57 protein-coding genes, 3 tRNA genes and 1 pseudogene (1 of these 61 only partly in view) are annotated in these 56,753 nt (G+C 54.1%); 18 read left to right on the forward strand and 43 right to left on the reverse strand.

Annotated elements, in window-relative coordinates:
- From flhB to OTG14_RS10155, 12 genes are all read right to left on the reverse strand, one after another.
- Positions 1-765 carry the 5' portion of a flagellar biosynthesis protein FlhB gene (flhB, locus tag OTG14_RS10100; RefSeq protein WP_024909679.1) on the reverse strand. Its footprint begins 384 nt before the window's first position, so only the first 765 of its 1,149 coding nucleotides appear in the window; it begins with the start codon at positions 763-765; its stop codon lies beyond the left edge, outside the window.
- Positions 766-913: 148 nt separating this feature from the next.
- Positions 914-1,558: a protein phosphatase CheZ gene (gene cheZ / locus OTG14_RS10105; RefSeq protein WP_023312251.1), complete on the reverse strand. Its 645-nt coding sequence runs from the start codon at positions 1,556-1,558 to the stop codon at positions 914-916.
- 10 nt (positions 1,559-1,568) lie between these two features.
- On the reverse strand, positions 1,569-1,958 hold the full coding sequence (cheY, locus tag OTG14_RS10110; RefSeq protein WP_008500431.1) for a chemotaxis response regulator CheY: 390 nt from the start codon (positions 1,956-1,958) through the stop codon (positions 1,569-1,571).
- A 17-nt stretch (positions 1,959-1,975) separates the two neighbouring features.
- Complete coding sequence (locus tag OTG14_RS10115) at positions 1,976-3,025, reverse strand: protein-glutamate methylesterase/protein-glutamine glutaminase (protein WP_008500430.1); 1,050 nt, start codon at positions 3,023-3,025, stop codon at positions 1,976-1,978.
- Positions 3,022-3,888 (reverse strand): protein-glutamate O-methyltransferase CheR, encoded by an 867-nt coding sequence (cheR, locus tag OTG14_RS10120; RefSeq protein ID WP_023312253.1) that lies wholly within the window; start codon positions 3,886-3,888, stop codon positions 3,022-3,024. The genes OTG14_RS10115 and cheR overlap by 4 nt, the downstream gene beginning before the upstream one ends.
- A 19-nt stretch (positions 3,889-3,907) precedes the next feature.
- Positions 3,908-5,509 (reverse strand): methyl-accepting chemotaxis protein IV, encoded by a 1,602-nt coding sequence (gene tap / locus OTG14_RS10125; protein ID WP_024909678.1) that lies wholly within the window; start codon positions 5,507-5,509, stop codon positions 3,908-3,910.
- Positions 5,510-5,553: 44 nt separating this feature from the next.
- The gene (tar, locus tag OTG14_RS10130; protein ID WP_267215019.1) at positions 5,554-7,221 is read right to left on the reverse strand and encodes a methyl-accepting chemotaxis protein II; all 1,668 of its coding nucleotides are present in this window, start codon (positions 7,219-7,221) and stop codon (positions 5,554-5,556) included.
- Positions 7,222-7,305: 84 nt separating this feature from the next.
- On the reverse strand, positions 7,306-8,268 hold the full coding sequence (locus OTG14_RS10135) for a Csu type fimbrial protein (RefSeq protein ID WP_032647810.1): 963 nt from the start codon (positions 8,266-8,268) through the stop codon (positions 7,306-7,308).
- Positions 8,265-10,649, reverse strand: a complete 2,385-nt coding sequence (locus OTG14_RS10140) for a fimbria/pilus outer membrane usher protein (protein ID WP_090419735.1) — start codon at positions 10,647-10,649, stop codon at positions 8,265-8,267. Before OTG14_RS10140 ends, OTG14_RS10135 begins: the two co-directional genes overlap by 4 nt.
- Positions 10,625-11,383: a fimbrial biogenesis chaperone gene (locus OTG14_RS10145; RefSeq protein WP_267215020.1), complete on the reverse strand. Its 759-nt coding sequence runs from the start codon at positions 11,381-11,383 to the stop codon at positions 10,625-10,627. The genes OTG14_RS10140 and OTG14_RS10145 overlap by 25 nt, the downstream gene beginning before the upstream one ends.
- Positions 11,384-11,399: 16 nt before the next feature.
- Positions 11,400-11,948 carry a Csu type fimbrial protein gene (locus OTG14_RS10150; RefSeq protein ID WP_267215021.1) on the reverse strand — a complete coding sequence of 183 codons (549 nt, stop codon included), beginning with the start codon at positions 11,946-11,948 and terminating at the stop codon, positions 11,400-11,402.
- A gap of 12 nt (positions 11,949-11,960) precedes the next feature.
- Positions 11,961-12,533, reverse strand: coding sequence for a Csu type fimbrial protein (locus OTG14_RS10155; RefSeq protein WP_032647817.1), 573 nt, complete (start codon positions 12,531-12,533; stop codon positions 11,961-11,963).
- Between the two features lie 429 nt (positions 12,534-12,962).
- Between OTG14_RS10155 and OTG14_RS10160 the strand changes: the two genes are divergently transcribed.
- Positions 12,963-14,228, forward strand: a complete 1,266-nt coding sequence (locus OTG14_RS10160) for a dicarboxylate/amino acid:cation symporter (RefSeq protein WP_024909671.1) — start codon at positions 12,963-12,965, stop codon at positions 14,226-14,228.
- 106 nt (positions 14,229-14,334) lie between these two features.
- Here OTG14_RS10160 and cheW read toward each other — a convergent pair whose 3' ends face one another.
- From cheW to flhD, 6 genes are all read right to left on the reverse strand, one after another.
- A complete protein-coding gene (gene cheW / locus OTG14_RS10165; protein WP_023312262.1) occupies positions 14,335-14,838 on the reverse strand; it encodes a chemotaxis protein CheW in 504 nt (167 codons plus the stop codon).
- A 19-nt stretch (positions 14,839-14,857) separates the two neighbouring features.
- Complete coding sequence (gene cheA, locus OTG14_RS10170) at positions 14,858-16,894, reverse strand: chemotaxis protein CheA (protein WP_024909670.1); 2,037 nt, start codon at positions 16,892-16,894, stop codon at positions 14,858-14,860.
- A gap of 4 nt (positions 16,895-16,898) precedes the next feature.
- Positions 16,899-17,828, reverse strand: coding sequence for a flagellar motor protein MotB (gene motB, locus OTG14_RS10175; protein ID WP_024909669.1), 930 nt, complete (start codon positions 17,826-17,828; stop codon positions 16,899-16,901).
- Positions 17,825-18,712, reverse strand: coding sequence for a flagellar motor stator protein MotA (gene motA / locus OTG14_RS10180; RefSeq protein ID WP_008500417.1), 888 nt, complete (start codon positions 18,710-18,712; stop codon positions 17,825-17,827). The genes motB and motA overlap by 4 nt, the downstream gene beginning before the upstream one ends.
- Before the next feature lie 123 nt (positions 18,713-18,835).
- Positions 18,836-19,414 carry a flagellar transcriptional regulator FlhC gene (gene flhC, locus OTG14_RS10185; RefSeq protein ID WP_008500416.1) on the reverse strand — a complete coding sequence of 193 codons (579 nt, stop codon included), beginning with the start codon at positions 19,412-19,414 and terminating at the stop codon, positions 18,836-18,838.
- A 2-nt stretch (positions 19,415-19,416) separates the two neighbouring features.
- On the reverse strand, positions 19,417-19,767 hold the full coding sequence (flhD, locus tag OTG14_RS10190) for a flagellar transcriptional regulator FlhD (RefSeq protein ID WP_023336137.1): 351 nt from the start codon (positions 19,765-19,767) through the stop codon (positions 19,417-19,419).
- A gap of 795 nt (positions 19,768-20,562) precedes the next feature.
- Between flhD and uspC the strand changes: the two genes are divergently transcribed.
- Positions 20,563-20,991: a universal stress protein UspC gene (gene uspC / locus OTG14_RS10195; RefSeq protein WP_024909668.1), complete on the forward strand. Its 429-nt coding sequence runs from the start codon at positions 20,563-20,565 to the stop codon at positions 20,989-20,991.
- 15 nt (positions 20,992-21,006) lie between these two features.
- On the opposite strand, the gene otsA is transcribed toward uspC, so the two are convergent.
- The 5 genes from otsA to araF form a co-directional block, all read right to left on the reverse strand.
- Positions 21,007-22,431 (reverse strand): alpha,alpha-trehalose-phosphate synthase, encoded by a 1,425-nt coding sequence (gene otsA / locus OTG14_RS10200; RefSeq protein ID WP_048992259.1) that lies wholly within the window; start codon positions 22,429-22,431, stop codon positions 21,007-21,009.
- Positions 22,406-23,209 carry a trehalose-phosphatase gene (otsB, locus tag OTG14_RS10205; protein WP_024909666.1) on the reverse strand — a complete coding sequence of 268 codons (804 nt, stop codon included), beginning with the start codon at positions 23,207-23,209 and terminating at the stop codon, positions 22,406-22,408. Before otsB ends, otsA begins: the two co-directional genes overlap by 26 nt.
- A 176-nt stretch (positions 23,210-23,385) precedes the next feature.
- The gene (gene araH / locus OTG14_RS10210) at positions 23,386-24,372 is read right to left on the reverse strand and encodes an L-arabinose ABC transporter permease AraH (protein WP_061714861.1); all 987 of its coding nucleotides are present in this window, start codon (positions 24,370-24,372) and stop codon (positions 23,386-23,388) included.
- A 14-nt stretch (positions 24,373-24,386) separates the two neighbouring features.
- Positions 24,387-25,901 (reverse strand): L-arabinose ABC transporter ATP-binding protein AraG, encoded by a 1,515-nt coding sequence (gene araG, locus OTG14_RS10215; RefSeq protein WP_048992264.1) that lies wholly within the window; start codon positions 25,899-25,901, stop codon positions 24,387-24,389.
- A 71-nt stretch (positions 25,902-25,972) separates the two neighbouring features.
- On the reverse strand, positions 25,973-26,962 hold the full coding sequence (araF, locus tag OTG14_RS10220; protein ID WP_024909787.1) for an arabinose ABC transporter substrate-binding protein AraF: 990 nt from the start codon (positions 26,960-26,962) through the stop codon (positions 25,973-25,975).
- Between the two features lie 787 nt (positions 26,963-27,749).
- On the opposite strand from araF, the gene OTG14_RS10225 reads away from it, so the two are divergent.
- Positions 27,750-28,253, forward strand: coding sequence for a non-heme ferritin-like protein (locus tag OTG14_RS10225; RefSeq protein ID WP_061714860.1), 504 nt, complete (start codon positions 27,750-27,752; stop codon positions 28,251-28,253).
- 157 nt (positions 28,254-28,410) lie between these two features.
- Positions 28,411-29,754 carry an anaerobic C4-dicarboxylate transporter gene (locus tag OTG14_RS10230; protein ID WP_008500406.1) on the forward strand — a complete coding sequence of 448 codons (1,344 nt, stop codon included), beginning with the start codon at positions 28,411-28,413 and terminating at the stop codon, positions 29,752-29,754.
- A 42-nt stretch (positions 29,755-29,796) separates the two neighbouring features.
- Here the strand turns inward: OTG14_RS10230 and OTG14_RS10235 are convergent, their stop codons facing one another.
- Positions 29,797-30,048 carry a DUF2766 family protein gene (locus OTG14_RS10235; protein ID WP_008500405.1) on the reverse strand — a complete coding sequence of 84 codons (252 nt, stop codon included), beginning with the start codon at positions 30,046-30,048 and terminating at the stop codon, positions 29,797-29,799.
- Between the two features lie 107 nt (positions 30,049-30,155).
- Positions 30,156-30,239, reverse strand: coding sequence for a stress response protein AzuC (gene azuC / locus OTG14_RS10240; protein WP_014884364.1), 84 nt, complete (start codon positions 30,237-30,239; stop codon positions 30,156-30,158).
- A 233-nt stretch (positions 30,240-30,472) separates the two neighbouring features.
- Here azuC and yecR point away from each other — a divergent pair, with 233 nt between their 5' ends.
- Together yecR and ftnA are read left to right on the forward strand one after the other, a co-directional pair.
- The gene (gene yecR / locus OTG14_RS10245) at positions 30,473-30,811 is read left to right on the forward strand and encodes a YecR family lipoprotein (protein ID WP_024909785.1); all 339 of its coding nucleotides are present in this window, start codon (positions 30,473-30,475) and stop codon (positions 30,809-30,811) included.
- Between the two features lie 204 nt (positions 30,812-31,015).
- Positions 31,016-31,513, forward strand: coding sequence for a non-heme ferritin (gene ftnA / locus OTG14_RS10250; protein WP_014884366.1), 498 nt, complete (start codon positions 31,016-31,018; stop codon positions 31,511-31,513).
- A 36-nt stretch (positions 31,514-31,549) separates the two neighbouring features.
- On the opposite strand, the gene OTG14_RS10255 is transcribed toward ftnA, so the two are convergent.
- On the reverse strand, positions 31,550-31,891 hold the full coding sequence (locus tag OTG14_RS10255) for a hypothetical protein (RefSeq protein WP_032646247.1): 342 nt from the start codon (positions 31,889-31,891) through the stop codon (positions 31,550-31,552).
- Between the two features lie 216 nt (positions 31,892-32,107).
- Between OTG14_RS10255 and tyrP the strand changes: the two genes are divergently transcribed.
- A complete protein-coding gene (gene tyrP / locus OTG14_RS10260) occupies positions 32,108-33,319 on the forward strand; it encodes a tyrosine transporter TyrP (RefSeq protein WP_024909783.1) in 1,212 nt (403 codons plus the stop codon).
- Between the two features lie 33 nt (positions 33,320-33,352).
- On the opposite strand, the gene OTG14_RS10265 is transcribed toward tyrP, so the two are convergent.
- Positions 33,353-34,021 carry a YecA/YgfB family protein gene (locus OTG14_RS10265; protein ID WP_024909782.1) on the reverse strand — a complete coding sequence of 223 codons (669 nt, stop codon included), beginning with the start codon at positions 34,019-34,021 and terminating at the stop codon, positions 33,353-33,355.
- A 425-nt stretch (positions 34,022-34,446) separates the two neighbouring features.
- Between OTG14_RS10265 and OTG14_RS10270 the strand changes: the two genes are divergently transcribed.
- The 5 genes from OTG14_RS10270 (at position 34,447) to OTG14_RS10290 (ending at position 39,459) form a co-directional block, all read left to right on the forward strand.
- The gene (locus OTG14_RS10270; protein ID WP_248272615.1) at positions 34,447-35,568 is read left to right on the forward strand and encodes a branched-chain amino acid ABC transporter substrate-binding protein; all 1,122 of its coding nucleotides are present in this window, start codon (positions 34,447-34,449) and stop codon (positions 35,566-35,568) included.
- Between the two features lie 99 nt (positions 35,569-35,667).
- Positions 35,668-36,582, forward strand: coding sequence for an ABC transporter permease subunit (locus tag OTG14_RS10275; protein ID WP_032646250.1), 915 nt, complete (start codon positions 35,668-35,670; stop codon positions 36,580-36,582).
- 11 nt (positions 36,583-36,593) lie between these two features.
- Positions 36,594-37,868: a high-affinity branched-chain amino acid ABC transporter permease LivM gene (livM, locus tag OTG14_RS10280; protein WP_248272698.1), complete on the forward strand. Its 1,275-nt coding sequence runs from the start codon at positions 36,594-36,596 to the stop codon at positions 37,866-37,868.
- A complete protein-coding gene (locus OTG14_RS10285; protein ID WP_267215022.1) occupies positions 37,865-38,740 on the forward strand; it encodes an ABC transporter ATP-binding protein in 876 nt (291 codons plus the stop codon). The genes livM and OTG14_RS10285 overlap by 4 nt, the downstream gene beginning before the upstream one ends.
- Entirely contained in the window at positions 38,737-39,459 is a 723-nt protein-coding gene (locus OTG14_RS10290; RefSeq protein WP_267215023.1) for an ABC transporter ATP-binding protein, read from the forward strand. Before OTG14_RS10285 ends, OTG14_RS10290 begins: the two co-directional genes overlap by 4 nt.
- 271 nt (positions 39,460-39,730) lie before the next feature.
- Here the strand turns inward: OTG14_RS10290 and OTG14_RS10295 are convergent, their stop codons facing one another.
- Entirely contained in the window at positions 39,731-40,408 is a 678-nt protein-coding gene (locus OTG14_RS10295; RefSeq protein WP_267215024.1) for a DUF2076 domain-containing protein, read from the reverse strand.
- A gap of 376 nt (positions 40,409-40,784) precedes the next feature.
- Between OTG14_RS10295 and OTG14_RS10300 the strand changes: the two genes are divergently transcribed.
- The gene (locus tag OTG14_RS10300; RefSeq protein ID WP_267215025.1) at positions 40,785-41,414 is read left to right on the forward strand and encodes a hypothetical protein; all 630 of its coding nucleotides are present in this window, start codon (positions 40,785-40,787) and stop codon (positions 41,412-41,414) included.
- A gap of 495 nt (positions 41,415-41,909) precedes the next feature.
- Here OTG14_RS10300 and OTG14_RS10305 read toward each other — a convergent pair.
- From OTG14_RS10305 to uvrY, 6 genes are all read right to left on the reverse strand, one after another.
- Positions 41,910-41,996 (reverse strand) — tRNA-Leu (locus OTG14_RS10305).
- A gap of 11 nt (positions 41,997-42,007) precedes the next feature.
- A tRNA-Cys gene (locus OTG14_RS10310) sits at positions 42,008-42,081 on the reverse strand.
- 46 nt (positions 42,082-42,127) lie between these two features.
- Positions 42,128-42,203 (reverse strand) — tRNA-Gly (locus OTG14_RS10315).
- 152 nt (positions 42,204-42,355) lie between these two features.
- Positions 42,356-42,904 carry a CDP-diacylglycerol--glycerol-3-phosphate 3-phosphatidyltransferase gene (gene pgsA, locus OTG14_RS10320; RefSeq protein ID WP_023336158.1) on the reverse strand — a complete coding sequence of 183 codons (549 nt, stop codon included), beginning with the start codon at positions 42,902-42,904 and terminating at the stop codon, positions 42,356-42,358.
- A gap of 56 nt (positions 42,905-42,960) precedes the next feature.
- On the reverse strand, positions 42,961-44,793 hold the full coding sequence (gene uvrC, locus OTG14_RS10325; protein ID WP_267215026.1) for an excinuclease ABC subunit UvrC: 1,833 nt from the start codon (positions 44,791-44,793) through the stop codon (positions 42,961-42,963).
- Positions 44,790-45,446, reverse strand: coding sequence for a UvrY/SirA/GacA family response regulator transcription factor (uvrY, locus tag OTG14_RS10330; protein ID WP_013096026.1), 657 nt, complete (start codon positions 45,444-45,446; stop codon positions 44,790-44,792). The genes uvrC and uvrY overlap by 4 nt, the downstream gene beginning before the upstream one ends.
- A 373-nt stretch (positions 45,447-45,819) precedes the next feature.
- Here uvrY and OTG14_RS23825 point away from each other — a divergent pair.
- Positions 45,820-45,888, forward strand: a pseudogene (locus OTG14_RS23825) (hypothetical protein); the annotation flags it as partial.
- A 25-nt stretch (positions 45,889-45,913) separates the two neighbouring features.
- Positions 45,914-46,138 (forward strand): DUF2594 family protein, encoded by a 225-nt coding sequence (locus tag OTG14_RS10335; protein WP_008500345.1) that lies wholly within the window; start codon positions 45,914-45,916, stop codon positions 46,136-46,138.
- A 66-nt stretch (positions 46,139-46,204) separates the two neighbouring features.
- Here the strand turns inward: OTG14_RS10335 and sdiA are convergent, their stop codons facing one another.
- The 9 genes from sdiA to OTG14_RS10380 form a co-directional block, all read right to left on the reverse strand.
- Positions 46,205-46,927: a quorum-sensing transcriptional regulator SdiA gene (gene sdiA, locus OTG14_RS10340; protein WP_157189388.1), complete on the reverse strand. Its 723-nt coding sequence runs from the start codon at positions 46,925-46,927 to the stop codon at positions 46,205-46,207.
- Between the two features lie 221 nt (positions 46,928-47,148).
- Entirely contained in the window at positions 47,149-47,901 is a 753-nt protein-coding gene (gene tcyN / locus OTG14_RS10345) for an L-cystine ABC transporter ATP-binding protein TcyN (RefSeq protein ID WP_008500343.1), read from the reverse strand.
- Positions 47,898-48,566, reverse strand: coding sequence for a cystine ABC transporter permease (gene tcyL / locus OTG14_RS10350; protein ID WP_063439354.1), 669 nt, complete (start codon positions 48,564-48,566; stop codon positions 47,898-47,900). Before tcyL ends, tcyN begins: the two co-directional genes overlap by 4 nt.
- Positions 48,567-48,587: 21 nt before the next feature.
- Entirely contained in the window at positions 48,588-49,574 is a 987-nt protein-coding gene (gene dcyD / locus OTG14_RS10355; protein WP_024909770.1) for a D-cysteine desulfhydrase, read from the reverse strand.
- A 106-nt stretch (positions 49,575-49,680) separates the two neighbouring features.
- Complete coding sequence (gene tcyJ, locus OTG14_RS10360) at positions 49,681-50,481, reverse strand: cystine ABC transporter substrate-binding protein (RefSeq protein ID WP_023336163.1); 801 nt, start codon at positions 50,479-50,481, stop codon at positions 49,681-49,683.
- An 86-nt stretch (positions 50,482-50,567) separates the two neighbouring features.
- Complete coding sequence (gene fliZ / locus OTG14_RS10365) at positions 50,568-51,119, reverse strand: flagella biosynthesis regulatory protein FliZ (RefSeq protein ID WP_008500339.1); 552 nt, start codon at positions 51,117-51,119, stop codon at positions 50,568-50,570.
- Between the two features lie 54 nt (positions 51,120-51,173).
- Positions 51,174-51,893 carry an RNA polymerase sigma factor FliA gene (locus OTG14_RS10370; RefSeq protein WP_014170714.1) on the reverse strand — a complete coding sequence of 240 codons (720 nt, stop codon included), beginning with the start codon at positions 51,891-51,893 and terminating at the stop codon, positions 51,174-51,176.
- 129 nt (positions 51,894-52,022) lie between these two features.
- Positions 52,023-53,228, reverse strand: coding sequence for a flagellin lysine-N-methylase (gene fliB / locus OTG14_RS10375; protein WP_032646306.1), 1,206 nt, complete (start codon positions 53,226-53,228; stop codon positions 52,023-52,025).
- Between the two features lie 62 nt (positions 53,229-53,290).
- Positions 53,291-54,115 carry a flagellin N-terminal helical domain-containing protein gene (locus OTG14_RS10380; protein WP_023312294.1) on the reverse strand — a complete coding sequence of 275 codons (825 nt, stop codon included), beginning with the start codon at positions 54,113-54,115 and terminating at the stop codon, positions 53,291-53,293.
- A gap of 401 nt (positions 54,116-54,516) precedes the next feature.
- Here OTG14_RS10380 and fliD point away from each other — a divergent pair, with 401 nt between their 5' ends.
- From fliD to fliT, 3 genes are read left to right on the forward strand one after another with little or no spacing between them, the layout of a single operon-like run.
- Complete coding sequence (gene fliD, locus OTG14_RS10385; protein ID WP_024909768.1) at positions 54,517-55,941, forward strand: flagellar filament capping protein FliD; 1,425 nt, start codon at positions 54,517-54,519, stop codon at positions 55,939-55,941.
- A 21-nt stretch (positions 55,942-55,962) separates the two neighbouring features.
- On the forward strand, positions 55,963-56,367 hold the full coding sequence (gene fliS, locus OTG14_RS10390) for a flagellar export chaperone FliS (protein WP_023312296.1): 405 nt from the start codon (positions 55,963-55,965) through the stop codon (positions 56,365-56,367).
- A gap of 6 nt (positions 56,368-56,373) precedes the next feature.
- Positions 56,374-56,748, forward strand: coding sequence for a flagella biosynthesis regulatory protein FliT (gene fliT / locus OTG14_RS10395; protein ID WP_024909767.1), 375 nt, complete (start codon positions 56,374-56,376; stop codon positions 56,746-56,748).
- Positions 56,749-56,753 lie beyond the last annotated feature (5 nt).

Below are 56,753 nucleotides of genomic sequence, written 5' to 3' on the forward strand. Positions count from 1 at the left end.
CATGCGGCGACGGGCGGCGGCACGCTGCATCTGGCGGATACGCCCTTTCACGTGCGGGTCACCTTCCATCTGCTTATATTCGTCACGAATATCCTGCCGCGACATGCGCAGTTTTTTGAAGTGGGTATAAAGCTGGAAGATCACGTCAAAACCCACCATCGGGATAATGCTGAGCACCACCAGAAGCGCGCAGAGCCCGACCAGATTCAGCGCGTTGCTCATCGCGGTGAGCGGTGATTCGCTGATAAGTCGCATCATTTCCGGCCAGTGGTACCAGAGGTAAAACCCCGCGGAGCTGCCCATCAGCACCGATTTGAGAACGGCTTTGAGCAGCTCAGCCCCGGTCTGCGCAGAGAACATTTTCGCAATGCCCGGCAGCGGGTTCAGTTTGGAAAATTTCGGCTGCAGCGATTTGGCGCTAAAAACCAGACCGCCGAGCATCACTGGCGAGACCAGCGCGACCAGCACAACCCCGGTAATCAGGGGCAGCAGCGCAACCATGGCCCCTTTAATAAGCTGAATTATCTGGCTGAGGATCAGATTCGGATCGTTGACCATGCTGTGGTCAAAACGTAAGCCGGTGGACAACATTCCCGCCAGTTTGCGGGCGAGCGACTCCCCGCCCCACCAGATAATGCACACCCCTACGATAAGGATCAGCAGGGAGGTCAATTCTCGGGATCGGGGGATCTGCCCTTCCTCACGCGCCTTTTCTAGTCGGTGGGGTGTGGGGGCTTCCGTTTTGTCGTCGTTCTCTTCTGCCACAGTGCATGCTCAGCCCATTACGTCACGGGTATCATGCCAGCGCAGCGGAAATCCAATGGCGGGAAAAGCCCGATTATTCGGGCTCTTTTCGATGATTTTGTCGCAAACCGCCTCAGGTGGCGTTAACCTCCTGAGGCGGAACGGACTATCAGAAACCGAGGCTGTCCAGCAGGTCGTCGACCTGATCCTGGCTTGCCACAACGCCCGCTTTGCTGGCGTCGAGCTGAGGACCATTGAGCAGGCTTTCATTCTCGCGTTTTGGACGGGCTGCCGGCTCCGGAATGTTCTCCAGCAGAACCATCAGCAGCTGACGTTCAATCTCCTGGATAACATCCATCATGCGCTTGATCACCTGACCGGTCAGGTCCTGGAAATCCTGCGCCATCATGATGTCCAGCAGCTGGGCGTTGGTGAAGCTGGTGTGACCCGGCACATCACCCAGGTACTGACGGGTATCCGTCACCAGCTCACGGGCATCCGCCAGCTCGATAGGGTTCTCAAACCACTCGTCCCAGCGTTTGCTCAGCGCTTTCGCCCCCTTTTCCATCGCATCCTGGTGCGGCTGTGACGCTTCAACGCTGTTCAGCGCACGTTCCGCGGCCTGAGCGGTCATCTGCACAACATAGTCCAGACGATCGCGGGCATCAGGAATGGCTTCCGCGGCTTCGGCAATCGCCTGATCCAGACCCAGCTCGCGCAGGCTGTCACGCAGCATGCGCGTCAGGCTCCCGATGCGGACGATGATATCGCTCGGCGAGTGTTCTTCAACGGGTTTCATAGCAGGTTGCAACATTTCCATCACCTCACATGCCGAGTTTCTCGAAGATCTTACCGAGCTTCTCTTCCAGGGTTGCCGCGGTGAATGGCTTCACCACATAGCCGCTTGCGCCCGCCTGTGCAGCGGCAATGATGTTCTCTTTTTTCGCTTCTGCAGTGACCATCAGAACCGGCATAGACGCCATTCCCGCATCGGCACGAATGGTTTTCAGCAGTTCCAGACCGTCCATGTTAGGCATGTTCCAGTCGGAGATAACAAAACCAAACCCGCCAGCCTGCAGCTTGTTCAGCGCATCAACGCCGTCTTCTGCTTCTTCAACGTTGTTGAAGCCCAGCTCTTTCAGCAGGTTGCGCACGATGCGACGCATGGTGGAAAAGTCATCCACAACCAAAAACTTAAGCTCTTTATCCGCCATAAAATAATACTCCTGAGTCAAATACGTATTGCCTGTCCGGCACTGATTTTCGCCAGCATCTGCTGGCTTACCTGGCTAAGATCGACCACTTCGCTCACGCCACCCATATTGATGGCCTCGCGCGGCATGCCGAACACCACACAACTTGCTTCATTCTGCGCAATCGTCCAGGCGCCAGCCTGGTGCATTGCAAGCATTCCGGCGGCACCATCGTTGCCCATCCCCGTCAGGATCACCCCAACGGCGTTGCGCCCCGCATGTTTCGCCACCGAATGAAACAGCACATCCACCGACGGACGGTGCCGGTTGACCGGCGGTCCGTCATGAATTTTGATTTGATAGTTAGCGCCGCTGCGCGCCAGCTCCATATGCTTGTCGCCCGGGGCGATGTAGGCATGTCCCGGGAGCACGCGCTCGCCGTCTTCCGCCTCTTTCACGCTGATCTGGCATAGCTTGTTCAGGCGTTCGGCGAACGAACGGGTAAAGCCTGGCGGCATATGCTGAGTGATCAGAATACCCGGACTTGAAAGCGGCAATGGCTGGAGTACATGACGAATTGCCTCTGTTCCTCCGGTTGACGCGCCAATCACCAGCAGTTTTTCCGAGCTGAGTAAGGGACCGGCCTTCAGGGTCGCAGGCGCGGCCATCGGCGTGTGGGCGGCAAGCTTGGCACGAGACGCGGTGCGGATCTTCTCGGCGATCATTTCGCTGTAGGCCAGCATCCCTTCGCGAATGCCGAGCTGCGGTTTGGTGACAAAATCCACCGCCCCCAGCTCCAGCGCACGCAGGGTGATTTCCGAGCCTTTTCCGGTCAGGGAAGAGACCATCACCACCGGCATGGGCCGAAGCCGCATTAATTTTTCAAGGAAATCGATGCCATCCATGCGCGGCATCTCGACATCCAGCGTTAGCACGTCGGGGTTATATTTTTTAATTAAATCCCGCGCTACCAGCGGATCGGGCGCGGTTGCCACCATCTCCATGTCGCTGTGGCTATTGATAATTTCAGTCATGATCTGACGCATCAGCGCTGAATCATCGACAGACAACACCCTGATTTTACTCATGCTTTTTCCTTACTCAGCGCATATACCGTTTGCCCACGCAGGCTAAACTCACGCGCGAGGTTGCTGAAGTTTTCCGAGTGCCCTGCAAACAGTAAACCGTCAGGCTTGAGCAACGGAACAAACCGACGCAGAATGTCCTGTTGCGTCGTTTTATCAAAATAGATCATGACGTTACGGCAAAAGATAGCGTCGAACGGCCCCGGCACGTTGTACTGCTTATCCAGCAGGTTTACGGGCGCGAATTCAACGCAGTTCGCCAGCTCCTGGCGTACGCGTACCAGGCCTTCATGCGGGCCCGTACCGCGCATGAAATAACGCTGCAGCTGCTGCGGTGACAGCGTTTTCAGTTCATCCTGGCGATAAACGCCGTTACGCGCCTTCTCCAGTACCTCGGTATCGATATCGCTGGCGTAGACTTTCCAGCGTCCGGGCGTCATGCCCAGGGTGTCAGCCAGGGTGATCGCCAGCGAATACGGCTCTTCACCCGTCGAGGCGGCCGCACTCCATACGCGATACTCCCCGGTGCGACGGCGTGCGTGCTCGGCCAGGACCGGGAAGTGGTGGGCTTCACGGAAAAACGCCGTCAGGTTGGTGGTTAACGAGTTAATAAAAGCCTGCCACTCTGCGCTGTTCTGGTTCGCCTCAAGCATGCTCAGATAGCGGCCAAAATCATCCAGCCCCAGCGTGCGCAAGCGCCGCACCAGACGGTTGTAGACCATGTCGCGCTTATGATCCGCAAGCACGATCCCCGCACGCTGGTAGATTAACTGACATATCCGACGAAAATGCGCGTCGGACAGCGCGAGGCGCTGTGTCATCTGCAACAATAATGACGTTTGCCCAGGGGGCATTGGTGATGTCATAGCGCCTTCTTAATTACATTCAGGATACAACTGGCACGGCCTGCGACCGCCCGACTTCTGTTACTGCTTCAACGTGCTCTTTCACATTAAACACCGCGACCAGTCCGGTCAGACGATCTGCCTGGCTGGCCAGCTGATCGGTTGCCGCTGCCGCTTCCTCAACTAACGAGGCGTTCTGTTGCGTCACCTGGTCCATCTGGCTGACGGCCTGTGCAACCTGTTCAATGCCACGGCGCTGTTCGTCCGACGCCGAGGCAATTTCGCCCATGATGTCGTTCACCCGCGTAACGGAGGTGACGATCTCGTGCATGGTTTTCGCCGCCGTATCCACAAGCGTTGAGCCCTGCTGAACGCGCGAGACCGACTCTTCGATCAGCACCTTAATCTCTTTCGCCGCGTTGGCGCTGCGGCTCGCCAGGTTACGCACTTCCCCTGCCACCACCGCAAATCCTCGCCCCTGCTCCCCGGCGCGCGCCGCTTCAACGGCGGCATTCAGCGCCAGAATGTTGGTCTGGAACGCGATACCGTCAATCACGCTGATGATGTCACCAATTTTCTGCGAACTGGTGGCAATCTCCTGCATGGTGCTGGCGACATGGGACGCCTGGTCTCCGCCTTTCTTTGCCGTCATCGCCGCCTGTTTTGACAGGTCAGACGCCTGACGCGCGTTATCGGCGTTCTGGCTTACCGTCGCGGTCAGCTGCTCCATGCTGGCCGCCGTCTGCGCCAGCGAAGCCGCCTGCTGCTCGGTGCGGGACGAGAGATCGTTATTGCCCGCCGCAATCTCTGAGATCCCGGTGTGCATGGCATAACTGCCCTGCCGCACGTCGCTCACCGTTTCCCGCAGCGATCCCTGCATCGCCTTCAGGCTGGCAAAGATCGCCGAAATTTCGTTCCTGCCGAACACCGCTACCGGACGCGCCAGATCGCCTTTCGCGATACTGTCGAAGTGGCTGCTGATAATCGCCAGCGGCTGGACAATCATTCTGCGCGACCAGAGCAGTGCGGCGCCGGTCAGCAGGCCTGCCAGAATCACCACCACGGCAAAGATGACGCCCGACATGTGATAGCTTTGACGGCTCTGTTCACCGGCACGCTGAACAGACTGGTTAATATCCTGCTGCCACGCGTTAAAGCTGCCGTCAAACGCCGCCTGCGAGGCCTGAACCGGCGCGGTCATAAAGTCCGACAGCTGGTTGTTCTCAAGCCACGTCGCCTGATGGTCCAGATCGCTGTACCACTGTTCAAAGTTCGTCTTCATGGCGGCCTTCAGCGCTTTCTCTTTCTCGCTGTCGGCGGCCTGCGCCGTAAAAGCTTTAAACTGTGCGTCAGCCTGTTTCAGGCTGTCGCGCGCGGTCGCCATCAGCGCTTTAATGTCATCCGGCGGATAACTCAGCGCGGTTAAGGTTCCTGCCTTGTTCAGCGCAGTGCTTGCCTGCAACAGCACGGCACGCGTTTGTGCCAGTGCGGAGCGCTGCTGATTACTCGTCTCAACTTCCTGCAAATTCTGATAGCCATCGCGAAACGCCCAAAAAGACAACCCGTTACTGCCAACCTGCAACACACCGCAAAGGATCAGAATCAAAAACAGTGTGGTCGAGATACGAATACGATTTAACATCCACGCTCCCATCAAGCGGCAAGCAGCCGCGGTTTAATTGTCAGTCAAAATGTTTCCCAGTTTTCATCTTGTCCGGTCGTCGCGGTGCGCGTACGGTTTGCAGCCGATTCAGCGGCTGGCGCGCGATACGTCGCCTGCGAGGTGACCGTGTTTCCAGCGAGTGAAGCGAGACGAAACGCCGAGACGGCCATCTTCAGACGGCTCGCCTGGTCTTCCAGCGCAGCGGCCGCCGCAGCGGACTCCTGCACCAGCGCGGCGTTTTGTTGTGTCACGCGATCCATTTCCGATACCGCCAGGGCAACCTGGTCGATACCACGACTCTGCTCATCAGACGCAGAGGCGATTTCACCCATGATGTCCGTCACGCGGGTGACGGCATTCACGATGTCATTCATGGTCTCCCCGGCACTTTCCACCAGCACGGAGCCGGTATCCACGCGGGAGACGGAATCTTCAATCAGCGACTTGATCTCTTTTGCCGCGTTGGCGCTGCGGCTGGCCAGATTGCGCACTTCCCCGGCCACCACGGCAAACCCGCGTCCCTGTTCGCCCGCACGCGCCGCTTCCACGGCGGCGTTAAGCGCCAGAATGTTGGTCTGGAAGGCAATGCCGTCAATGACGCTGATGATGTCGGCGATTTTCTTCGAGCTGTCGGCGATTTCGTGCATGGTTTTCACCACGCCATCCACCACGCGACCGCCGCGCTGCGCCGTCTCGGAGGCGCTTTCTGCCAGCTGAGACGCCTGACGGGCGTTATCGGCGTTCTGCTTCACGGTCGCGGTAAGCTGCTCCATGCTGGCGGCCGTCTCTTCCAGGGCGGAAGCCTGCTGCTCGGTACGAGATGAGAGATCGTTATTCCCCATCGCAATTTCGCTGGTGCCGGTATAAATAGCTTCCGACCCGTTGCGCACGTTGGCGACGGTGTCGATTAACGAACGCTGCATGTGGTCAACGCTGTTTGCCAGCTCGGTGATCTCATTACGCCCGGAAACGGTCAGCGTTTTGGTCAGATCGCCGCCGGCAATTTCACGAATGTGGGCAATGACGCGGCCAAGAGGGTTCAGCAGGATATGGCGAATACCGTACCAGACCGCGACCAGCACAATGACCAGCGCCAGCGCCATCACGGCCATCTGCCATTTTGCAAAACGATAGTCATTCTGGCTTGCGGTAAAGGCCGAGTGATAGAGATCGCCACTGACCTTCGCGTATTCCCCCAGCGCGGCGCCGAGGGCGTTTTGCATCCCCTGCGTAGGCTGTGCGAAATAGGCGTCCATATTGCCGCTCTCCAGGAACTGAATCAGTTCCGTCAGACCGGCATGGTAGGCGCTGTATTTTTCATCGATATTCTGGCTCACCTGCTCCATCGCAGGCTGCGGGGTGATCTTTTTGAAGGCGTCGTAGTGTTTAGCGGCGTCAGCAAGGGTGGCACGGGCATTTTTCAACAGATCGGTTTTCGCGCTGCTCTGCTGATTGTTGGGATCCATCATCATGCGCGCGGACGAGCGGCTCAGGTTGATACGCGTTTGCAGCATCAGATCCCACGTTGACGTGAGTTCACTTTGCTGCAGACGGAGATCGTTCGAGGCCGCGAAGCTGTCCTGGTTCTGTTTTAATGACGAGAAAAAAAGCCCGCCGGAGATAAGCTGAAGAAGTGCGAAAATGACCAGCACCATCATAAGCATTGTGACAACGCGGATACGGTTCAACATACAACACCTTCTCATAGATTTATTAACGGTGTTATCGGCACTACCCACAGGAACTTTACATTTGAGAAAGGGAAAAGCGCGGGGCTAAAACGCCACGTCAACAATCAGCGTATCGGTGTAGGTTCCGGCGGGTGGCGTGGTCTGATTGGTCAGGACTTTCGCGGTGTAATTGTAGGTGCGCAGCAAGCCGTCGGTGCTGACCTGTGACGATACCGCGCTGGACCAGCGCTCGCTGCCGCTGCCGCCCCAGCGGTTACTGGTGGCTTCTTTATAGATGTCATAGCTCATGGCGTTGCTGCCGCTCACCATGCGCCGCACGTTGTTCAGCGCGTTAGCCCCGTTGTTAATGCCGATGGTATACGTACTTCCTTTGGTACAGGTGACGGCAATCGCCTGCGAAACGGTAGGGAAACTTTGTACCAGCGGTGCGCTGTTGAAGTTCACGTCCGGCGTGGTCATGGCGCTGCAATCGTTGGTAACAGTCATGTTCAGTAGAATGGTGGTCGTCGCGGTGCCCGCCTGATTGATTGTGCAAATGCCGAGCGCGCCCACGGAGCACACGCTGTAGTTAACGCTGAAGGTTAACTGCACCTGATATGGCCCGGCAGTGACGTTTTGTCCGGCGACGGTGCGAAAATAGAGCGGAATGTTGTACTGCTTTGACCCCAGCAGCCCCAGCAAGGTATTTCCACTCCAGGTATACGATTTACTTATCTGTACCTCGCTGCTGCTCGCGCAGCCCGAGAGTCCGCACAGCCGGGTGGGGATCACGTCCGTGATAGTCGCATCATCTGTCCGTTTCATGGTGGCCCGGCTGCTGCCCGAAACCGATGCCGCGGTGTAGGTCAGCGTCACCGAGTCGTTGGTCAGCAGATTCAGTATGGCATCACAGGACACCACCAGCGTGCCGGTGGTTTCCACCTCGCCTGTTCCGCTGAGCGCGAAGGAGGTGACGCTGCCAAATGAGGCATTGACCGTACTGACGGTACACGCCGCCCAGCCGCCGCCGGAGAACAGCAGCAGAATCAACAGCAGCAGGCGCGTCATGGCGCCTCCCGACAAATCAGCGGCCCGTAGGTTTTCAGCTTGTGTTCCGGATTGGCCCCCACGGTCAGGGTAGCCGTGCAGCGTTTTCCGTCAGGCGCTATCACCTCCAGCGGGTTCACATCACTAAGATTTTCCAGCCAGGCGATGCCGTCATACCCCACCACCGCATTGCTGCGCGAGACCCGTCGGACCTGGCTTCCCACCGGCAGCGCCTGCCCGTGCGTATCATGCAGAATAACGCTTGCCACCCGCTCCTGCTCCATTGGGAAATCAACCAGATAGCCGCTGTGACGGCGGATCGCGATCCGTCGCTCGGTCTCTTTCAGACGGGTATCCGCCGGCAGATTCAGGGTATCGATCCGGTAGCTTGCGGGGTAATACGCCGACACCCCGCTCACCAGCAGGTAGCCGTTGTTATTGGTTTTACCGACGGGCTGGTTCTCGTAGCTGACGGGCACATCCGGATGACCGTCGGTACTGATGACCACAAACGCATCGTTGATTTTATTCGCTGCAAACAGTTCGCCGTCCATCAGGACAATTGCGCCCATCGCCTCGCCCCACCATGTCATGGTATCCCTTTCGCCATAACCGCCGCCCTGCAGCTCTATGTTGTTATTGCGCCAGCCCAGCGTCCCCTGTTGATAATCACTGGATCTTGACTGGTTGGCCCAGGCCATGTTCCAGCTAAACCCACCGTCAGAAGGCATGGAATGGTTATAGTTGATGCGCTGGGTACTGCCTGCATCCGGGGTATTTTCAACGGTGACGGCAGCGCTGTCGCGTGCACCCAGTGGCACCTGCAGCGACAGCGCGACCGTCCAGTCTCCCCGCTGCTGATCCCGGCTGCCGGCCAGGTAAATACTGCTCGCCCCCCACAGATTGCGGCTCCAGGAGAGATTGAGCAGCTCGGTTTTTTGGCTGTCGAAACTCTCCACGCCGATCCAGGCCGCACCGATGTTGCCGTACTGTCCCAGATTGAAGGTCAGAGAATACTGGTCCGTATTACGGCTGAAGCTGGCGATGGGTTTATCGTTTTCGTCATACACCGTCGGCTGGTCGTAAAGGGCCAGATTGCCAAAGCCGCGACCGCGACGCGTGTGCTGGGTGGCGACGCTAAACGCGCTGGTGCTGTACTGGTAACCCCAGTTGATTTGCCCGCCCGCATCATCGCGCATACGGCTTTGCGAGTAAGAGGTATTCACCACGCCAAACTGGCCGAGTTTTATCACGGTCCCCGCCCCACCCAGCGCCAGCTCCTGCGCCCCTTCCGCGTGGCCTTCCAGCGTTAGCCAGTCTGTTAGACCGTAGCGATACGAGCCGCTGCCCGCCGCGGAACCGTAGTCAAAATTCTTGATGCCGTAGTTACGCCGCAGGCTGCCCAGGGTCACGGCACCGTCGCTGAGCCCTTGCTTAAGCAGGTCGCTGGTGACGTAAAACGGTAGCGTGGTGCTCACCTGGCGCCCCAGCGCATCCGTCGTGACCAGCACCGCATCCCCGGCGCCGTTGATATAGGGCAGATTGGTCAGGGTGAAGGGGCCCGGCTGAAGCTGGGTTGAGCCGGAACGATAGCCATTGATAAAGAGATCGACCGAGGTGGGTACCGCGGCCTCCCCTGCGAACTCGGGCAGCGGCCATGTCACCAGATCGGGGCGCAAGGAGAAATCCCGCCCGACGCTTATCCCCCCCATCCGCACGCTGGAGCTCCAGCTCAGGGCATCGCTAATCACATCCCCGACGCTCCAGCTCATCGCGTCATCTTCGTTAGTGAACAGCAGGGTCGTGTCATAGCGAACATACCCTTCCTGCTGGCCGTCGTTACCGCTGAAATTTTCGCGCGCGTAGCCGGTGGAGGAAAAGGAGCCGTTCTCGTTGAAGTAGCGGAACTCATGCCAGAGCGACGCCTGACCGCCGATATGTTCCGTGCGGTTGGTGTAGAAATCGTAATTCAGCAGCGCCCCGCGCCCGTAGTGCGGTTTGGCCTGTGTCGTTTGCGCGCTGAACGGCGTCACCCGGGCCGTCACCCAGTCGCGGGGAACGGTCAGCAGCAGGCGCTGCGCGGCGCTGTCGTACTCCACCCGAACCAGGGCAAGCGAGGAGAGATTCACCTCTCCGGTGGGAACATGCGCCGGGGGCAGCCCCGCGCGCAGCAAATCGGCGCTGGAGATAAAGAAAGCGCCTTTACGTTGCGTCACGGGCACGACCAGACCGGTATCGTAGTGGTTGACCACGAGGGCAAGCTGGAAAACCGCTTCATCATGTATCGCCTGTGCCTGGGGCGGCGGCGGTAAACTGTCGTCACCGGGCTCGGCCCAGGTTGCGGAACTGACGCAGAGCAATATCATCATCGCCGGCTTCAGTTGACGGGCGTCGACTGCCATTGTGCGTCCCTGGCATTAATCTGCGCGCTCATCCGCTCTGGCTGACGAACGCCAGCGGGTACCGGCCAGCTGCGGGTGCTGCCCGGAAGGACGTAACCCAGTAATCCCTCCGCAACCGTGCGTTTCTGCCCTCCCTGCTCCAGCGCCACCTGGCTTAGCCTGACATGGACATCCCCGCGATTTCGAACCTCCAGCGCAGGCTGTCCACCCGCCTGCGTCACCCGCCAGCTCAGGTTTCGGGTCTCCACCAGCGCATGGTGCGCGCCCTCTTTTATCGTCGGCATCCCCTGTCCATACACAAACAGAGGAATGGAGTATCGCATCTGCAATTTGAGGCCAATGGAGGGTTCGGCTTTGGCATCAGGCTGGGGGATTTCATCGACAATAATACGGTAGGCCTGTTCGACGCCTGCGGGGACTGAAGTCTGTTTGATAAGGCGAATAAGCTGCTTGCTGCCCGTGCCAATCGTGACGATCGGCGGGCTGGCGACCACGTCCTGCTGCGCGGTATAACGCTCGTGTCCGTCCTCCTGCTTCCAGCGCACGATGCGGACCTGCATCGTCGTGGCGCTGTTTCCCTGGTTCTGGATCCACAGTTCCGTGGCATTGGCGTCCGCAGCAAGCCACGGATCGATCGGCCAGAGCAGAATGGTGGCTGCCGCCTGCGCCTGACCGATTGCCGCAGCCATTCCCAACGCGCCCGCCAGACAAACAGGTCTGAAAATTGGCTTCATCAACACTCTCCCTTTATTACCATGACAAGGTCACGGTGAGCTGATCGGAATACGTTCCTGCCGGGCTAAATCCGGTCAGTAGCGCCACGCCAAAAAGCGGCAGCGCGATGTTATTGCTGTTGCTATAGGTCACCGGTATCGCCTGGTTGACGCCAATTTCGCTGTTCGCGGCCAGCGAGCTGCTGCTGTAGAGCCGGTACGGCACCAGTTCTGTTCCGCCTGACCGCTTCATCCGGCGGACGGAGGCGTAATTCTGCCCGCCGTTAATGCTCATGCTCAGCGCCACGCCCGGTGTACAGGCGATAGACAACGCCCCGTTTGGCACAAAGCTGGTGCTGACCGGCGCGCTCTCGACGCCGTTATGGGTGCCAAAATCCAGCGTACCGAGAAGCCCTCCGCTACCGGTTGCTACCGCGCATCCCGGTACAATCGTCGCGCTGACCTTAAACGACTGTGATGTCACCGCATTCGCCGCGGGCATCATGAGCAATCCGACGAGCAGCGCGAAAAAAGGCTGCACGCGTCCCTCTGCGCATTTGCGCAGATCTGTGAGAGTTGCCTTCATGGCTATTCGGGACTAATAGGTTACGCTGACGTTAATCGTGTCGGTGTAGGTTCCCGGGACGACCGTCACGCTGTTACCACCGCCGGTAATACGTCCGTAGAGGGTGTAGCTGTCTACCCCTCCGGCCGTTGAGGCGATCGGCAACGCGGCGTTGTTGGCAATCACTGTGTTAAACCCGCTGTCGCTGTACAGGCTGTAAGCCACGCCCTGGGCCGCGTTGGCCGTATTAACCAGATAGCGTTCAGGCGTCCCCGGCGAACCGACAACGGTTCCGGGTGCCGTAGAATGGGTATTACCGGTGATCGCCACCGTATAGCTGGCGGTCGTACATTGAATGGTGAAGGTGTTTCCGCCGCTGGCGCCGCTCAGCTGCGTCGTAAGAGTGGAAAAGGTTGCCGGATGGGTACCGAAATCGAGCGTACCGAAGTTAATGCCGCTTTGCGCGGGCGAACCGTTTATCAGACAGCCGTTTGTCAGCGTCAGCGTCGCGCCGATGGTGCCACTGCTGGTGACGGCCAGCGCCTGATGGGCCGTAGTCGCAGTCAGTAAGGTTCCTGCGCAGATCAAAAGGAGTTTTCTTTTCATTTACCACCCTCCAGAAGACGTCTCCGTTCCCTTGCCACATTTTATTTTTGTCGTTCAAGATGTTAGCCCCGCTTAAGGTTCCTTTGAGGGGGTTATTGAGAATTTAGTTTACGGATATCGCTTCGACCACCCGCCCCTCAACGCATAAGCCATATGTCTTATTGACTTAATTTCCTTATTAATAACAGAGAGTTAAATTTATTTAATCCGCGATTTTATTTTTTCCGGAGAGAATATATCCATTAAAGTGTGATGCAGATCACAATATATCGTCAGGGCAATAACAACAAAATTAATAAAACTTAAAAAGGTGTTGTATCCCCCTACACTTTGCGTCAATTTATGTGCCGAATAATTTCCTGCATCGTAATAAAAAATTTATATGTATCGATGCGGGCTACATCTGAAGCGCATAGAGGGTCTTTTTTCGTGGCAAGTGCAAACAAACTCACACTCTTCATCGTGATATTCATGCTGGCGGGTATTCTTTCAGGGGCAGCAATTCATGAATATGCATCTGCGGATGCCATCACAGCCTGGTCGGATAACATTACCCTTCTGACCGATATTTTCCTCCGTCTGATCAAAATGGTCATTGCACCATTGGTCTTCAGCACGCTCACCGTCGGCATTATGAAGCTGGGCGAAACCTCCACTATTGGCCGCGTTGGCGGTAAAGCGATGGTGTGGTTTATCAGCTCATCCGTACTCTCTATTCTGGTTGGCCTGTTTATCGTCACGCTGGAGCATCCGGGAAGCGGTCTGAACCTGACGATCCCAACCGAAGCGGTGGATACCGGTCTGGCCGTTGGCGGCATGACGCTGAAAGCGTTCCTGTCGCACACCATTCCAACCAGTATCGCAGGGGCGATGTCGAACAATGAGATCCTGCAGATTGTGGTGTTTTCGATGTTCTTCGGCATCGGCGGCGCGTCGCTGGGGCAGAAATTCAACGCGCCGCTGGTGGCCGCGCTGGATGTGGTTTCCCATATCATGCTGAAGGTCACGGGTTACGTGATGTACGTTGCTCCGCTGGCCATTTTTGCGGCGATCTCCTCCGTGATTGCCACGCAGGGTCTGGGCATTCTGCTGAACTACGCCTCCTTTATTGGCGGCTACTATGTTGCCATTCTTCTCACCTGCATGGTGCTGCTGGCCGTGGGTTACATGGTGCTGAAAAAAGAGGTGTTCCGCCTGGTCAGCATGCTGAAAGATCCGGTCCTGGTGGCGTTTACCACCAGCAGCTCTGAAGCCGCCTACCCTAAAACGCTGGAGCAGCTGGAGCGTTTTGGCTGCTCGCGCAACATCGCCTCTTTCGTTCTGCCGATTGGCTACTCCTTCAACCTGGTGGGTTCGATGGTGTACTGCTCTTTCGCTTCGATGTTTATCGCTCAGGCGTACAACATTCACCTGAGCTTCTCGGAAGTGACGGTTCTGATGCTGACGCTGATGCTGGCCTCCAAAGGGATTGCGGGCGTACCGCGTTCATCCCTGGTGGTGCTGGCCGCGACGATCCCAAGCTTTAACATTCCGGTGGCGGGTATTCTGCTGCTGATGGGGATCGACCACTTCCTGGATATGGGCCGTTCCGCAATTAACGTTCTGGGGAATGGTATTGCGACCGCGATGCTGTCGCAGAATGAAGGTGCGCGGGAAGCTGAAGCGGAAGCTGAGCTGGTAAAGCAGGAAGCGTAAGGGTATGAAAAAAGGGTGAGGCCTGATGCCCTCACCCCAACCCTCTCCCACAGGGAGAGGGAGCAAACACAAAAAACGGCAACCTGGGTTGCCGTTTTGCATTTACCTACGCTACGTGACTCGCCGCGATATCCAGCAGCGCCATCTCATCGCTGTTCAGCAGCTTCTCGATGTTCACCAGAATCAGCATACGCTCGCCGAGCGCGCCCAGACCGGTCAGGTATTCGGTCGACAGCGTGACCGCAAACTCCGGCGCTGGGCGAATTTGGTCTGAGGTCAGGGAGAGCACATCAGATACGCCATCGACCACGATACCGACCACGCGCTGCCCCAGGTTCAGAACGATCACCACGGTGTTGTCGTCGTAGTCAACGTCGCCCTGGCTGAACTTCACGCGCAGGTCCACGATTGGCACAATAACGCCACGCAGGTTGGTGACACCTTTAATAAAAGCAGGCGTGTTAGCGATGCGGGTAACCTGGTCGTAACCACGGATTTCCTGCACTTTCAGGATATCGATGCCGTACTCCTCATCGCCTAAAGTGAAGACCAGGAATTCCTGCCCTGATGGCTCGCCCGCCAGTTTCGTTACATTACTCATACCGGTCATGTTATTACCTTCTACTTAATCAGGCGGCTGTGTACGCCACACGTTGTTCACGATTTAATCCCTGAAGCGCCGACACATCGACGATCAGCGCCACGCTACCATCACCCAGAATGGTGGCGGCAGAAATACCCGGCACTTTGCGGTAGTTACTTTCGAGGTTCTTCACCACCACCTGGTGCTGGCCAATCAGCTGATCAACCAGCAGCGCGTAGCGGCGGCCCGCGCTTTGCAGGATCACAACGATACCCTGCGTGGCCTCAGTCTTCGCCCCGTCTACCTCGAACACTTTCCACAGTTCCACCAGCGGCAGGTACTCACCACGCACTTCAAGAACGCGCTCGCCACCCGCCAGCGGATGCAGATCTTCTTCGCGCGGCTGCAGGGATTCCATCACGGCGTTCAGCGGCAGGATAAAGACTTCGTCCGCCACTTTGACTGACATGCCGTCGAGGATCGCCAGCGTCAGCGGCAGAAGAATGCGAATGGTAGTGCCGGAACCCTGTTTAGACTGGATCTCAACGTGGCCCCCCATCTCCTGGATGTTACGTTTCACCACGTCCATGCCTACGCCGCGTCCGGAGACGTCGGTCACCTGCTCTGCGGTAGAGAAGCCCGGTGCGAAGATCAGCATGCCCACTTCTTCGTCGGTCATGTTTTCATTGACCGCCATCCCCTGCGAAATTGCTTTTGCCAGGATGCGCTCGCGATTCAGACCGGCGCCGTCATCGGTCACTTCGATGCAGATGTTCCCGCCCTGATGTTCCGCAGAGAGGATCAGGTTGCCGACCGGGGATTTTCCGGCGGCAATGCGGTTTTCCGGCAGTTCGATACCGTGGTCGAGACTGTTACGCACCAGGTGCGTTAACGGATCGATGATGCGCTCGATCAGGCTCTTATCCAGTTCGGTTGAGCTGCCCATCAGGGTCAGTTCAATCTGTTTATTCAGCTTGCTGGCAAGGTCGCGCACCAGACGCGGGAAGCGGCTGAAAACATATTCCATCGGCATCATACGGATGGACATGACCGATTCCTGCAGGTCACGGGCGTTACGCTGCAGCTGGCCCATGCTGGTGATCAGATCGCCATGGGTGACCGGGTCGAGTTCGTTTGAACGTTGCGCCAGCATCGACTGGGTGATCACCAGTTCGCCCACCAGGTTAATCAACTGGTCAACCTTCTCAACGGCAACGCGGATACTGGTTGACTCGCTGGAGCGCGCGGCAGGTTTTTCACCACGGCCAGGCGCAGCGGCCTCTTTTGGTACTGCCTTCAGCGCCGGGGCCGCAGGCGTCACAGCCGGTGCCGCGGCCTGAGCGACAACAGCCACCTCTTCCGCAGCCGCAGGGGCGTCAACCGCAGCCGTTTCGGTTTCGAAAGCGATCTGGTCAGCTTCAATCACAAAGCACAGCACCGCCACGATATCGTCCTGGCCAATCCCGTCATCAAGCGTCGCGGCCAGGCTGTCTTTGCCTTTTACCACGTTGCTTAATTTCGCCAGGTTACCCAGCTCTTCTTCCAGCAGGTTAACTTCGTTCTCTTTCAGGCGCGACAGCACAACGCGCAGTTTGCCCGCCTGCGCAGCGGCTGGCGCGGCCTCGTCGGCAGCAACCGCATCGACAACGCTCAGTTTCGCGGCCGGAACAACCGCTGCGGCAACCTCACCTTTTGCTTCCAGCGCGAGCTGGCGCAGCGCATTGCAGATGTATTCAAAGCTGGCGGCATCAGGCTCTGCCGAACTTTTATAGGCGTCGAGCTGTTCCTGCATAATATCTTTGGTTTCCAAAAACAGGTTGATAATGTCGGTATTGAGCTGCATCTCACCGCGTCGTGCTTCATCAAGCAGGTTTTCCATTAAATGGGTCGTTTCCTGCAGGATGGTAAATCCAAACGTTCCGGCTCCGCCTTTAATAGAGTGCGCCGCACGGAAGATGGCATTGAGCTGCTCGGAGTCCGGTGCTTCGGGCACCAGGTCGAGCAAGTGTTGTTCCATATCGGCCAACAATTCGTCGGCTTCATCAAAGAATGTCTGGTAAAAATCGCTAATATCCATGCTCACGCTATCACCTCGGATTGGCTGGTGGCGATGTTGGAACGGCAGCCGAAGGAACGGCCCCAGGCTGTTTTAAATCGTCCAGTGACTCATTCTGACTTTCGGCGTTTTCATGCAGGATGGCCTGCTCCGCCTGCTGGTTCAGCACTAAAAGACTGATACGACGGTTGATGGCATCATCCGGCCCGCGGTCGGAAACGCGCATGGTTGCGGCCATGCCGACTACGCGCAGTACCTTGCCATCATCAAGCCCACCTGCCACCAGCTCGCGACGCGAGGCGTTGGCACGATCGGCAGAAAGCTCCCAGTTGCTGTATCCCTTCTCCCCATTGGCGTACGGGAAATCATCCGTGTGTCCTGACAGGCTGATTCGGTTAGGAATGCCGTTCAGCACCGGTGCAATACCGCGCAGAATGTCGCGCATGTACGGTTCGACTTCCGCACTCCCGGTTTTAAACATTGGGCGGTTCTGGCTGTCGATAATCTGAATACGTAGCCCTTCCTGCACCAGGTCGATCTTCAGGTGCGGGCGCAGCGCGCGCAGCTTCGGATCCGCCTCAATCAGCTGATCGAGATCGCCACGCAGTTTCTTCAGACGCGCCTGCTCCATCTTTCTTTTCAGCTCGTCGATGTTCGGCTCTTTTTTCACTTCACCCTTCTGCTGGGTGTAATCATCGCCGCCGCCCGGGATCGGGCTTTCGCTGTTAGAAATACGCGGCCCACCGGCCACCGCCGTTGCCAGCGGTGTGCGGAAATATTCGGCAATCTGGATCAGTTCTTTTGGGCTGGAGATGGAGATCAGCCACATCACCAGAAAGAACGCCATCATTGCTGTCATAAAGTCGGCGTATGCAATTTTCCACGAGCCGTGTGCGCCATGCCCGCCGCCCTTGTGCTTGCGTTTTTTTACGATGACGATCGGATGGGACTGGTTTTTCATGCGTCCTCAGTTGTCGTCTGTTGGTTTGGGTTTTTCACCGCACGCACGTGTTCTTCAAGCTCGATAAACGACGGACGCTCGCTGGAGTAAAGCGTTTTACGGCCAAACTCAACCGCGATCGGTGGCGCGTAACCGTTGAGGTTAGAGAGCAGAGTGATCTTCACGCACTGCATCATTTTGGTGGTTTCCGCGCTCTTCTGGCGCAGAACGCTTGCCAGCGGAGAGATGAAGCCGTACGCCAGCAAAATACCGAGGAAAGTCCCCACCATCGCATGGGCAATCAGCGCACCGAGCTCGGCTGCCGGACGGTCTGCCGAGGCCAGAGCGTGAACCACCCCCATTACCGCAGCAACGATACCGAATGCCGGAAGCGAGTCGCCGACCAGCGCCAGGCTGTTGGCCGGCACTTCAGATTCGCTTTCGTGAGTTTCGATCTCTTCGTCCATCAGCGCTTCGATTTCGAAGGTATTCATGTTGCCGCTGATGATGAGTCGCAGATAGTCGACGATGAAGTCCAGCATCATGGCGTCAGCAAGAATGCGCGGATAGCTGGCAAAAATTTCGCTCTCTTTCGGGTTTTCAATATCCCGTTCAAGCGAGAACATCCCCTGCTGACGCGACTTCGCCATCAGGCGATAGAGCAGTGCCAGCAGATCCATATACATGCTTTTGGTGTATTTCGAGCGACGGAACAGCAACGGAATTGCTTTCAGCGTGCCCTTGATCGATTTACCGTTGTTGCCAACGATAAAAGCCCCTACCCCTGCACCGCCGATGATAATAAGTTCAGCCGGTTGATAGAGTGCTCCAAGGTGCCCGCCGGTCATCATGTAACCGCCGAAAACTGTACCGAGAACTACCAGGTAACCTAATAAGATAAGCACGACATCATCCTTCCGCTAGTGACTATGGCAAGGACGTCCAGCTCGCAGCGTTTACCGTTTGCGGGGTAAAAAAAAGCAGCGGTAATTGCTTACCGCTGCTGGAATCTTTCCCACACGTTCGGGTTAAACAGCTTGTTCGATCTGTTCATCCAGCAGTTGTGGAATAATATCGGCAGCATCCCGGGAAAGTTTACGTCTTTTTACTGCGCGGGATGGAGGCTGACATAAACTACAGGCGAAGCTGCCTGCAGGCTGATGAGCGTGGGTAATAAAATTGCCGTTGCAGCAGTTGCAGCGCGACAGCTCAAGCATTCCGCTCTCAACAAAACGCACCAGCGTCCATGCGCGGGTCAGAGCCAGCAGAGGGCCTTCTTCCTGCTGTGGGCATTGTTCAAGGTAAAGTTTGTACGCTTTGATCACGGCGTCAACGCCGCTACACAAACCAGTTTTGAGAAGATACTGCCAGGCATTACAGAACATGGAAGCGTGAATATTCTGCTCCCACGTCATAAACCAGTCGGTAGAAAACGGCAGCATGCCTTTCGGCGGGGGACTACCACGTAACTCTTTGTACAGCTTGATGAGACGGCCACGGCTCAACTGAGTCTCGCTTTCCAGCATTTGTAAACGAGCACCCAGTGTAATCAGCTCCATGGCCAACTGTATGTCACGCGCTTCCTGAACAATGCTTTTCTCGCTCATTGCTAGGCCCTTTTCTTACGGGCTGCGTCATCAGGCTGGCTGATTTCGTTAAGCAAGCGAGTGGAGAGAAGAATACCGGTATGGATCTGTTGAAGATCGTCCACACGGGAATCCTGCGTCAGACGCGTTATTGTCTGCGAATCATCGAAACGGAACTGGCAAACCAGTTGATTCGTTTCAGCCAGTTTAACCATCTGCGGGAGGGTTAAACCGCCCAGCATGGTTGCCATCTCTTCGTTAATACCCAGACGAAACATCGCGGACGCCTTGTCCTGACTAATCAAACGCTGCGCGAGCAGTAAATACGACAAATTAATGTCATAGATATGTTTTAGCAACTCGGATGTATGCATTGTTCCCATCCCGAATAACCAACTATTATTTTTATGCGGAAAGACCGCACCCCGTGATGTCGCCGGGAAATCACCCGGTATAAAAAAGAAAAGGCTAAATGCATAGTTGAATTTAGGTTTGTATTCACTGAAACGCGTAAGAGAGAAACCGCGAATGCGTCTCTTACATGTTTTATCATTTCTTACAAATAACTAAGATTTTTCCTAATTCGACGCAAACTCTACTCGTCAGTTTTGTCACATACAATCCAGCCACCCTCAAATTTAAAAAAAATGTGATCCACGTCACACAATTTAAGTGAATATGACCCATAAATCCATCAGTATGACTTGTAATTTGTTTGTTTTTTAACCAATCAGTACTGTTTTGTATTCTTAATTGACGAATACTCATGCAGACGGGCGATCCGAACTGGCATGCAACGTGCTTCTACCCCCGTAAGCGCTACGCTGAAACATTTACAACAAACCCCTCTCCGGGAAACATTTTTCTTACCGTGAAAAAACATATAGTTATGCAGGTAGCACAAAAAAGATGTTTCAGGACGTGATCATTCGAAATGAGTTTGTAACGCGCTAAAACGATTTAACAGTTAAAGCGTGAATTTGTGTGATTTACGTTAAGTTGTTAATTTTTTTCATTTAGGCGCATTTTTCAGTTATTCTTCTTATAAGAATAATTAATGAATAATTATGATAAGCTTCACACTAATGTCGTAATCAGCTCTTGCAGAACCAGGGAATTCGCGGTAAAGGTGATCAAACGCTGTCTGACAGACACCTAAGGAGTGCGCCATGAGTTACTCCCATCTTCTTGTTTCCGTTGCAGTTTCTCCAGAAAGTCATCAACTCGTCGCCCGGGCCGTTTCCATTGCCAGACCCCACAATGCCCGCATCAGCCTCATCACGCTCGCCGCAGAGCCAGAGATGTACAATCAGCTGGCCGCCCCCATGCTGGAGGATATTCGTGAGGTCCTTCAGGAAGAAACGCAGCAATTTCTGCGCGAACTGGTGGAAAAGGCACAATATCCGGTTTATGAGACAATTATTGCGACCGGTGAACTTAACGCCCATATTCTCGACATGTGTCGTAAACAACATATTGATTTAGTGATTTGCGGGAATCATAACCACAGCTTTTTATCGCGCGCAGCCTGTGCGGCGAAATCCATAGTCGCATCGAGCCAGGTTGATGTGCTGTTAGTGCCACTTGGGGGGAGTTAACCCCCAAGTGGAAAATCAGGCGAGTTTAGGGAAGGTCGCGATCTTTTTTTGCAGATCGCCTTCATGACTTTGCGGGGTGATATCCCGGAGATCCTGAATAAAACGTGCCTGCCAGTGGTTAATGTCGTTCTTACGGATCGTCTCCATCATATCAGCATGACGGGAAATACGTTCCGTGAGCGGCATAGTCAGGGCACGATTCAGCGCGTTTGCCACGTCGTCCCTGTCATAAGGGTTAACGATAAGCGCCGACGTGAGCTCATTTGCGGCACCGGCAAACTGGGAGAGCACCAGAACACCCGGGTCGTCAGGATCCTGGGCCGCCACATACTCTTTCGCGACGAGGTTCATCCCGTCGCGCAGCGGCGTAACCAGGCCAACATCCGCATAGCGGAAGACCTTCATCAGGATCTTACGGTCAAAGTGCTGATTCAGGTAAAACAGCGGCGTCCAGCCCAGCTGCCCGTAGCGGCCATTAATGCGCCCTGCTTCTGTCTCCAGCTGATGGCGAATGTCCTGATAGGCCTGAACCTCACCGCGCGACGTCGGCGCGATCTGGGTATAACGGATTTTACCGTGATGCTGCGGATATTTATCCAGCAGCGTTTCATACGCCAGGAAGCGTTCCGGCAGCCCTTTGGAATAATCAAGACGCTCAACCGAGAAGATATTTTTCACGTGTTTGAGTTCATTCTTAAGCTGCGCCAGCTTCGGCGGCAGCGGGCCGGAAGCCTGCTCCGCGATTTCGTCAGGTTCAATCCCAATTGGATACACTTCAGTGTGGAACGTTTTCCCCCACGCCGTATGGGTTTTCCCGCCTTTGGTCACCAGGCGCGCTTTACCTGACACGGAGTCAAGGAATGCGAGGCGGTCATTTTCGGTCTGGAAGCCCAGCAAATCGTAATCACACAGCGCCTCCAGCAGCTCTTCATGCGGCGGGAGCGCGGTAAAAATTTCCGGCGTCGGGAACGGGATGTGCAGGAAGAAGCCAATCCGGTTATTTACCCCTCTTTTTCGCAGCTCTCTGGCGAAGGGCAACAGATGATAATCGTGGATCCATAAAATATCGTCTTCTTCGATTAATGGCAGCAGTTTATCCGCCAGCAGCGCATTCACGCGCGAGTAGCCTTCGAAGGATTCACGCTGGAATTTGACCAGGTCAAGACGATAGTGAAACGCGGGCCACAGGACGGCATTCGAGAACTGCGAGTAATACTCGTCGTAGTCTTTCTCTTTCAATGCAAATGAAGCCCACGTAATGTTTCCGCGCGTAACCTTTTTGAGCGGTTTCTCTTCTTCACTGATTTCCCCACTCCAGCCAAACCACAGCCCGCCAGCGGCTTTTAAGGCACCTAATACCCCTACCGCCAGGCCACCCGCACTGGCTTTTTTATCGTCAGGCGGTGCGATTCGGTTAGAGACGACGACTAAGCGACCCATAATGGTTTCCCCCTTTGCTTTGCGCTATTTGTTGTTGTTGCTGGTTAGCGATGTCAGATATCCACTGCCAGACGCTGGCGACATCCGCCAGTCGCCATTCGGCAACAGTGTCACCAGGCCCCACCTTGACGGCGATCCCTCCGGCCTGATTCACCACGCGAAACCCGGCCTCGTCGGTCAGGTCATCCCCAATGAAAACGGGCGTTCGCCCTTTGAAAGGCGGCGACGCCATAAACGCGGCGATGGCCGCGCCTTTATTAATCCCTTTCGGTTTTAACTCAACCACGCATTTGCCGGGCTGCAACGCCAGCTGCGGATGCGCATCTGCCACCCTCTGAGCAAGCGCAAGTACGGCCTCCTCATGCTGCGGTGCCTGACGATAATGCAGGGCAAAGGCCATGCCTTTGGCTTCCAGCTCGGTGCCAGGCAGCGCTTCCAGCGCGTCAGAAAGTTGCTTATGGAGCGTTTGCGTGAGTGCGTCGGGGAGTGAAACGATATGCGTTTGATCATGGATGTCGCGGCGCTCCGCTCCGTGTACACCGGCCAGCGGAAAGTGGTATGGACTGGCGAGCAGATCCAGCTCGGCCATTGAGCGCCCTGATATCAATGCCAGTGCTCCCTCATTCATGAGCGAGAGCTGATGCAAATCCTGTAACACCGCCTCCGGAATAGACACCTGATCGGGGTGCGGTTTTATCCCGGCGAGCGTGCCGTCGAGATCAAAAAAGAAAGCATAGTGTCCGGGCAGTACAGGCGGTGCGGTTAACGTGTCAGCCACCCTTTTCCTCCTTACGGTTTACGAGAGGTAAACGCCTTTACCTCTTTCATAGCCATGTAAGTATAGACAGTGTGACGTGGCTCGCCATTTGACAACCGCCCCGCCAGTATTACTGGCGGGGCGGTTAAGAGGTCAACTAAGGTTATAAGTTGAGCAATAAAAGAGGTGCAAAACGGTTACACGGTACGCTTCGCTTTTTGCTTGTAACGGTCGAAAATCACCGCTGCCAGCAGGATCAGACCACGTACCACGTACTGCGAAAACGGCGAAATATTCAGCAGGTTCATGGCGTTCTCCACCGTCCCTAAAATCAGGATACCGGCCACCACATATGAGATTTTTCCGATGCCACCCTTGAGGGAAACGCCCCCTAACACGCAGGCCGAAATGACGATCAGCTCGTAACCGATAGAGGTCATCGGCTGGCCGCTGGTCATACGCGACGCCAGAATAATCCCCGCTGCGGCAGAAACCAGCCCAGAGAGCACAAAGATAATAATCTTGGTGCGTACTACCGGCACCCCAGCCAGACGGGCGGCCTCTTCATTACCGCCAATCGCCAGCGTATTACGGCCAAAGGTGGTCCGGTTAAGCAGGAAGCCGAACAGGATCAGGCAGGCCACCGTCAGCCATATAGGCGCAGGCAGACCCAGCCAGTTGGCATAACCCAGCGTGAAGAAGCGCTCGTCTTCAATCCCCACCGCTTTACCGTCGGAGATGATATAGGCCAGCCCGCGGACAATTTGCATCGTCGCAAGCGTGGTGATCAGGGCGTTAATCTTCAGGCGCGCGATAACAAAACCGTTCACCAGACCGCTGATGACGCCGAGTAACAGACCGGCTAAGACGCCAATCCACAGGCTCTCCGTCATGTTGATCACCACGGCCGTCGTGACGCCCGCACAGGCAATCACCGACGCCACCGACAGGTCAAAATCGCCGGAGGCCAGGCAGAACAGCATCCCGCAGGCCACCATCCCGGACATGGAAATGGCCAGCCCCAGCCCCTTCATATTAATGAAGGTGGCAAAATTAGGGACAAAGATCGCGCAGGCAAGGAACAGTGCGGCAAAAACCACCAGCATGCCGTACTGATCCCAGATACGTCCAATACTCAGCGCCGACTTCGGCTTCGGCACTCCGGATGTAGTAACAGAGGACATCATTAACTCCTTACTCAGGCGACAGCCTGGCTAACTTTAGGCATGGCGAGGTTCAACGCCTGTTGTTCATTCGCCTGTTCATGAAGTAATTCGCCGGCAATTTCGCCTTCACGCATCACCACAATGCGGTCGGCCACGCCAAGCACCTCCGGCAGATCGCTGGAGGCGAAGAGCACCGCCACGCCGCGTTTTGCCAGCTCATAGATCACGTTATAGATTTCGTGTTTTGCCCCCACATCGATACCGCGCGTCGGCTCGTCCAGCAAAATGACCTTCATATCTTCTGACAGCCAGCGGCCTAAAATTGCCTTCTGCTGGTTTCCGCCTGACAGATTCATGATCAGCTGTTCCGGACCCGGCGTTTTGATATTCAGCGAGCGAATATGGTGGTCGGCGTTACTCGACTCCCAGCTATCGTTTATCAGGCAACCGGCGCGAATAAACTTACGACGGGCAGAAATATTGATGTTGTCGCGCACCGAGTGCACCGGAATGATCCCCTCGGCTTTCCGGTCTTCCGGGCAGAGCATCATCCCCGCCCCGATCGCGTGGGCCGGTTTCTGGATATCTACCCGTTCGCCGTCAATAGAAACCTGACCATCGGTAATACGGGTACCGCCGAACAGACCTTTCATCAATTCGCTGCGCCCCGCCCCCACCAGACCAAACAGGCCGACGATTTCACCGCTGCGTACGGATAACGAAATCGGTGTTCTGACGCCCGGCGCTTTGACGTTATCCAGGCGCAGGCGTTCCGGGCCGTACGGGCGCGGTTGCCAGTGATAAATATCGCCCAGATCGCGTCCGACCATCGCCTGAACCAGCTGGTCATGGTTCACCTGCGCCATGTCGGTAAAGGTGCGCACATAGCGTCCATCTTTAAAGACGGTGATGGCGTCGCTCAGGGCAAAAATCTCTTCCATACGGTGCGAGACATACAAAATCGTGCGGCCTTCCTGACGCAATTCGCGGATCACGCGGAACAGATTTTCGATTTCACGCTTAGAGAGCGAACTGGTAGGTTCGTCGAAGGCAATAATTCTGGCGTTACGCGCCAGCGCCTTGGCAATTTCAACCATCTGCCACTGGCCGATGGAGAGGTATTTCAGCGGCGTCTGGGGATCGACGTCCAGGCCCAGATGCTTAAGCTGCAGCCCCGCTTCATAATTAAGTAGCGAACGATTTACCACGCCGCCTTTGTGCGGGAGCTGTCCCAAATAGATGTTTTCCGCCACGGTCATCTCAGGAATGAGGTGCAGCTCCTGGTAGATGATCGCCACCCCGGCATTGAGCGCCGCCGTGGTATCGGCAAACGCCACCTCTTCACCGCGTATGGCCAGCGAGCCGGTAGTGGGCGCGTAGTTACCGCTGAGGATCTTCAACAGCGTGGATTTTCCCGCACCGTTTTCCCCCATCAGGGCGTGAACCTGGCCGGCATAGCAGTCGAAGCTGATATCGGTCAGCGCGTTAACACCGGGGAAAGTTTTCCCGATGCCGCGAAAAGAGAGATACGGATCAGACTGTCGCATAACGTCTCCGTGATTCCTGTAGTGTGTACGTCTGGCCCCTCACGAAGGATGAGGGGCACAATCACCGCGTATTACTTACCGCCCAGTCCTTTTTTCGCCAGCTCCTCTTTGAAGTTGTCGCGGGTAATCAGCACCACGTCGGTCACTTCGGTAAATTTCGGCGGCTCAGCCCCTTTGGTGACCCAGTTGTAGAGCATCTCACTGGATTTATAGCCGTGAACGTCCGGGCTTGGCAGCAGAGAACCGTAGAAGCCGGTAGCCTGCGCTTTGGACAGCTCGCTGACGGCGTCAACGCCGTTGATGCCAATCCCGATCACGTCAGGCGCTTTAAAGCCCTGGCCTTCCGTCGCGCGTACCCCACCCAGCACGGTGTTGTCGTTCATGCCGACCACCAGCCAGTGTTTGACCTCCGGATGCTGAACCAGCATAGAGTTCGCGGCGTCGAAAGCGCCCGGGATATCGTTAGATTTGGTAGGGACTTTGTAGATCTGTTTTTCCGGGAAACCGGCCGCTTTCAGCGCGTCCATTGAACCGGAAGTACGGCGACGTGCGGTGTCCAGCTCGTCTGCGGTAATGGCCATCACCGCAGTCTCTTTGACATCCCAGCCGCGCTTTTGCATCTCTTTATAGAGTTCCTGCCCCTGGCGTTCGCCAATTTTGGTCGCCGCCATCATCACCAGCGGGACGCTATCCATCGGCTTGCCTTTGGCGTTAACGAACTGATCGTCAACCGCGATGACCTTCATATCGTAACCGCGCGCTTTCGCCGCGATGGCCGAACCGAGCTTTGGATCCGGAGTACAGATAACGAAACCTTTCGCACCGCTGGCCGCCAGGCTGTCGATGGCGTTCAGGGTTTTCTCACCGTCAGGCACGGCGATTTTAATCACTTCAAAACCTAAATCTTTCCCGGCTTTATCGGCGAATTTCCACTCAGTCTGGAACCAGGGCTCTTCGGGCTGTTTTACCAAAAAACCGAGTTTTAAATTCTCAGCGATAGCGGATTGTGACATAACGGCAGCCAGACCGATGGCCGCCAGCGCTTTAGTAAATTTGTGCATGGTAAACTCCAGCTTTAGCATTCTTTTCTGTAGGGAATATGTGCGTGCTTCTTATTTAATCGGACTTAAAACAAGGCATTAGCGCTTACCTCGTCATAAGCGTTATTGCTGGTGATAGTTTTAGCGGGAAATTAATCATCCATAAGAGAGCCCCATCACACCGCAGAATTACAGTAATTGCGTACATAAATTCAGCGAAAAATGACATAAAAAAGGCAGGATTTGTCAGACAAATGAAAGTGGGTTAAGCAGAATTATCCATAAGATTAGCTAAGAAATCCCTGATACCCCTCAGCGGACTAAACGTCACCCGGTGTTAAAGGGGTTCAAGATGTTTTTCATCAAAAATGCACCAGGTACCTGAACACGGTTATTCCGCAGAATTTGATTTAGCGCAATTTTATTAGCACATCATATATTCGAAAACATTAATCCGTATTTCTCTTTTTCACGGAGTATTATTCCAACTTAATATTTTCGAAAGAGTAACAGTGTATCACTGCAATAAAAATTGTTAATTATTAGAGCATTAAACCATATTCAATTCATGGCAAGCTGATTGCATTTCTGTACTATATTAAACTTTGTAATGTATGGTAAATACAGCCCAATTAAGAGTTTTCTTAGACCAAAGACAAAGGTATGCTTATTTATATCGAACACAGGAAGTGAATTTCGGTCGACTTCGGTCACGGCAGAATGTGTATTTCTGCTCTTTTCTTCATATTTGCCTGACGCTCAGGTTAAGCAACGGACATCACGTCCCACAGTCAATAAGGATATGAGTATGGCTACCCAAACGATGATGCAAAAACTTAACGCGCAGATGAACCTTGAGTTCTACGCCTCGAATCTGCACCTTCACTTAAGTGCGTGGTGTGCCGAGAATAGCCTCACGGGATCTGCCACCTTCTTTCGCTCTCAGGCGCAAAGTAACGTCACCCATATGATGCGTGTCTTTAACTTCCTGAAAGCCGCAGGGGCAAATCCTGTCGTTAAAGCCCTTGATGGGATCAATGAAAATTACTCTTGCCTGGAAGAACTGTTTCAGAAGACGCTTGAAGAGTATGAACAACGCTGCAGCACCCTCAACAAACTGGCCGATGAAGCCAGAGCGCAGCAGGACATTACGACGCTCAGCTTCTTACGCGATATGGATAAAGAGCAGCAGCAGGATGGCCTGCTGCTGAAGACGCTGGCGGATGAGATCCATAATGCGCAGCAGGCAGGTTTATGTCCTGAGCAAACCGACCGTCATCTGCTCGACATCGTGGCGGTGCAGCACCACTGAGTTTTTTGGCCTGCTCCCATTCGGAGGAGCAGGCTCCCTTCACGTCTCCAACCTTCTGCTTTTGCTGAAATTTAACAAATCAGATCTGGCTCCCAATGATTAACCACACAACGTGTGATGATTTATTTAGTTACATAATCATTGACGAGGGAGCATCATGATCACCATTGAGTTTGTTGTCATTCTCCTCTGCCTGCTGACGGGTACGCGTTTCGGCGGTATGGGGCTCGGGTTAATTAGCGGTATTGGTCTTTTTATTTTATGTTTTGTCTTTGGTCTGCAACCGGGTAAGCCGCCGGTAGACGTTATGCTGACCATCCTCGCGGTGATTGGTTGTGCCGCTACGCTGCAGACTGCGGGTGGCCTCAACGTCATGATGCAGTTTGCTGAACGTCTGCTGCGCAAACACCCACAGCACATCACCCTGCTCGCCCCATTCACCACCTGGATGCTGACCTTTCTGTGCGGCACCGGGCATGTGGTCTATACCATGTTCCCCATCATTGCGGATATCGCCCTGAAAAAAGGGATCCGCCCCGAGCGCCCCATGGCCGTGGCATCGGTCGCGTCGCAGATGGCGATTACCGCCTCCCCCGTGTCCGTTGCCGTGGTGTCGCTGGTGTCTATCCTGGCGGCCCAGCATGGTATCGGCCACGCGTGGGGGATCCTGGAAATTCTCGCCGTGTCGGTTCCCGCTTCACTTTTCGGCGTAGCTATTGCTGCCCTGTGGAGTTTACGCCGCGGAAAAGATTTGGCGGATGACATGGAGTTTCAGGAAAAGCTGAAAGATCCTAAGCAGCGCGAGTTTATCTACGGTGGAACGGAGACGTTAATGAATCAGCGTTTCCCTAAACAGGCCTACTGGTCCACGTGGATTTTCTTTGCCGGTATTGCCGTGGTCGTTTTGCTGGGTGCGTTCCCTGAGCTGCGCCCCGCCTTTGAGCTGAAAGGCAAAATGACGGCGCTGTCGATGAACCTTGTTATTCAGATGATGATGTTAATTGCAGGGGCCGTGATGCTAATGGCCTGTAAGGTCAACGCGTCGGCGATTTCCAACGGCGCGGTGTTTAAGGCCGGTATGGTCGCGATCTTCTCGGTGTTCGGCGTGGCGTGGATGAGCGATACCTTTTTCCAGGCGCATCTCGACGAGTTAAAGCTGGCGCTGGAAGGCGTCGTGAAAAGCCACCCGTGGACGTATGCTATTGTGCTGTTTCTGGTGTCAAAACTGGTGAACAGCCAGGCGGCTGCGCTGACGGCCGTTGCGCCTATGGGCCTCATGCTCGGCATCGACCCGAAAATGCTGATCGCCTTTTTCCCTGCGTCATACGGCTATTTCGTCCTGCCGACCTACCCAAGTGATTTGGCCTGCATCGGCTTTGACCGTTCAGGCACCACCCGCATCGGCAAATTTATCATCAACCACAGCTTTATTCTGCCTGGGCTGATTGGGGTAAGCTGCGCGTGCGCGGCGAGCTACCTGCTGGTCCAGACGTTCTTCTGACAGTATCAAGGGGCGACACATGCCGTCGCCCATTTCCCGGTTTTAGTGGGATTCACCCTGCGGCGTGAATCGCAGTTCAATCAGCGCGATGGCTTTCTGGATCGCACGAAGCGTAACCGGATCGGCGGCAGCGGGATGGCTGGCGAAATCGATGTTTTTCAGCTGCGTAGACATCTTCTCGCGCACTTCAACCGGCGCAATCACGTCAAGAACATCAAGGATTTGTTTGATAACCAGCTGACAGGCGACAACGTCAGAGACCAGTTCCTGATCGGCGCTCAGGTTTTGTGACATGGGGTTTTCTCCTTATTTAAAGGCCGCCATAGTAGCAAAACACACCCCTGGCATCCTCCCTTCATCGCCTGCAGGTATAAAAAAACCCGCCGAAGCAGGTTTTTTTATCAGAACATGGCGCCCGGCGGCACGTCTTTGAAGGTGCGGCAGTAATTGGCCCACATACTTTTCAGGATTTTGCGCAGTTTCACGATGATGCTCCATTAACTTGTTATACAACTTTATTATCAACGTGCCTATAATATGACCACCATCACAAAAATCAACACTTTTGTGATGCGCATCACATTTATATCAGGGCATGGCCTGAAAGCGCTCACCGCGACCCGTTGCGAAGAGTGAGGGCAGATTGTCCGGCTATTCCAGCCATTGCAGCGGGCATCTGCGGGTACGATAACGTATTTCCATCCACTCAGAGCGAATCATGAAAAGAGTCATTGTAGCCGGTACAATCCTGCTGCTCGCGGGATGTACCATTAACCGCCAGGCTGAAGTCAGCAGCCTCGACGCGCCGAACGGCATCGTCCGCCTCGACTACGGCCAGGCTGCGCTGCAAAATGCGTATTCCGATGAGTATGTGAATAACGGCACGGCGGCAAAAGCGTGTCAGAGCATGGGTTATGCCACTGCCTCAGCCTATGGTCAGCCCATTAAAACCTGCACTCTGACCAGCGGCTCTTTGTGCCTGAACGAGAGCGTGACCATCCAGTATAAATGTATGGGTTACGCCGTTAATCCTAAGTCAACTAATCCGTGGTATTAATCGAAGCTGCCAGCGCATGCTGGCAGTTTATTTCATTACGAACAAAAATAATTCTCATTAATAAGTTATAAAAATCGCCAATGCGTTTTATTCCCATTCGTATTTTAAATAAATAAAATAAAGATTTTACGTTTTGCAAATAATTAAATAACAAATTATAGTGTCGCTCATTGTGAACCAGAAATAATAATCCGGAGCGTCACCATGCTGAAAACTGAAATGATCGACAAGCTCAACGCACAAATGAACCTTGAGCTTTTTTCATCCCTGCTCTACCAGCAGATGAGCGCCTGGTGCAGCTACCACAGTTTCGAGGGCGCTGCCGCGTTTCTGCGTCGTCACGCTCAGGAAGAGATGACCCACATGCAGCGTCTGTTTGATTATCTGACAGATACGGGCAGCCTGCCGCGCATTGAAACCGTGGCATCACCGTTCGCTGAGTATAATTCTCTTGATGAACTGTTCCGCGCCACCTACGAGCACGAGCAGCTTATCACGCAGAAAATTAACGAACTGGTTCATGCCGCGATGACCAGCCAGGATTATCCAACCTTTAATTTCCTGCAGTGGTACGTCGCTGAGCAACACGAAGAAGAGAAGCTGTTTAAATCCGTGCTGGATAAATTATCTCTGGTCGGGAAATCCGGCGAAGGTCTTTACTTTATCGATAAAGAACTCTCCACTCTTGATACGCAGAATTAATTTCAGCGCGGTGCCGGTTTCCGGCACCGCGTTAATTTACATACACCCCGCACAGCTGGTGCAACGCCAGTCATGGGGATTCACGGCCTGGTAAAAATAGCGGTAGCTGGACGTCTCCAGCGGAATACCCACCTCGAAAAACAGATCCGTTAACCAGTCGACATTCTCGATGATCCACTCATCTTCCTGTAAGCCTTGTGCAAAGGTTTCATCTTCAGGATCAATAACCGAATAGATTGCCCAGGTGCCCATATCCTTTTCGCGACGGGACTCGGGAAGGTTCAGGGGCTGATTCTGCCAGCTGATTATCCAGTGACCATGGCACAACAGGTTACCTCCCCGGCTCCATGCCGCGGTAAAGGGATTCTCCCCTGCCATAAGACCCTCACTTAATTTGATAATTTGTATTTATTGTTTACGTTACGCCGGAATGTCGCGCAGCAGTATTGCCCTTATGAGGTAGGCACAGGCCTGGGTCATTAATACGTAAAAAATTTTTTACACCACTTGTAACGGTGATTTGACGAGTAACGGCTTTTCCCTTACTCTGCGCCGCAGATTTTGTCGCGGTTAAGAAGCGTTGTAGAGGAAAGCGTGAAAAACAGAACTCTGGGAAGTATTTTTATCGTCGCCGGAACGACAATTGGCGCAGGAATGCTGGCAATGCCCCTGGCAGCCGCGGGCGTGGGATTTGGCATGACCCTGCTGCTGCTGGGAACGCTCTGGGCGCTGATGTGTTACACCGCACTGTTGCTGCTTGAGGTTTACCAGCACGTACCCGCCGACACCGGTCTGGGTTCGCTTGCGGCGCGCTATCTCGGACGCTACGGCCAGTGGATAACCGGCTTTAGCATGATGTTCCTGATGTACGCCCTGACCGCCGCCTATATCAGCGGTGCCGGTGAGCTCATCGCCTCCAGCGTCAACGACTGGTTTGGCTCTGACATTACCCCTGCGACGGGCGCCATCTTCTTTGCGCTCATCGGCGGCGGCGTGGTCTGCGTGGGCACATCGCTGGTCGATCTGTTTAACCGTTTTCTGTTCAGCGCTAAAATTCTCTTCCTGATTGTCATGCTGGTGCTGCTGGCGCCGCACGTGCACAAGGTTAACCTGCTGACGCTGCCGCTGGAAAAAGGGCTGGCGCTCTCCGCGATCCCGGTCATTTTCACCTCGTTTGGCTTCCACGGCAGCGTGCCGAGCATCGTCAGCTATATGAACGGCGATATCCGAAAACTGCGCCGCGTCTTTGTTATCGGCAGCGCGATCCCGCTGATTGCCTATATTTTCTGGCAGCTGGTGACGCTGGGCAGCATTGACTCTTCAACCTTTATTGGGCTGATGGCGCAACACGCTGGCCTGAACGGTTTTCTGCTGGCACTGCGCGAGGTCGTCACCTCCCCACACGTGGAGCTGGCGGTACACCTGTTTGCCGACCTGGCGCTGGCAACTTCGTTCCTGGGCGTGGCGCTCGGCCTGTTTGATTATCTGGCCGACCTGTTCCAGCGCCGCAATACCGCGGCCGGACGGTTACAGACGGGCGCAATTACCTTCCTGCCGCCGCTGGCGTTCGCGCTGTTTTATCCGCGCGGATTTGTGATGGCGCTGGGGTACGCAGGGGTAGCGCTCTCGATCCTTGCCCTCCTCCTCCCTTCCCTGCTGGCATGGAAAAGCCGTCAGCAGCATCCTCAGCAAGGGTATCGCGTGGCGGGCGGAAAACCGCTGCTGTGCGTTGTGTTTGGCTGCGGGGTGGTGATTATTCTGGTGCAGGTGTTGATTGCAGCCGGGATGCTGCCGGAAGTGGGTTAAATAAAAAAGGGGCTGTCATCAGCCCCTTTTTTATCAGTGCAAACAGCAGCTCTTAAACTTCTTCCCGCTGCCGCAAGGACACGGATCGTTACGCCCGACCTTTGTGCCGTTCACAATCGGCTTCTTCGCTTCCGGCTGCTGCGGGTTGTTTACCCAGTATTGATATAAACGCAGTGCCGCAGGCTGGATGCTCTCGATGCTGGCGATGTACTCCTCTTCGGACAGTTCATCCAGCTTGTCGCTGTTCTCTTCCGTTCCGTGCAGCGCAATCACTTCAAGATCGGCCTTCAGGGCTTCCGGCAAGGCAGACCAGTCCGTCAGCGCCACGCCGCGCATGTAGCCGTAGCACCACTCTTCCACCACGGTATAACTCTCACCGTCAACGTCGTTATAGCCAAACATCGGTTCAAACTGATCCGGGTACTCGCTCAGGCGCTCGGCAATATCGTTCATATGCTTAAAGCAGAGATCGATAAAACGGTTCATCTCACGATCGTTTTTCCAGCGCGGAATGTACTTCTCGCCACCCCAAACCGCCACCAGCCAGGCATCTGGCTCAACGACAACAGGACCGGAAAGCACTGCGGTAAGCATGCCGTCCAGTTCGGACACGTCAATTACGGACGCGTCATCATGACCGTAAGACATTAACGTCTCTTCAAGCCACGCCATTTCGCTTTCATTCAATGGGCCTTCAGTCATCGCTGATACTCCTGCAAAAAAGGAAACGATCCTAACACATATCTCACCCCTCTCCGGGCTGAAGTTTAGGTCTTTATTGCTGCAAAAACGTGCAAACCGTGACCTTTGCACAACTTATGGGCTTTATTGTTAACGATATGTGATCTCCGCTGTAATTTCTTCTCCTCCCGCAAGGCGGCATAACGCGGCGCTCTATACTCAAACATGTCGCATGCTCGTCAATGGGTTAACCATTCTGGCAACGTTTTTGCTTAACGTTCTTCGCGCGCCCCTGCGCAGGGAAATCTCGCCGTAATATGCAGGATGCCGTCTGTATCTTGTTCGTTTAGTGCATTTTGTTCTTGCTCGTGTTTCGGATTGGCTGCGCCGTCGGGCGTTCGGGTTTACGCCGTGGTGCAAAAACCTCTTTGCTAAGGAACATAATAATGTCGCTGAAATTTATCAGAACTCCTCTTTCTCTTGTGTTGGCCGGTTGCCTGGTGACGGCGTTTTCCGCCCGGGCAGATATTGTGATTGGCGTGGCCGGGCCGTTCACGGGTCCGAACGCCACCTATGGCGATCAGTACTGGCACGGCGCTACGCAGGCCGCTGAAGACATTAATGCCGCAGGCGGCATTAACGGTGAGAAAATCAAACTGGTTCAGGGAGATGATGCCTGCGAGCCCAAGCAGGCCGTGGCCGTCGCCAACCGTTTAGTTGACCAGGATAAAGTCAACGCCGTGGTCGGCCATTTCTGCTCCTCTTCCACCATGCCCGCATCCGAGGTGTATAGCGACGCAGGTATTATTGCGATTACCCCCGGCTCAACTAACCCGCTGATCACCGAACGCGGCATTAGCGATATGTTCCGCATGTGCGGCCGCGACGACCAGCAGGGTCAGGTTGCCAGCGACTTCATCATCGACAAGCTGAAAGCCAAACGTGTGGTGATCATTCACGACAAAGACACCTATGGTCAGGGTCTGGCTGACGCCACCAAAGCGGCACTGGCGAAACGCGGGGTTCAGGATGTGATGTACGAGGGGTTATCCCGCGGTGAAAAAGACTTTAACGCGCTGGTCACCAAGATCGGCGCGCAAAAACCGGACGTCGTGTTCTTCGGTGGCTGTCACCCGGAAGCCGGTCCGCTGGTTCGCCAGATGCGTGAGCAGGGCGTACAGGCAAAATTCTTCTCCGGGGACTGCATCGTCAACGAGGAGATGGTGACCGCCGCGGGCGGCCCGCAGTATACCAATGGCATTTACATGACCTTTGGTAAAGACCCGCGCCTGATCCCGGACGGCAAAGCGGTTATCGAGAAATTCCGCGCCGGTAAATTCGAGCCGGAAGGTTACACCCTCTACTCCTATGCCTCCGTACAGGCCATTGCCGCGGCCTTCAAGGCCACCGGCGGCAAGGACTCGGCCAAAGCCAGCGAGTGGCTGAAGGCCAATTCCGTCGACACGGTGATGGGCAAAAAAGCCTGGGACAGCAAAGGCGATCTGAAAGTGTCTGACTACGTGGTTTACCAGTGGGACGACAAAGGGAAATATAAGGAAGTGCAGTAACGGGACGGAGTCACGCTCAACGTCGGCGGGCCTGCCCGTCGGCGCGTAATAAACATCAGGCTGCGCGGATCGCGCAGCCTATAAAACGAGCGCGCTAAGATGAGTACATTCTTCCTGCAACAGTTAATCAATGGCTTAACGCTGGGTTCCGTCTACGGCCTGATCGCCATCGGCTACACCATGGTGTACGGCATTATCGGGATGATCAATTTCGCCCACGGCGAAGTGTATATGATTTCCGCCTATCTTTGCGCCATTGGCCTGGCGCTGCTCTCGTTCTTCGGCCTGCAGTCCTTCCCGCTGCTGATCCTCGGCACGCTGGTGTTCACCATTGTGGTCACCGGGGTGTACGGCTGGACTATCGAGCGTATCGCCTACAAGCCGCTGCGCAACTCCACGCGCCTGGCGCCGCTGATCTCCGCCATCGGGATGTCGCTTATCCTGCAAAACTACGCACAGCTGAGCCAGGGCCCGCGCCAGCAGGGGGTGCCAACTATGCTGGACGGCGTCATTCGCCTGCATCTGGGCGAAGGGTTCGTGCAGATAACCTACACCAAAGTGTTTATTCTGGTTGCCTCGTTTGCCGGCATGCTGGTGCTCACCTGGATAATCAACCGTACCAGGCTGGGCCGGATGTGTCGCGCGGTGCAGCAGGATCGTAAGATGGCCTCCATTCTGGGCATTAACACCGACCGGATTATTTCGCTGGTCTTTGTCATCGGCGCGGCGATGGCCGGTCTGGCGGGGGTGTTGATCACCATGAATTACGGCACCTTTGATTTCTACGTCGGGTTCGTGATCGGCATTAAAGCCTTTACTGCAGCAGTACTCGGCGGCATCGGCTCCCTTCCCGGCGCGATGCTCGGTGGCCTTATCCTGGGCGTGGCGGAAGCGCAGTTCTCGGGCATGGTGAACTCGGACTATAAAGACGTCTTCTCGTTCGGCCTGCTGGTCATGATCCTTATTTTCCGTCCTCAGGGCCTGCTTGGACGCCCGATTGTGGCCAAAGTGTGAGGGAGAGAATGATGACATCACACGGTTTTTCACTTAAACGCTGCATTCTGGACGCGATTTTTTCCGGGCTGATTGCGCTGATTATCTTCGGCCCCATCGCGGGCGTGGTGCTCGACGGGTATAGCTTTAACTTCGCCGGACAGCGACTGACCTGGATGGTTGGCATCGTCATGCTCGGACGCTTTCTGTTGAGCGCCTTTTTAGGTACCGCCCCGGGGGCCCGTTTCCAGGCGCGCTTCGAGGCCGACAGCGCGGGCGTATATGTCCGGCCGCCGGAATACAAAAGCCGCATGCGCTGGATTATTCCTCTGGTGATTACCCTTGCGATTTGCTTTCCGTTTGTCGCCACTAAATATGTGCTGACCGTCGCCATTCTCGGGCTGATCTACGTGCTTCTCGGTCTGGGGCTGAACATCGTCGTGGGCCTGGCCGGTCTGCTGGATCTGGGATATGTCGCGTTCTACGCGATTGGGGCGTACGGTCTGGCGCTGGGGTACCAGTATCTCGGCTTAGGCTTCTGGAGTATGCTGCCGCTGGCGGCAATCATGGCCGCCGCCGCAGGCGCCCTGCTCGGTTTCCCGGTACTGCGCATGCACGGTGACTATCTGGCCATCGTCACCCTCGGGTTCGGGGAGATTATTCGCCTGATACTGAACAACTGGCTGACCTTCACCGGCGGACCCAACGGCGTGTCGGCCCCTCCCCCCACCTTTTTCGGTCTGGAATTTGGACGACGCGCGAAAGAAGGCGGCGTGCCCTTCCACGAATTTTTCCACCTGACCTACAACCCGAACATGAAGTTTATTTTTATCTACGCGGTACTGTTCCTGGTGGTGATGCTGGTGCTCTATATCAAGCACCGCCTGACGCGGATGCCGATTGGTCGTGCGTGGGAAGCCCTGCGTGAAGACGAAATTGCCTGCCGCTCAATGGGGTTAAATCATGTTCTGGTTAAGCTTTCCGCCTTTACGCTGGGCGCGTCGACCGCGGGCATTGCCGGGGTGTTCTTCGCCACCTATCAGGGGTTCGTGAATCCAACTTCCTTTACCTTCTTTGAATCGGCACTGATCCTCGCCATTGTGGTACTGGGCGGTATGGGCTCGACGCTGGGTGTGGTGCTGGCCGCCTTTGTGCTCACGGTCACGCCGGAACTGCTGCGCAGTTTTGCCGAGTATCGCGTCCTGCTGTTTGGCATGCTGATGGTGGTGATGATGATCTGGCGTCCACGCGGTTTGATCCGCATTAACCGCAGCGGGTTTGCCGTGCGTAAGGGCGTCGCACCATGAACGAAACGATATTACGCGTTGAGCATCTTATGATGCACTTTGGTGGGATTAAGGCGCTAAACGATGTCAACCTGGACGTGCAGCGCGGCTCCATTACCGCCCTGATTGGGCCAAACGGGGCGGGAAAAACAACCGTGTTTAACTGCCTGACGGGCTTCTACAGAGCCTCCGGCGGCAACATTTTGTTTAACACCCGCAATAAAACGACCAACGTGATTCAGGTCCTTGGACAAAAATTCCAGCCGGGTGACTGGATTAACCCCGCGCAGTTCGGGCAACGGCTGTTCTACAAAATGTTTGGCGGAACCCACCTGGTCAACCGAGCCGGGCTGGCGCGCACGTTTCAAAATATTCGTCTTTTTCGCGAGATGTCGGTCGTGGAAAACCTGCTGGTCGCGCAGCATATGCGGGTGAACCGCAATCTGCTCGCCGGGATCCTGAACACGCCGTCCTACCGGCGGGCGGAAAGCGACGCCCTGGACAGAGCCTTCTACTGGCTGGAAGTGGTGGATCTGGTGGAGTGCGCCAATCGCCTGGCGGGAGAGATGTCGTACGGCCAGCAGCGGCGTCTGGAAATTGCGCGGGCAATGTGCACCGGGCCAGAAATGATCTGTCTGGATGAACCCGCCGCAGGGCTGAACCCGGTTGAAACGCATAAGCTGAGCAGCATTATTCGCTTTCTGCGGGATCACCATGACATCACGGTATTACTGATTGAGCATGATATGGGGATGGTGATGGAGATTTCGGACGACATTATCGTACTCGACCACGGCGATGTGATTGCCAGAGGAAAACCCGAGCAGATCCAGCATGACGAAAAGGTCATTGCCGCCTATCTGGGCACGGACGAAAGCGAGGTCTCCCTATGAGCGAACCGCTGCTGGCATTTCGCGAGGTGGATGTGTTTTACGGCGTCATTCAGGCGCTGAAGCAGGTCTCCCTCGAGGTGAATAAGGGTGAAACCGTGGCGCTGATTGGCGCAAACGGCGCGGGTAAATCGACATTGCTGATGTCCATCTTTGGTCAGCCTCGTATCCGCAACGGACAGATCCTTTTCGGTGGTGAAGATATCAGCCATAAGTCCACCCACTACGTCGCGTCCGGCGGCATTGCGCAGGCGCCGGAAGGCAGACGAATATTCCCGGATATGACCGTTGAAGAGAACCTGCTGATGGGGACCATTCCCATCGGCAGCCAGTTTGCCGCTGAAGATATGCAAACCATGTTTGACCTTTTCCCTCGTCTTAAAGAGCGGCGTAAACAGCGCGCGATGACCATGTCCGGCGGGGAACAGCAGATGCTGGCGATCGCCCGGGCGCTGATGAGCCGTCCGAAGCTGCTGCTGCTGGATGAACCGAGCCTGGGCTTAGCTCCGATTGTGGTTAAACAGATCTTCCAGACGCTGCGTGAGCTGGCCCGCAGCGGCATGACCATCTTTCTGGTGGAGCAGAATGCGCACCATGCGTTGAAGCTATCTGACCGGGGGTATGTGATGGTGAACGGGCAGATCCGGCTGAGCGGCAGCGGTGAGGAGCTGCTGGGGAATCAGGAGGTGAGGAAGGCGTATTTGGGCGGGGGTGTGATGTGATACCTGCCGAATGGGCTTATGCAGTGAAGGATCATTTCGGCACATACGGGATAGAAGAATGGAGGATACGTTAGTCGATATCGCCTCTTTGTTTGGATTGCTTCCGGCAATTCTTACAGGTTTGTTAGTAAGGAAAGTAGTAAAACGAATGTGATTTATGAGCCTCCATGCGTCGCCTCGAAGGCTTTTTTGACTCAGAACGCAAAACCCCGAAAGTTGAATACCCAACTTTCGGGGTTCACTTCATTTCTGTGGTTTCACGATAACGTCGTTAAATAAAACTATCGTCGTCATTGCTGTAATCGTCATCTACATCGTCGTTCTGCCAGGTGTCGTTATTATTGCCGAACGGATCGTTCTGGTTGAGGAAACGGGTGTCAGAGACGTTATTAACATCGCCGTATTGATTACCGACAAACGGTTCACCACCGACAGGCATTGTCGGTTCTTCGATAATGTTCACGATCTCTTCCGGCCGCGACTGATGGAACATGCTGGTAAGCATCTCGGCCAGCGCGATGCCACCGGCCACGCCAGCGGCTGTCTGGAGCGCGCCAGCCATAAAACCGCCGCCGCGAGTAGCCGGCGCTGGCGCCCGTGAGTAATCCTGCGCCGGTGGCTGTTGCGGCTGGGCATTCCAGCTGTTGTCAGGCTGCGGGTTACTTTTCCCACCACCAAACAGGCCGCCGAGGAAACTGCCGCCCGTCGAGGGTTTGCTTTTTTGCGCGGCTAATTCGCTTTCAAGCTCCTGAACGCGGGCCTGCAGGCGTTTCAGGGCCGCTTCCTGAATCAAAATCGATTGCGCCATATAGTAGGGGGCCGCAGGCTGCTGCCTGACGAATTCAGCGATCTGACGCTCTGCATCTGCGTCCCGCTGGCTGTTTTGTTGTCCGGCCTGTTTCAGACGCTCGAAAAGGCCGTTGATAAGCTGCTGTTCTTCATATTGCATGACAATAACCTTCCGCTCTCCAGGGTGGATACCAACCAGTTTATCAGCGGCGGCAACCTGTGTCTGGCGAGTGAAATGTTTGTTTAAGATTGGTTGCAGGTTTGCTGAAAATCACCCTGCTTTCCGGGCTTGATATTAGAGAGTTAGGCTTAACGTTCTGGTATGGCAGCAAATTCTCGGGCACAGCACGATCGTGATGATGATGAGATACGATCACTTCGCGCTAAGCCAGAGGCACAAAAAAACCACCTTTCGGTGGTTTCACGACACTGCTTATTGCTTTGATTATTCTTTGTTTCCCATGGTAGCCGGAGTGGGACTTGAACCCACGCAGCGCAAACGCCGAGGGATTTTAAAACTATAAGGAAGGTTAGAAATGGACAGCGCGAAATCCTGGCTGAAGAGTCTGGATGCTGGCGATTCCGGCTTCCAGGTTTCTGTAGCGCAGGGAATGCTCTATTTTCCGATTAGCATGTATTACCTCGGTTATGACTTCATAGACACGGCTCATCGCCATGCTAATTTTGATGGTCGTGTGAGGATGGCGAACATGTTCAAACGAGGAATATCGGTTACTCAGGAAACTCAAAAAATAGTTAACGCTGTTATCAGAGAGTTCATGTCAAAAGTTAACATGGATAATATTCAGGGGATTGCACAAAATTTTACCGGCGTAATGGTTGGTAAATTCATATTCGCGGAGCTAACCGGAGTAAAACTAGATGCTGCCGTATCGTCACGCATTATGACCTCGTTCGCCCCTGGCGTGGTCATCGGAAGCGCTCTCACGATTGGCGCAGAAACATCGAGAGCTATCTATACGGCTAGAAAGCTTGAAAACCAGAACCCTGTACTCTACTACCGACTTAAGAGTATGGGGGATTTGGATCTTCTGTATTTTCTTGTTGAAGAAAAATTGAAACCTTTTCTTGACGCATGCAGCGTAGCAGATGTAGACAAGCATGAATTTAACGAAGTATGTAAATACTTTTTTGGTGGGTTATGAACACTCAGGACATTATCAAGTTAATAGCATCCCGAATTTTGCGCGGGTTGGGAATGGGAATTGCTTCTGCGGGCCTATTGTCCTGTATTTATTTCTTTTCATTTTCAAAAGACGAATCCCGTTTTATCTGGGGTGCAGCGTCTGGTGCTCTCATTGTCCTTGGTTACTTTATATACCGAATTGCGATACTCAAGGTTTTTGACGAACGTTGAAGACCTCAATTGCTCATACTCCATCAAAAGCCCACCGATTGGTGCGCCTGGCGTTGGAGGGTCAGGGTTAACTGCTTCCTACCATAATGAGATGACGGAAAAGCATCGGATGGGATGAAATCAGCTGGTAGCTTATCGCGTGGTGCGTGTTTGGTTGATGCTCGCGGGGCAGTAATGCCCTCTTCTTGTGTCGAAGATGAATGGTGAAAAAAAGACAATAAAAAACCACCTTTCGGTGGTTTACACGACACTGCTTATCATTGATTTTATTCTACTTTTCCCATGGTAGCCGGAGTGGGACTTGAACCCACACAGCGCGAACGCCGAGGGATTTTAAATCCCTTGTGTCTACCGATTCCACCATCCGGCCAGGGAAGAAAGTGGAGGCGCGTTCCGGAGTCGAACCGGACTAGACGGATTTGCAATCCGCTACATAACCGCTTTGCTAACGCGCCGTTAAATCTTTAAAGCTGACACCCGCAACTGCGCATGTCTTTAATTTGGAGCGGGAAACGAGACTCGAACTCGCGACCCCGACCTTGGCAAGGTCGTGCTCTACCAACTGAGCTATTCCCGCATGTCATCAAGTAACTGTCTAACCACTTGATTTCATTATCGTCCGGCTGACTGTGCCGCCGTTCGATGCGTTGCATTCTACTGATATGACGTTATGAGTCAACGTTATTTTTTACATCCCCGGATCGTTTGCTGAAATTTACGGCGAAACGATCACTGATCAAGCAAATCCCCGCGCGCAGCGTTCAAATATTGCAGCATAGACCACAGGGTCAGCACTGCCGCGACCCACAGGAGGCCAATCCCCGCCCACTCAACCCAGGCGTTCGGACGCCAGAGCATCCAGACCAGCGCCGCCATCTGCGCCGTCGTTTTGACTTTACCAATCCACGAGACCGCTACGCTGCTGCGTTTCCCCAGCTCCGCCATCCACTCGCGCAGTGCAGAAATGATGATCTCACGGCCGATCATGGTTGCCGCAGGCAGCGTTACCCACCAGGTATGATAGTGCTCGGCCACCAGCACCATGGCGATAGCGACCATCACTTTGTCCGCCACCGGATCGAGGAAGGCACCGAAACGGGTGCTTTGATTCCAGCGGCGCGCCAGATAGCCATCAAACCAGTCTGTTACCGCTGCGATCAGGAAGAGCAATGCGCAGGCAAAAGGTGCCCAGACAACCGGCAGGTAAAACGCCAGCACAAAGAACGGGATGAGTACAACACGAAAAAGAGTGAGCAACGTAGGGATATTATATTGCATAGTGACGGTAACTATTTGTTGTCAGTAAAATTTAGCTCTATGTTGCTACAGAGCCCTCAATGTTTCAACGAGTAGTAGATCTTTTCTGCCAGCCCTTGCGAAATACCCGGCACTTTTGCAATTTCCTCCATGCTGGCGTTGAGTAATCCTTGCAATCCGCCCATATACTTCAGCAGCATCTGACGACGTTTTGGCCCCACGCCTTCGATCGTCTCCAGTGAACTGGTGTTTTTCACCTTCGCCCGTTTTTTGCGGTGACCGCTGATGGCGTGATCGTGCGATTCATCGCGAATATGCTGGATGACGTGCAGCGCCGGGGAGTCCGGTGGCAGACTGAAGCCCTCACCTTCCGGCTCGAAGAACAATGTCTCCAGCCCGGCCTTACGATCGACCCCTTTTGCGACACCCAGCAGCAGCGGATGGTTTTTATCCCAGCTGACATCAAGCGACTCAAATACTGCTTTCGCCTGGCCGAGCTGCCCTTTCCCGCCGTCAATCAGGATCACATCCGGGATTTTGCTCTCCTCTATGGCTTTACCATAGCGACGGCGCAGCACCTGATTCATCGCCGCATAGTCATCACCCGGCGTGATGCCGGTGATGTTATAGCGGCGATACTCGGCGCGCAGCGGGCCGTTAGCATCAAACACCACGCAGGACGCTACCGTCTGTTCCCCCATCGTATGACTGATGTCGAAACACTCCATCCGCTTCACTTCCGGAAGCTTCAGCAGCGCCGCCAGGGCCGTTAAACGCTGGTGCACCGTCGACTGCTGCGACAGCTTAGTGGTGAGTGCCGTCGCCGCGTTGGTTCGCGCCAGCTTGAGATAACGCGCACGATCGCCGCGCGGTTTGGTTTGAACATTCACCCGGCGGCCCGCCAGTTCAGAGAGCGAATCGGCCAGCAGGGTTTTATCATCAAGATTAAAATCGAGCAGGATCTCAGAAGGCAACGTGCGCATCTGGCTCCCCTGCAGATAGAACTGGCCGACAAAGGTTTCCACCACTTCACCCAGCTCGGTACCGCCAGGGACCTTCGGAAAATAGCTGCGGCTGCCGAGCACTTTGCCCTGTCGAATGAAAAGAACGTGCACGCAGGCCATCCCGGCGTCAAAGGCGACGCCGATGACATCAAGATCGTCACCGGCATTCGAGACAAACTGTTTCTCTGTGACTCTGCGCACCGCCTGAATCTGGTCGCGGATACGCGCTGCCTCTTCGAACTCCAGAGCAGCGCTGGCTTTTTCCATCCGCGCGATCAGCTGCGTTAAGACCTGATCGTCTTTTCCGGCTAAGAACAGGCGCACATAATCCACCTGCTGCGCATACTCTTCTTCACTCACCAGTCCAGCCACGCACGGTCCCAGGCAGCGGCCAATCTGGTACTGCAGGCACGGGCGCGAGCGGTTACGGTAAACGCTGTTTTCACACTGGCGGATCGGGAAGATTTTTTGCAGCAGCGCCAGCGTTTCACGTACGGCATAACCGTTAGGGAACGGCCCGAAATATTCACCCTTCGCATGTTTTGCCCCGCGATGCATGGCGAGGCGCGGATGGGTGTCGCCGCTCAGAAAGATAAACGGGTAGGATTTATCATCCCGCAACAGGACGTTATAGCGCGGCTGGTAGAGCTTAATATAGTTGTGCTCAAGCAGCAGCGCTTCTGTCTCTGTATGCGTGACGGTAACATCAATATTCTGAATGAGTGAGACCAGCGCTTCGGTCTTACGGGAGGCCAGATTGCTGCGAAAATAGCTGGAGAGACGTTTTTTAAGATCTTTAGCCTTCCCCACATAGATAACCGTACCGCCAGCGTCATACATGCGATAGACGCCAGGCTGGCTGGTTACGGTTTTCAGAAATGCTTTTGAATCGAACACATCACTCACTGACTTAACAACGTCTCCGCATTACACAAACCATGTCGGATGGCCAGATGCGTCAGTTCGACGTCACCATGAATGTTCAGTTTACTGAACATCCGATAACGATAGCTGTTTACCGTTTTCGGGCTGAGATTCAGCTGTTCCGAGATCTCATTCACCTTCTGACCTTTGGTGATCATCAGCATAATCTGCAATTCACGCTCGGACAAACTGGCAAACGGTGATTCAGTTTTCTCGGGCTCAATCTGACTCAGCGCCATCTGCTGAGCGATGTCGGATGCAATGTAACGCTGTCCGGCAAACACGGAACGGATTGCATTGACGACTTCCTGCGGTGCAGCACCTTTACTCAGGTAACCCGCTGCCCCCGCCTGCATCACTTTCGCGGGCAGTGGATTTTCGGTATGCACTGTCAGCATGATGACTTTGGTGTCTACAAAGGTACGCGCGATTTTGCGTGTTGCCTCAAGACCACCGATACCGGGCATGTTCATATCCATCAGCACCACATCGGCGGAGTTAGTACGGCACCATTTTACCGCATCTTCACCACAGCATGCCTCACCGGCAACTTTAATACCTTTAATATCTTCAAGAATGCGTCGTATCCCTGCGCGCACCAGTTCGTGGTCATCAACAAGAAGGACGTTGATCAAAGGAAATGTCTCCAGAATAGGGATAACGCTACTGAGTGATAATTTGGTTTATATTAACGGTTTTCCTGACAAGATTAAAACGTTAAAAAACCGGCTATTCGATTTTGCTCTCGTTTTTGGAAATTAGCCTGTACAGGCGGTGGAAAGAGAGGCCGTGTTTTTAGGGCTCTTGCGGCTTTTTTTAATCATCTGTATTCAAAAAGTTACAAAAAACTTGCAGGCTTTCCCTGCAAAAAAAACAGATCTCAAATTTTTGTAACAATAATTAACGGCAAGCGAGCCGGGCATAAGCAATTAATAGCCTGTAACAGCGCTTCAGTTTACCGGTACGTTCTGTTTACGCAATTAAACATCCACGTAAAAGTACGAAAAACAACCGCTGCATTTTTTGCTTCAGCTTGTGGTATACTCCGCCGCCTTGACTTTCGTCGTCGCGCTTTAGCGCCGTTTAATAATGAGGAAAATAAATGAGCACACCTGAATTTGCCACTGCGGAGAATAACCAGGAACTGGCACAGGAAGTAAACTGCCTGAAAGCACTGCTGACGCTGATGCTGCAGGCGATGGGCCAGGCTGATGCCGGTCGTGTGATCATTAAAATGGAAAAACAAATCGCGGAGATGGAAGACCAGGCTGAATCAGCGGTATTTGCTAACACCGTTAAGCAAATCAAGCAAGCGTACCGCCAGTAACAAAAAACGGCTGGATGCAGTGCATTCAGCCGTTCGCTCGTCTGTCACGCAGAACGTTTTACGGAGTCAGATCAGTCCCGTTGCCGCCGCATAGCATGCGATCTGGGTCTTATTGGGCGCGTTAAATTTCTTCTGCATATTCTTCTGATGGAAGTTAACGGTATTCTCTGAGATCGAGAGAATGATCGCTATTTCCGCTGACGTCTTCCCTTCCGCAGTCCATTTCAGAATTTCACGTTCGCGCTTGCTGAATTTCATTTCGGGCGGCATGACCATCTCATGGTCAAAACGCATCAGAGAGGTTAAGGCCATTTGCACCAGCATTTGCAACCGCAGTTCTATTTCCTCATGGGCTAATGGTCCTTCCTGTACACGAGTACGAGAAACAGAGAGGAAGCCGAGCGCATGATTTGGCAGCATCAGGCACTGCGTTATTCCCGCGCGTAAACCGTGGTCCTGGGCGCAATGCCATAATTCCTGCGCCTCAGCGAATAATGCGTCTGTCCAGGGGAGATGCCCCTGAATGAAATTCTCCGCTTTTAAAACCGGATCGATCGCGAAATAGTTCGCGGATTGATATTGCGCCATCCACAGCTTGGGGTAAGTGGTTTGCAGGGAGATCTTAGGGCGGGTAAATGGCACGGGATGGCGCACGCAGAGCGCGTAATAATCGAATTCCAGCGCCTGAGTTTGTCGCTCCAGCTCCTGATATACCTCGGCGGCACAGGTCAACTCCTGAAACCGGAGGGAGCAATCCCGTCGCCAGGTGAAAAAGTCTAAATCCTTCATACTTACTAAATGAAGCCTCTGAACAGATAATCATTATTATGGTGAATATAAGCTAACACAGAAAACTTTTTTCTAACCACAAAATATCGGCAATAGCACAATTAACTTTACTATCGATAAGGTTTACCCGAGCCGGATGGAATAAAAAAACAGAGGCCTTCACAAAGAGGGAGAATAATTTGCTCCAGGGTAATTTTCTGGAGCAAATGCGTGCAAAAATGCTATTGCATAAGGAATTTTTCAAGGAACTGACGGGTTCGCGGCTGTTGAGGGTTGGCGAATAAGCTTTTCGCCGGCCCCTGCTCCACAATCCGCCCCTGATCCATGAAGATGGCTCTGTCAGCAACATCGCGGGCAAAGCTCATCTCATGCGTCACGATCACCATGGTCCGTTTTTCCTGCGCCAGCTGGCGAATGGTGTTCAGCACCTCACCCACCAGTTCCGGATCGAGCGCTGAAGTCGGTTCATCAAACAGGATCACGTCCGGGCGCATCGCCAGCGCGCGCGCTATCGCCACGCGCTGCTGTTGCCCTCCCGACAGACGCCGCGGATAGCTGGTCTCTTTCCCCGCCAGCCCGACTTTGGCCAGCAGCTCGCGAGCGCGCGCCGTCGCTTCCTCTTTAGGCTCACCTTTAACGATAACCGGCCCTTCAATAATGTTCTCCAGCACCGTACGGTGCGGGAAGAGGTTGAAGTTCTGGAAAACGAAGCCGACATGCTGGCGCAGACGGCGAATCAACCCTTTCTGCTGGCTGATAGATTTCCCGGTATCAATCGTTATCTCCCCGACCCGAATGGTACCGCCTTCCGGCTGTTCAAGCAGGTTAATGCTGCGCAGCAGCGTGGTTTTCCCTGAGCCGCTCGGCCCAATGATTGCCACCACTTCGCCCTGCTCGACTTCAAGATCGATCCCGTGGAGCACCGTTTGACCGTGGAATTTTTTCACCAGGTTTTTGACGTCGATAGCACTCATTTTGGATCACGCTCCTGGCGATTAAGCTGGTTTTCGAAATAGTTTTGCAGGGCAGACAGCACCGTCGCCATCACCCAGTAAATCAGCGAGGCAGCCAGATACATGGTAAAAACTTCAAGCGTACGGGAGGTGATGAGCTGTGCCTGACGGAACAGCTCCGGTACCTGAATCGTTGCCGCCAGGGAAGTATCTTTCACCAGACTGATGAAGCTGTTGCTCAGCGGTGGAAGCGCCACGCGCGCCGCCTGCGGCAGAATGGCCCGGCGAAGCGTCTGCCATGGCGTCATCCCGATACTGGCCGCCGCTTCCCACTGGCCTTTGTCAATGGAGGAGATGGCCGCACGCAGGGTTTCAGAGGTATACGCCGCAGTATTGAGCGACAGACCAATCATCGCTGCGGGAATCGGATCCAGCTCGATACCAAACTGCGGTAAGCCGTAGTAGATCATAAAGAGCTGGGCGATAAGCGGCGTACCGCGAAAGACGGAGATATAAAAACGCGCCAGCCAGCGCACCGGCAGGATGGGTGACATGCGCATTAAGGCCAGCACAAATCCCAGTACCAGCCCGAAGAACATCCCGCCGATACTGAGCTGCAACGTAAATACCGCACCTTTCAGCAGATACGGCATAGAATCAATAACCAGTTGAATACTTTCTTGCATTATTATTTTTCGACCTGACTTTTAGACATGAGGATGGTAGGCAAACAGCGCAGGCGCCCCACCTGTATGGACAAATAAAATCGGCCCTTCATCCTTAAAGCGTTTCTGCGCAATGCCATCAATCAGTCCGGCCATCGCTTTGCCGGTATACACCGGATCGAGCAGTATCCCCTCGAGGCGGGCCAGCAGTTTCACCGCTTCCATGCCCTCTTCGTTCGGCGTGCCGTAACCCGGCGCAAAATAGTCATCCCAGAGCAGAATATCGGCCTTTGCCTTCAGCTCCAGCTGCGCGGCGACCGCCTGCTGTAAAGTCACCACTTTCGGCTTCTGATCCGCGACGCTGCGGGACACCGTCACGCCAATCAGCTCGACGTCCGGCAGCAGTTGCTCCAGCCCTACCGCCAGCCCGGCATGCGTGCCTGCACTGCCGGACGCGACAACCACGGAGGAGAGGCCCACCGCGCCCTCGCACTGTTGGGCAATTTCCAGCGCACTTTCCACATACCCCAGCGCGCCAAGCGCATTCGAACCGCCAACAGGGATAACGTAGGGGCGGAAACCCTGCGCTTCCAGACGCGTCGCCAGCTCATCAAGCTGGGCGGTCGGGTCGGTCAACGCCTCCACCATTTCGACCTGTACATTAAACAGGTCCAGCAGCAGACGGTTACCGTTGGTGAGATAGTTTTCTGCCCGCGTGCCAATCGGGTTTTCCAGCAATGCCACGCAATGGAGTCCGAGCTTTGCCGCCACTGCCGCCGTCTGACGAACGTGGTTGGACTGGATAGCCCCGGCAGTGATGAGCGTATCCGCGCCTTCGCGCAGGGCGTCCGCCGCCAGAAACTCCAGCTTACGCAGCTTATTGCCCCCCATCGCCATCGGCGTCACGTCATCACGCTTAATAAAAATATCGCGCCCTAAATAATCAGAAAATCGCGGCAGGTACTCCAGCGGCGTCGGCGCGCCGATAAACTCCAGGCGAGGAAAGCGCGTTAAATTCTGTAGTGACATGGGTTCTCCGGTAACTCTGACAAAATGTGATATTTTTCATTATGCACGCAGACGCGAAAGAAATAAAAAAGGCGCTTTTAAAAGCGCCTTTTTTTACGTCAGAAACTTATTTCGTGACGTCTGCACCGAACCACTTCTCGGAGAGCGCTTTCAGGCTTCCGTCTTTTTGCATGTCAGCAATCGCGGAATCAATCGCTTTGACCAGGTCTTCGTTACCTTTACGCACGGCCACGCCTGATTCCTGACGAGAGAACGCATCACCCGCTACCGCCAGGGTGTTGTTGGTTTTCTTCACCAGATCCAGCGCTGCCAGGCGGTCAACCAGAATGGCGTCGATACGGCCCACGCGCAGATCCTGGTATTTCGTCGGGTCATCATCATAGGTGCGGATATCCACGCCCTGCACGTTCTGGCGCAGCCACTCTTCGTAGTTAGTCCCCAGACCAACACCGACTTTCTTCCCTTTCAGGTCTGCGGCAGTTTTAATCCCGCCTTCGTTGCCTTTCTTCACCAGCGCCTGAATACCGGACACGGTGTACGGCGTAGAGAAGTCATACTTCTTCTTACGCTCGTCAGAAATGGTCACCTGATTAATCACCACATCAATACGTTTGGAATCCAGCGACGCCAGCATACCGTCCCATTTGGTCGGTTTCAGTGACGCTTTAACGCCGAGGTGCTTCGCCAGCTCTTCAGCAAACTCCACTTCGAAACCGGTCAGCTTACCGTCATCGCCCTGGAAGCTGAACGGAGGATACGTTCCTTCCAGCCCAACCAGCAGCGTACCGCGCTCTTTTACTTTATTCAGCAGGTTTTCTGCGGCGAACGTTTTCACGCTCATGCCCGCAACCAGCGCAACGGCCATAACACCCATCAGCGCCTGACGACCCAGAAGTGCAAATTTCATAAATACCCCGATATAGTGGAATTTTTACGTAGTGTAGAGAAATCGCCTGTAACGTCAAAGGCGACTGCGCTACATCTTATTCTTTTTTAATATATATCAGAAGTTGTTCCGGCGTGGGCTTTCTGCTTTATGGCACCCGGCATTTGTACCTTGTATTGCGCATACTTGCGCAGCGCAATTCGGTAGTTATTGGTGCTGGTCGCAGGCAGCCACGGCTCCAGATTTTCATCCAGATAACCGGTTTTCAGCAGATCGCGAGAAATATTGTTTACGGTCAGATGTTGCCCAAGGCGACGCAGGCGAACCACATATTCGCGAACGGTACCGTGGCTCATCTCCGTTTGTTCAAACAGGAATTGCTTGAAGCCGATGATGTCGAAGAAGTCGCTTTGCTCTTTGCAGTGGAGATCCCCACAGAAACGGCAAAGCGCCACCCACTCTTTTTGCTCTTCGAGCCATGCTGCTTCGTCCATCAACGTGTCGAGGCGCGAAATCGCAATCTTATTGACGATTTCGCCCCGGCGAACCAGCGTGATACGATCGAGTAACTTGTTACAGTGGGCGCAATGCGTCTGGCTGTGTTTAAAGTCTTTCAGGTAGCGGCTTAAAGGCCGTCTTTTAGATTGCTGCACCGTCATGATAACTCCTGGTTGTCAATACGTTGTGCGGCATTTTTCAGGTGAATCAATCACCTATAACTTACCCAGCTTGGTTCGTAAGCGTTTAATGGCCTGGCTGTGCAGCTGGCTCACCCGCGACTCTCCCACCTCCAGAACAGCGCCAATCTCTTTGAGGTTAAGCTCTTCCTGGTAATAAAGGGTCAATACCAGCTGTTCGCGTTCAGGCAGAGCTTCAATAGCCTCCATGACGCGCTGGCGTAAATTCCCTTCCATTAAATGGTGTAACGGGTTTTCTTGCTGGTGCTCATCCGTCACCAGCTCGATGCTATCGCCATGCTCTTCGCGCCACTCGTCATAAGAGAAGAGTTGGCTATTATTGGTATCGAGCAACATCTGACGATACTCTTCAACAGCAATGCCAAGACGTTCCGCCACTTCGGTTTCCGTTGCGTTACGTCCCAGTTCCTGTTCCAGCTGCCCCATCGCATGCGCCACTTCGCGCGCGTTGCGGCGAACACTGCGCGGCACCCAGTCGCGGCTGCGCAGCTCGTCCAGCATCGCACCACGAATACGCTGAACTGCGTAAGTCGTAAATGCCGTTCCTTGCAGAGCGTCGTATCGGTCAACTGCATTCAATAACCCGATACCGCCCGCCTGTAGCAGATCGTCGAGTTCCACGCTCGCCGGCAAGCGCACCTGGAGGCGCAATGCTTCGTGACGCACCAGCGGGACATAACGCTGCCACAGCGAGTGTTTATCCATTACACCTTCAGCGGTATAGAGTGAATTCACGATAAACAGCCCTGCGTTAGTTGAGTTATCGGCATGATTATCCGATTCTGCAGGGCGTTCAATTGGATGAAAAAGGGGGATAAAATGAGGTTATTCTGAGGTTGCCCACAACAGGGGCAACTTTTCTGCCTAAATTAACAGTTGTAACAATGAAAGATCGTCGCCCAGTTTGACGCTATCTATATGTTGATGAAAGAGCTTTCCCGCTTCCTGATTATGCTGGCTAAGGGAGTGGAAGCTGTAAATAACATCAATAATATTATCTTGTTCAATTTTTCCCGCCACGAGAGCCTGACCGGCAAGTAACGTTTTCAGGAAATAGAACTCCGCAACGATTAAATAAAGATTATTCAACATGCTGCGGCCATTGTTCTGTGGGAAGCCCTGCTCCCAGAGTTTGTATTTAAAAAAGTTCTTAAATAAATGGTCATTGGTCGCCAGGTAACTGCCCGCCACATCGCGCCAGACGGACTCGATGTTCTCCATGACCTTCTCTGCCGGTACGGCATCACCGACAGATTCGAACTGTTGATAAAGCTGAGTAAAATAGCGGTTTAATACCGCGCCGCCGCGAGCGGTCGCTTTCTTCGTAAAGTAGCTCTGAATAAGCGAAATTAACGCGAATTTCAGGCTGTAGTTCTGATTAAACCCGCCCAGTTCCGTTTTGATTTTACCGCTCACCAGTTCGTTAACCAGCGAGAAATAAACCGTTTCAAGCGTGCCGATATTCTCTTCGAGATTCTCGAGCTTTTCAGCCACCATGAGGAATTTCACCACGGCGTAAACCTGCTCTTCAACGCAGACCGCTTCAACGCTGAAAAGGTTCTGGCAGAAGAGATTGATGACCTTTGCTTTTAAATCAATCATTGGCGCAGTATTGACGTCCTGCTGGACAATGACAGATTCCATCATCGACATAGACTCCCGATCGTTCAACAGAAGTCGGGTCACTTCCGGACACGAGAGGTTCAGCGATTTTTCGATTTCATTTTTATAGACCCGGTTTGTTCGTGGAAACGACGAACAGGTTGGGCTTAACGCCTGCGCGCCCATGGCGCTATGAATAGAACAGAGTTTTTCAGTATCCATAAACGGGCAGTTTTTACTTTCCGTATGGAAAATCACTTCGCCCCAGTTGCCATACTGTTTTTTGGTAACTTTTATCGCCGTTTTCGCCGTATGACGAATGGCGGCATTTTTGCTGTTCAGGTAACGGTTAACGGAGGATTTATCAAACGCGATGGTCCAGCCCTGACAACAATGTTCACGGCATTCCCCACCGACACATGAAAAATCTGCGACCAGCTTTGGTTGAGTGACACTGATTTGTTTCACAGGCGGATTCTCAAATAGCAGAGATAAAAAAACCCCGCCGAAGCGGGGTTTCACGCGTAATATTAACGCAGCAGAGACAGAACGGTCTGTGGAACCTGGTTTGCCTGAGACAGAACAGAAGTACCAGCCTGCTGCAGGATCTGCGCGCGGGACATGTTGGAAACTTCAGTTGCGTAGTCAGCGTCCTGGATACGGGACTGAGCAGCAGACAGGTTGTTAGAGGTGTTGTTCAGGTTGTTGATTGCAGAAGTGAAGCGGTTCTGCACAGCACCCAGACCAGAACGTGCTTTATCAACGGTAGCGATAGCTTTGTCGATGGTGTTCAGGTCAGTAGCGGTCATTGCTTTCAGGTCGATAGCGTTCACGCCCAGAGTAGTAGAGTCAGCTTTAGCGCCGCTCAGATCCAGGTTGATGGTGTCGCCGTCGTTAACGCCAACCTGAATTTTAACCACACCAGCAGTACCTGCAGTGCCGTCCAGCAGTTTGATGCCGTTGAAGTCAGTTTTGCCCGCAACACGGTCGATTTCAGCCAGACGAGCGGTAACTTCATCCTGCAGAGAAGCCAGGTCAGATGCGCTGTTGGTGCCGTTGCTTGCCTGAACAGCCAGTTCACGAACACGCTGCAAGTTGTTGTTGATTTCGTTCAGAGAACCTTCAGCAGTCTGCGCCATGGAGATACCGTCGTTGGCGTTACGTGCAGCCTGGGTCATCCCTTTGATCTGAGCGGTCATGCGGTTTGCAATCGCCTGGCCAGCAGCATCGTCTTTCGCGCTGTTAATACGCAGACCGGAAGACAGACGCTCGATAGCAGTGCCCAGAGAAGACTGAGATTTGTTCAGGTTGTTCTGAGTGGTCAGGGACAACAGGTTAGTATTGATAACTGCCATAATTTTGTTTCCTTCAAAAATTGGGTTTTAGGTCCGGTGCCTAACACTCACAGCGTCTCTCACCGTCAACAAGGTTATCGACGGGTCCCCAAAAGACTTTAGAATCAATTTTGAAAAAATTACAAGTAGATGATTATTAACGATTTTATTTTTAAAAAATCAATTAAGGTCCGCCAGAGGCTTATTATTTACGCTTTTTAAATGCACAAAGAGATGACAAAAAAGGCACACACTTATTCGTGTTTTCAATGCAATGATAATGACCCTAAAGTGCAATCCTTTCATTTACCCCGCCAGGACGCGTCTATTCTTTGGATTATTTTTTTCTCGCCATCGTAAACTTTTACCTTGAGAGGCCGATAAGAGTCCTGAACTACTTTCGTATTTTAAGGAAAATATGCATGGCTACTATCAGTAACCTCGGGATAGGTTCTGCAGGACTCGGGGATTTATATAATCAGTTGGAAGCGGCAGAGAAAACCAAGCTGACGACGATTACTTCCCAGCAATCAACGTATAACGCACAGCTAAGTGCTTACGGCAAGCTGCAGAGCGCCATGACATCGCTGCAGACTGCGACCGCTGCACTGGGTAAAGCAACCACCTGGAACTCAACGTCCGTTAGCAGCACCAACACGGCCTTTACTGCCACCACAACGGCTGACGCGTCCGTGGGTTCCTTTGTTGTCAACGTCAACCAGGTTGCGAAAGCACAGGCACTCACTACCGGCTCCTATGCTAACAACACGGATCTGCTGGGCGATACGACAGGTACAACGCGTAAAATCACCATCACCCAGCCGGGTACCACAACGCCTTTAGAGGTCACCCTGGCAGATGGCGATACGTCGCTGGCCGGGATCGCGAGCGCCATTAATAAAGCGAACGGCAACGTCACCGCCAGCGTCATTAAAGCGAAAGACGGTGATTACCGCCTGATGCTGTCATCAAAAACCACCGGTACCGATGGTGCGATGACGGTAAGCGTTACCGGCGACGCCAAGCTGCAAAGCGCCATTGGCTACGATTCAACCACCAAAACGGGCGCGCTGACGGTGAATACCGCCGCGCAGAACGCGATTGTGGTGGTGAACAACATCTCGATCGAGCGCCAGTCAAATACCATTACCGATGCGCTGCCTGGGGTCACCTTCAGCGTGAAAGCGCAAAGCACGGCAGACGAAACCCTTGAGGTTTCACGCGCAACGGATGCAAACCAGAAGGCGATCACGGACTGGGTCACAGCGTATAACTCGCTGCAGTCTACCATTAACAGCCTGACGAAGTATGTTCCGGTCGATGCAGGCTCTGGCAGCCAGTCTACCAGCAACGGCGCGTTGGTCGGTGATGCGAACGTGCGCGGGGTTCAGTCTCAGCTGCGCGGCCTGCTGACCGAAGTGCAGACCGGCTCAATTCAGATCATGGCCCAGTTGGGGATTACCCAGGACCCGGTGAAAGGCGCGGACGGTACCGTCGGTAACCTGAAAGTCGACACCGATAAGCTGAAAAAAGCGCTGACCGACAACCCGAACGCCGTACAGCAGTATTTTGTCGGTGACGGAAAGAAAACCGGTATGGCGACCCAGATGAACAACACGCTGACCACCATGCTCAGCACCAGTACCGGCAGCGCCGGGGTGATCCAGAACGCGAAAGACGGGATCAACAAAACGCTGAAAACGCTGGGCGAACGTTACGATGCCATGGATGCCCAAATTGAAGCCACCATGGCACGTTACAAAACCCAGTTCACCAGTCTGGACGTATTAGTCACCAAAATGACCAGTACAGCCAACTACCTGACCCAACAGTTCTCACAAAAGTAGTCGTAGCCTTCAGGAGTGGATATGTATAAGACCTCTGGTGTTCAATCCTATCAGCAGATAGGAGTCGAAAGCGCAGTCATGAATGCCAGTCCACACCAGCTGATTGTCATGTTGTTCGACGGGGCGCATAGCGCCCTTGTTCGCGCGCGTTTGTTCATGGAAGCCGGACAAATTCGCGAAAAAGGCGAAGCCTTATCCAAAGCCATCAACATCATCGACAACGGTTTAAAAGCAGGACTGAACATGGAGGTTGAGAGCGAGTTGTCCGGTAACCTTGCCTCCTTGTACGAATATATGGTTCGACGTTTGTTGCTGGCGAATGTCAGTAATGACGTAGACGCAATTGTTGAAGTCGAGGGTTTATTAAACAACATTGCGGATGCGTGGAAGCAAATCGGCCCCAATGCGTCCTCTATATCAGGATAATTTTTGATGAATAATCCCAGCGCAGCGCTTAGCCACTGGCAGGCGCTACATGCTCAGAGCATTGCTATGCTAAATCTCGCACATTCTGGTCAATGGGATGCGCTTATCGAGCAGGAAATGCATTACGTTCAACTGGTGGAAAAGATTTCGCAAACGCCCATCATGTCATGCCCTCCGGCTCAGGTTGAGCAAGCGCGTGCGCTGCTGGAAATGATCCTTGAAAATGAGAATGCGCTAAAGGCACTGTTGAAAGTCCGCATGGACGAACTGCGCAGTCTGATTGATCAAACCGGTAAACAGCAATCCATCACTTCTACCTATGGAAAGCTGTCAGGGAATATTCTTTATCCAGAAAGTTTTACCCGCGACACACAACTATGATTTCT

Origin of the sequence: Enterobacter pseudoroggenkampii (assembly GCF_026420145.1) — a bacterium.
Classification (GTDB): domain Bacteria; phylum Pseudomonadota; class Gammaproteobacteria; order Enterobacterales; family Enterobacteriaceae; genus Enterobacter; species Enterobacter pseudoroggenkampii.

What these genes read in the sequence shown, in the direction of transcription:
- OTG14_RS10300 (WP_267215025.1), top strand. Translation starts at nt 40,785, where the DNA reads ATGGACAGCGCGAAATCCTGGCTGAAGAGTCTGGATGCTGGCGATTCC.
- cheZ (WP_023312251.1), bottom strand. Translation starts at nt 1,558, where the DNA reads ATGTTGCAACCTGCTATGAAACCCGTTGAAGAACACTCGCCGAGCGAT.
- cheY (WP_008500431.1), bottom strand. Translation starts at nt 1,958, where the DNA reads ATGGCGGATAAAGAGCTTAAGTTTTTGGTTGTGGATGACTTTTCCACC.
- otsA (WP_048992259.1), bottom strand. Translation starts at nt 22,431, where the DNA reads ATGGGTCGCTTAGTCGTCGTCTCTAACCGAATCGCACCGCCTGACGAT.
- motB (WP_024909669.1), bottom strand. Translation starts at nt 17,828, where the DNA reads ATGAAAAACCAGTCCCATCCGATCGTCATCGTAAAAAAACGCAAGCAC.
- cheR (WP_023312253.1), bottom strand. Translation starts at nt 3,888, where the DNA reads ATGACATCACCAATGCCCCCTGGGCAAACGTCATTATTGTTGCAGATG.
- OTG14_RS10145 (WP_267215020.1), bottom strand. Translation starts at nt 11,383, where the DNA reads ATGAAGCCAATTTTCAGACCTGTTTGTCTGGCGGGCGCGTTGGGAATG.
- fliD (WP_024909768.1), top strand. Translation starts at nt 54,517, where the DNA reads ATGGCTACTATCAGTAACCTCGGGATAGGTTCTGCAGGACTCGGGGAT.
- OTG14_RS10255 (WP_032646247.1), bottom strand. Translation starts at nt 31,891, where the DNA reads ATGGCAGGGGAGAATCCCTTTACCGCGGCATGGAGCCGGGGAGGTAAC.
- sdiA (WP_157189388.1), bottom strand. Translation starts at nt 46,927, where the DNA reads ATGAAGGATTTAGACTTTTTCACCTGGCGACGGGATTGCTCCCTCCGG.
- OTG14_RS10275 (WP_032646250.1), top strand. Translation starts at nt 35,668, where the DNA reads ATGAGTACATTCTTCCTGCAACAGTTAATCAATGGCTTAACGCTGGGT.
- OTG14_RS10135 (WP_032647810.1), bottom strand. Translation starts at nt 8,268, where the DNA reads ATGACGCGCCTGCTGCTGTTGATTCTGCTGCTGTTCTCCGGCGGCGGC.
- yecR (WP_024909785.1), top strand. Translation starts at nt 30,473, where the DNA reads ATGAAAAGAGTCATTGTAGCCGGTACAATCCTGCTGCTCGCGGGATGT.
- OTG14_RS10335 (WP_008500345.1), top strand. Translation starts at nt 45,914, where the DNA reads ATGAGCACACCTGAATTTGCCACTGCGGAGAATAACCAGGAACTGGCA.
- fliT (WP_024909767.1), top strand. Translation starts at nt 56,374, where the DNA reads ATGAATAATCCCAGCGCAGCGCTTAGCCACTGGCAGGCGCTACATGCT.
- tar (WP_267215019.1), bottom strand. Translation starts at nt 7,221, where the DNA reads ATGTTGAACCGTATCCGCGTTGTCACAATGCTTATGATGGTGCTGGTC.
- tcyL (WP_063439354.1), bottom strand. Translation starts at nt 48,566, where the DNA reads ATGCAAGAAAGTATTCAACTGGTTATTGATTCTATGCCGTATCTGCTG.
- OTG14_RS10225 (WP_061714860.1), top strand. Translation starts at nt 27,750, where the DNA reads ATGGCTACCCAAACGATGATGCAAAAACTTAACGCGCAGATGAACCTT.
- OTG14_RS10290 (WP_267215023.1), top strand. Translation starts at nt 38,737, where the DNA reads ATGAGCGAACCGCTGCTGGCATTTCGCGAGGTGGATGTGTTTTACGGC.
- araF (WP_024909787.1), bottom strand. Translation starts at nt 26,962, where the DNA reads ATGCACAAATTTACTAAAGCGCTGGCGGCCATCGGTCTGGCTGCCGTT.
- OTG14_RS10285 (WP_267215022.1), top strand. Translation starts at nt 37,865, where the DNA reads ATGAACGAAACGATATTACGCGTTGAGCATCTTATGATGCACTTTGGT.
- tcyJ (WP_023336163.1), bottom strand. Translation starts at nt 50,481, where the DNA reads ATGAAATTTGCACTTCTGGGTCGTCAGGCGCTGATGGGTGTTATGGCC.
- OTG14_RS10235 (WP_008500405.1), bottom strand. Translation starts at nt 30,048, where the DNA reads ATGTCACAAAACCTGAGCGCCGATCAGGAACTGGTCTCTGACGTTGTC.
- OTG14_RS10270 (WP_248272615.1), top strand. Translation starts at nt 34,447, where the DNA reads ATGTCGCTGAAATTTATCAGAACTCCTCTTTCTCTTGTGTTGGCCGGT.
- fliZ (WP_008500339.1), bottom strand. Translation starts at nt 51,119, where the DNA reads ATGACGGTGCAGCAATCTAAAAGACGGCCTTTAAGCCGCTACCTGAAA.
- OTG14_RS10140 (WP_090419735.1), bottom strand. Translation starts at nt 10,649, where the DNA reads ATGGCAGTCGACGCCCGTCAACTGAAGCCGGCGATGATGATATTGCTC.
- araH (WP_061714861.1), bottom strand. Translation starts at nt 24,372, where the DNA reads ATGTCCTCTGTTACTACATCCGGAGTGCCGAAGCCGAAGTCGGCGCTG.
- flhD (WP_023336137.1), bottom strand. Translation starts at nt 19,767, where the DNA reads ATGCATACATCCGAGTTGCTAAAACATATCTATGACATTAATTTGTCG.
- pgsA (WP_023336158.1), bottom strand. Translation starts at nt 42,904, where the DNA reads ATGCAATATAATATCCCTACGTTGCTCACTCTTTTTCGTGTTGTACTC.
- dcyD (WP_024909770.1), bottom strand. Translation starts at nt 49,574, where the DNA reads ATGTCACTACAGAATTTAACGCGCTTTCCTCGCCTGGAGTTTATCGGC.
- OTG14_RS10380 (WP_023312294.1), bottom strand. Translation starts at nt 54,115, where the DNA reads ATGGCAGTTATCAATACTAACCTGTTGTCCCTGACCACTCAGAACAAC.
- OTG14_RS10295 (WP_267215024.1), bottom strand. Translation starts at nt 40,408, where the DNA reads ATGCAATATGAAGAACAGCAGCTTATCAACGGCCTTTTCGAGCGTCTG.
- livM (WP_248272698.1), top strand. Translation starts at nt 36,594, where the DNA reads ATGACATCACACGGTTTTTCACTTAAACGCTGCATTCTGGACGCGATT.
- fliS (WP_023312296.1), top strand. Translation starts at nt 55,963, where the DNA reads ATGTATAAGACCTCTGGTGTTCAATCCTATCAGCAGATAGGAGTCGAA.
- OTG14_RS10150 (WP_267215021.1), bottom strand. Translation starts at nt 11,948, where the DNA reads ATGAAGGCAACTCTCACAGATCTGCGCAAATGCGCAGAGGGACGCGTG.
- araG (WP_048992264.1), bottom strand. Translation starts at nt 25,901, where the DNA reads ATGCGACAGTCTGATCCGTATCTCTCTTTTCGCGGCATCGGGAAAACT.
- tap (WP_024909678.1), bottom strand. Translation starts at nt 5,509, where the DNA reads ATGTTAAATCGTATTCGTATCTCGACCACACTGTTTTTGATTCTGATC.
- uspC (WP_024909668.1), top strand. Translation starts at nt 20,563, where the DNA reads ATGAGTTACTCCCATCTTCTTGTTTCCGTTGCAGTTTCTCCAGAAAGT.
- OTG14_RS10155 (WP_032647817.1), bottom strand. Translation starts at nt 12,533, where the DNA reads ATGAAAAGAAAACTCCTTTTGATCTGCGCAGGAACCTTACTGACTGCG.
- flhC (WP_008500416.1), bottom strand. Translation starts at nt 19,414, where the DNA reads ATGAGCGAGAAAAGCATTGTTCAGGAAGCGCGTGACATACAGTTGGCC.
- OTG14_RS10115 (WP_008500430.1), bottom strand. Translation starts at nt 3,025, where the DNA reads ATGAGTAAAATCAGGGTGTTGTCTGTCGATGATTCAGCGCTGATGCGT.
- tcyN (WP_008500343.1), bottom strand. Translation starts at nt 47,901, where the DNA reads ATGAGTGCTATCGACGTCAAAAACCTGGTGAAAAAATTCCACGGTCAA.
- ftnA (WP_014884366.1), top strand. Translation starts at nt 31,016, where the DNA reads ATGCTGAAAACTGAAATGATCGACAAGCTCAACGCACAAATGAACCTT.
- OTG14_RS10265 (WP_024909782.1), bottom strand. Translation starts at nt 34,021, where the DNA reads ATGACTGAAGGCCCATTGAATGAAAGCGAAATGGCGTGGCTTGAAGAG.
- OTG14_RS10230 (WP_008500406.1), top strand. Translation starts at nt 28,411, where the DNA reads ATGATCACCATTGAGTTTGTTGTCATTCTCCTCTGCCTGCTGACGGGT.
- cheW (WP_023312262.1), bottom strand. Translation starts at nt 14,838, where the DNA reads ATGACCGGTATGAGTAATGTAACGAAACTGGCGGGCGAGCCATCAGGG.